The 45,084-nt window shown below is 70.0% G+C and carries 70 protein-coding genes; 59 read left to right on the top strand and 11 right to left on the bottom strand.

What is annotated here, in order from left to right:
- Positions 1–142 precede the first annotated feature (142 nt).
- The 3 genes from ACBJ59_RS61095 to ACBJ59_RS61105 form a co-directional block, all read right to left on the bottom strand.
- Positions 143–1,555 carry a tyrosine-type recombinase/integrase gene (locus tag ACBJ59_RS61095; RefSeq protein WP_375119093.1) on the bottom strand — a complete coding sequence of 471 codons (1,413 nt, stop codon included), beginning with the start codon at positions 1,553–1,555 and terminating at the stop codon, positions 143–145.
- 14 nt (positions 1,556–1,569) lie between these two features.
- On the bottom strand, positions 1,570–1,938 hold the full coding sequence (locus tag ACBJ59_RS61100) for a hypothetical protein (RefSeq protein WP_375119094.1): 369 nt from the start codon (positions 1,936–1,938) through the stop codon (positions 1,570–1,572).
- 157 nt (positions 1,939–2,095) lie between these two features.
- Positions 2,096–2,464: a hypothetical protein gene (locus tag ACBJ59_RS61105; protein ID WP_375119095.1), complete on the bottom strand. Its 369-nt coding sequence runs from the start codon at positions 2,462–2,464 to the stop codon at positions 2,096–2,098.
- Positions 2,465–2,733: 269 nt separating this feature from the next.
- On the opposite strand from ACBJ59_RS61105, the gene ACBJ59_RS61110 reads away from it, so the two are divergent.
- The 23 genes from ACBJ59_RS61110 to ACBJ59_RS61220 all read left to right on the top strand — a co-directional run bounded on the left by ACBJ59_RS61110 (position 2,734) and on the right by ACBJ59_RS61220 (position 13,592).
- On the top strand, positions 2,734–3,186 hold the full coding sequence (locus ACBJ59_RS61110) for a hypothetical protein (RefSeq protein WP_375119096.1): 453 nt from the start codon (positions 2,734–2,736) through the stop codon (positions 3,184–3,186).
- Positions 3,187–3,214: 28 nt separating this feature from the next.
- Positions 3,215–3,571: a hypothetical protein gene (locus tag ACBJ59_RS61115; protein ID WP_375119097.1), complete on the top strand. Its 357-nt coding sequence runs from the start codon at positions 3,215–3,217 to the stop codon at positions 3,569–3,571.
- Positions 3,572–3,667: 96 nt separating this feature from the next.
- Positions 3,668–3,865, top strand: coding sequence for a hypothetical protein (locus tag ACBJ59_RS61120; RefSeq protein ID WP_375119098.1), 198 nt, complete (start codon positions 3,668–3,670; stop codon positions 3,863–3,865).
- Positions 3,862–4,698, top strand: coding sequence for a hypothetical protein (locus ACBJ59_RS61125; RefSeq protein ID WP_375119099.1), 837 nt, complete (start codon positions 3,862–3,864; stop codon positions 4,696–4,698). The genes ACBJ59_RS61120 and ACBJ59_RS61125 overlap by 4 nt, the downstream gene beginning before the upstream one ends.
- Complete coding sequence (locus ACBJ59_RS61130; RefSeq protein WP_375119100.1) at positions 4,695–5,249, top strand: hypothetical protein; 555 nt, start codon at positions 4,695–4,697, stop codon at positions 5,247–5,249. The genes ACBJ59_RS61125 and ACBJ59_RS61130 overlap by 4 nt, the downstream gene beginning before the upstream one ends.
- A complete protein-coding gene (locus ACBJ59_RS61135) occupies positions 5,246–5,629 on the top strand; it encodes a hypothetical protein (protein ID WP_375119101.1) in 384 nt (127 codons plus the stop codon). Before ACBJ59_RS61130 ends, ACBJ59_RS61135 begins: the two co-directional genes overlap by 4 nt.
- The gene (locus ACBJ59_RS61140; RefSeq protein WP_375119102.1) at positions 5,626–6,384 is read left to right on the top strand and encodes a hypothetical protein; all 759 of its coding nucleotides are present in this window, start codon (positions 5,626–5,628) and stop codon (positions 6,382–6,384) included. Before ACBJ59_RS61135 ends, ACBJ59_RS61140 begins: the two co-directional genes overlap by 4 nt.
- The gene (locus tag ACBJ59_RS61145) at positions 6,381–6,743 is read left to right on the top strand and encodes a hypothetical protein (RefSeq protein WP_375119103.1); all 363 of its coding nucleotides are present in this window, start codon (positions 6,381–6,383) and stop codon (positions 6,741–6,743) included. Before ACBJ59_RS61140 ends, ACBJ59_RS61145 begins: the two co-directional genes overlap by 4 nt.
- Positions 6,740–7,333 carry a hypothetical protein gene (locus ACBJ59_RS61150; protein ID WP_375119104.1) on the top strand — a complete coding sequence of 198 codons (594 nt, stop codon included), beginning with the start codon at positions 6,740–6,742 and terminating at the stop codon, positions 7,331–7,333. The genes ACBJ59_RS61145 and ACBJ59_RS61150 overlap by 4 nt, the downstream gene beginning before the upstream one ends.
- A gap of 159 nt (positions 7,334–7,492) precedes the next feature.
- A complete protein-coding gene (locus ACBJ59_RS61155; RefSeq protein WP_375119105.1) occupies positions 7,493–7,966 on the top strand; it encodes a hypothetical protein in 474 nt (157 codons plus the stop codon).
- A gap of 11 nt (positions 7,967–7,977) precedes the next feature.
- Positions 7,978–8,139 carry a hypothetical protein gene (locus ACBJ59_RS61160; protein WP_375119106.1) on the top strand — a complete coding sequence of 54 codons (162 nt, stop codon included), beginning with the start codon at positions 7,978–7,980 and terminating at the stop codon, positions 8,137–8,139.
- Positions 8,136–8,354 (top strand): hypothetical protein, encoded by a 219-nt coding sequence (locus ACBJ59_RS61165; protein ID WP_375119107.1) that lies wholly within the window; start codon positions 8,136–8,138, stop codon positions 8,352–8,354. Before ACBJ59_RS61160 ends, ACBJ59_RS61165 begins: the two co-directional genes overlap by 4 nt.
- A 37-nt stretch (positions 8,355–8,391) precedes the next feature.
- The gene (locus ACBJ59_RS61170; protein ID WP_375119108.1) at positions 8,392–9,255 is read left to right on the top strand and encodes a hypothetical protein; all 864 of its coding nucleotides are present in this window, start codon (positions 8,392–8,394) and stop codon (positions 9,253–9,255) included.
- 62 nt (positions 9,256–9,317) lie between these two features.
- Positions 9,318–9,668: a hypothetical protein gene (locus tag ACBJ59_RS61175; RefSeq protein WP_375119109.1), complete on the top strand. Its 351-nt coding sequence runs from the start codon at positions 9,318–9,320 to the stop codon at positions 9,666–9,668.
- Between the two features lie 30 nt (positions 9,669–9,698).
- Entirely contained in the window at positions 9,699–10,040 is a 342-nt protein-coding gene (locus ACBJ59_RS61180) for a hypothetical protein (protein ID WP_375119110.1), read from the top strand.
- Positions 10,037–10,744, top strand: a complete 708-nt coding sequence (locus ACBJ59_RS61185) for a hypothetical protein (protein WP_375119111.1) — start codon at positions 10,037–10,039, stop codon at positions 10,742–10,744. Before ACBJ59_RS61180 ends, ACBJ59_RS61185 begins: the two co-directional genes overlap by 4 nt.
- Positions 10,737–10,964 (top strand): hypothetical protein, encoded by a 228-nt coding sequence (locus ACBJ59_RS61190; protein ID WP_375119112.1) that lies wholly within the window; start codon positions 10,737–10,739, stop codon positions 10,962–10,964. Before ACBJ59_RS61185 ends, ACBJ59_RS61190 begins: the two co-directional genes overlap by 8 nt.
- Positions 10,964–11,545, top strand: coding sequence for a hypothetical protein (locus ACBJ59_RS61195; RefSeq protein ID WP_375119113.1), 582 nt, complete (start codon positions 10,964–10,966; stop codon positions 11,543–11,545). The genes ACBJ59_RS61190 and ACBJ59_RS61195 overlap by 1 nt, the downstream gene beginning before the upstream one ends.
- A complete protein-coding gene (locus ACBJ59_RS61200; RefSeq protein WP_375119114.1) occupies positions 11,542–12,258 on the top strand; it encodes a hypothetical protein in 717 nt (238 codons plus the stop codon). The genes ACBJ59_RS61195 and ACBJ59_RS61200 overlap by 4 nt, the downstream gene beginning before the upstream one ends.
- Positions 12,255–12,509 carry a hypothetical protein gene (locus ACBJ59_RS61205; protein WP_375119115.1) on the top strand — a complete coding sequence of 85 codons (255 nt, stop codon included), beginning with the start codon at positions 12,255–12,257 and terminating at the stop codon, positions 12,507–12,509. The genes ACBJ59_RS61200 and ACBJ59_RS61205 overlap by 4 nt, the downstream gene beginning before the upstream one ends.
- Positions 12,506–12,730, top strand: coding sequence for a hypothetical protein (locus ACBJ59_RS61210; protein WP_375119116.1), 225 nt, complete (start codon positions 12,506–12,508; stop codon positions 12,728–12,730). The genes ACBJ59_RS61205 and ACBJ59_RS61210 overlap by 4 nt, the downstream gene beginning before the upstream one ends.
- Positions 12,727–13,356, top strand: coding sequence for a hypothetical protein (locus tag ACBJ59_RS61215; RefSeq protein WP_375119117.1), 630 nt, complete (start codon positions 12,727–12,729; stop codon positions 13,354–13,356). Before ACBJ59_RS61210 ends, ACBJ59_RS61215 begins: the two co-directional genes overlap by 4 nt.
- Positions 13,353–13,592: a hypothetical protein gene (locus tag ACBJ59_RS61220; RefSeq protein ID WP_375119118.1), complete on the top strand. Its 240-nt coding sequence runs from the start codon at positions 13,353–13,355 to the stop codon at positions 13,590–13,592. The genes ACBJ59_RS61215 and ACBJ59_RS61220 overlap by 4 nt, the downstream gene beginning before the upstream one ends.
- On the opposite strand, the gene ACBJ59_RS61225 is transcribed toward ACBJ59_RS61220, so the two are convergent.
- Positions 13,593–13,838, bottom strand: a complete 246-nt coding sequence (locus ACBJ59_RS61225) for a hypothetical protein (protein WP_375119119.1) — start codon at positions 13,836–13,838, stop codon at positions 13,593–13,595. It lies immediately after the preceding gene.
- Between the two features lie 444 nt (positions 13,839–14,282).
- Here ACBJ59_RS61225 and ACBJ59_RS61230 point away from each other — a divergent pair, with 444 nt between their 5' ends.
- Genes ACBJ59_RS61230 through ACBJ59_RS61250 form a run of 5 tightly spaced genes read left to right on the top strand, consistent with a single transcriptional unit; the run spans position 14,283 to position 16,219 of the window.
- Positions 14,283–14,675 (top strand): hypothetical protein, encoded by a 393-nt coding sequence (locus ACBJ59_RS61230; protein WP_375119120.1) that lies wholly within the window; start codon positions 14,283–14,285, stop codon positions 14,673–14,675.
- A complete protein-coding gene (locus ACBJ59_RS61235; RefSeq protein WP_375119121.1) occupies positions 14,672–15,049 on the top strand; it encodes a hypothetical protein in 378 nt (125 codons plus the stop codon). The genes ACBJ59_RS61230 and ACBJ59_RS61235 overlap by 4 nt, the downstream gene beginning before the upstream one ends.
- On the top strand, positions 15,046–15,264 hold the full coding sequence (locus ACBJ59_RS61240) for a hypothetical protein (protein ID WP_375119122.1): 219 nt from the start codon (positions 15,046–15,048) through the stop codon (positions 15,262–15,264). Before ACBJ59_RS61235 ends, ACBJ59_RS61240 begins: the two co-directional genes overlap by 4 nt.
- Positions 15,261–15,611: a RyR domain-containing protein gene (locus ACBJ59_RS61245; RefSeq protein ID WP_375119123.1), complete on the top strand. Its 351-nt coding sequence runs from the start codon at positions 15,261–15,263 to the stop codon at positions 15,609–15,611. Before ACBJ59_RS61240 ends, ACBJ59_RS61245 begins: the two co-directional genes overlap by 4 nt.
- Positions 15,608–16,219 carry a 3'-5' exoribonuclease domain-containing protein gene (locus ACBJ59_RS61250; protein ID WP_375119124.1) on the top strand — a complete coding sequence of 204 codons (612 nt, stop codon included), beginning with the start codon at positions 15,608–15,610 and terminating at the stop codon, positions 16,217–16,219. Before ACBJ59_RS61245 ends, ACBJ59_RS61250 begins: the two co-directional genes overlap by 4 nt.
- Before the next feature lie 104 nt (positions 16,220–16,323).
- Here the strand turns inward: ACBJ59_RS61250 and ACBJ59_RS61255 are convergent, their stop codons facing one another.
- Entirely contained in the window at positions 16,324–16,692 is a 369-nt protein-coding gene (locus ACBJ59_RS61255; RefSeq protein ID WP_375119125.1) for a DUF6221 family protein, read from the bottom strand.
- A gap of 32 nt (positions 16,693–16,724) precedes the next feature.
- Here ACBJ59_RS61255 and ACBJ59_RS61260 point away from each other — a divergent pair, with 32 nt between their 5' ends.
- From ACBJ59_RS61260 to ACBJ59_RS61340, 17 genes are all read left to right on the top strand, one after another.
- On the top strand, positions 16,725–17,222 hold the full coding sequence (locus ACBJ59_RS61260; RefSeq protein WP_375119126.1) for a phage terminase small subunit P27 family: 498 nt from the start codon (positions 16,725–16,727) through the stop codon (positions 17,220–17,222).
- Complete coding sequence (locus ACBJ59_RS61265) at positions 17,197–18,942, top strand: terminase large subunit (RefSeq protein ID WP_375119127.1); 1,746 nt, start codon at positions 17,197–17,199, stop codon at positions 18,940–18,942. The genes ACBJ59_RS61260 and ACBJ59_RS61265 overlap by 26 nt, the downstream gene beginning before the upstream one ends.
- A 79-nt stretch (positions 18,943–19,021) precedes the next feature.
- On the top strand, positions 19,022–20,497 hold the full coding sequence (locus ACBJ59_RS61270) for a phage portal protein (protein WP_375119128.1): 1,476 nt from the start codon (positions 19,022–19,024) through the stop codon (positions 20,495–20,497).
- Positions 20,475–22,205 carry a hypothetical protein gene (locus tag ACBJ59_RS61275; protein ID WP_375119129.1) on the top strand — a complete coding sequence of 577 codons (1,731 nt, stop codon included), beginning with the start codon at positions 20,475–20,477 and terminating at the stop codon, positions 22,203–22,205. Before ACBJ59_RS61270 ends, ACBJ59_RS61275 begins: the two co-directional genes overlap by 23 nt.
- Positions 22,202–22,405 (top strand): hypothetical protein, encoded by a 204-nt coding sequence (locus tag ACBJ59_RS61280; protein ID WP_375119130.1) that lies wholly within the window; start codon positions 22,202–22,204, stop codon positions 22,403–22,405. Before ACBJ59_RS61275 ends, ACBJ59_RS61280 begins: the two co-directional genes overlap by 4 nt.
- A 136-nt stretch (positions 22,406–22,541) precedes the next feature.
- Entirely contained in the window at positions 22,542–23,264 is a 723-nt protein-coding gene (locus ACBJ59_RS61285) for a hypothetical protein (RefSeq protein ID WP_375119131.1), read from the top strand.
- A 23-nt stretch (positions 23,265–23,287) separates the two neighbouring features.
- Positions 23,288–24,502, top strand: coding sequence for a DUF5309 family protein (locus ACBJ59_RS61290; RefSeq protein WP_375119132.1), 1,215 nt, complete (start codon positions 23,288–23,290; stop codon positions 24,500–24,502).
- An 18-nt stretch (positions 24,503–24,520) separates the two neighbouring features.
- Positions 24,521–24,853 carry a hypothetical protein gene (locus ACBJ59_RS61295; RefSeq protein WP_375119133.1) on the top strand — a complete coding sequence of 111 codons (333 nt, stop codon included), beginning with the start codon at positions 24,521–24,523 and terminating at the stop codon, positions 24,851–24,853.
- A gap of 3 nt (positions 24,854–24,856) precedes the next feature.
- Positions 24,857–25,246, top strand: a complete 390-nt coding sequence (locus ACBJ59_RS61300) for a hypothetical protein (protein WP_375119134.1) — start codon at positions 24,857–24,859, stop codon at positions 25,244–25,246.
- Between the two features lie 2 nt (positions 25,247–25,248).
- Entirely contained in the window at positions 25,249–25,641 is a 393-nt protein-coding gene (locus tag ACBJ59_RS61305) for a DUF6093 family protein (RefSeq protein ID WP_375119135.1), read from the top strand.
- 10 nt (positions 25,642–25,651) lie between these two features.
- Complete coding sequence (locus tag ACBJ59_RS61310) at positions 25,652–26,038, top strand: hypothetical protein (protein ID WP_375119136.1); 387 nt, start codon at positions 25,652–25,654, stop codon at positions 26,036–26,038.
- Entirely contained in the window at positions 26,035–26,466 is a 432-nt protein-coding gene (locus ACBJ59_RS61315; RefSeq protein ID WP_375119137.1) for a hypothetical protein, read from the top strand. The genes ACBJ59_RS61310 and ACBJ59_RS61315 overlap by 4 nt, the downstream gene beginning before the upstream one ends.
- A 64-nt stretch (positions 26,467–26,530) precedes the next feature.
- Positions 26,531–26,860 carry a hypothetical protein gene (locus ACBJ59_RS61320; protein WP_375119138.1) on the top strand — a complete coding sequence of 110 codons (330 nt, stop codon included), beginning with the start codon at positions 26,531–26,533 and terminating at the stop codon, positions 26,858–26,860.
- Complete coding sequence (locus tag ACBJ59_RS61325; protein WP_375119139.1) at positions 26,860–27,078, top strand: hypothetical protein; 219 nt, start codon at positions 26,860–26,862, stop codon at positions 27,076–27,078. Before ACBJ59_RS61320 ends, ACBJ59_RS61325 begins: the two co-directional genes overlap by 1 nt.
- A gap of 3 nt (positions 27,079–27,081) precedes the next feature.
- Complete coding sequence (locus ACBJ59_RS61330; RefSeq protein WP_375119140.1) at positions 27,082–27,567, top strand: hypothetical protein; 486 nt, start codon at positions 27,082–27,084, stop codon at positions 27,565–27,567.
- Positions 27,567–28,115, top strand: a complete 549-nt coding sequence (locus ACBJ59_RS61335) for a hypothetical protein (RefSeq protein ID WP_375119141.1) — start codon at positions 27,567–27,569, stop codon at positions 28,113–28,115. Before ACBJ59_RS61330 ends, ACBJ59_RS61335 begins: the two co-directional genes overlap by 1 nt.
- Positions 28,112–28,468 (top strand): hypothetical protein, encoded by a 357-nt coding sequence (locus tag ACBJ59_RS61340; protein WP_375119142.1) that lies wholly within the window; start codon positions 28,112–28,114, stop codon positions 28,466–28,468. Before ACBJ59_RS61335 ends, ACBJ59_RS61340 begins: the two co-directional genes overlap by 4 nt.
- On the opposite strand, the gene ACBJ59_RS61345 is transcribed toward ACBJ59_RS61340, so the two are convergent.
- Positions 28,465–28,587 (bottom strand): hypothetical protein, encoded by a 123-nt coding sequence (locus ACBJ59_RS61345; RefSeq protein WP_375119143.1) that lies wholly within the window; start codon positions 28,585–28,587, stop codon positions 28,465–28,467. The two genes, ACBJ59_RS61340 and ACBJ59_RS61345, sit on opposite strands and share 4 nt — an antisense overlap.
- Before the next feature lie 107 nt (positions 28,588–28,694).
- On the opposite strand from ACBJ59_RS61345, the gene ACBJ59_RS61350 reads away from it, so the two are divergent.
- The 12 genes from ACBJ59_RS61350 to ACBJ59_RS61405 all read left to right on the top strand — a co-directional run bounded on the left by ACBJ59_RS61350 (position 28,695) and on the right by ACBJ59_RS61405 (position 39,928).
- Positions 28,695–32,078 (top strand): hypothetical protein, encoded by a 3,384-nt coding sequence (locus tag ACBJ59_RS61350; protein WP_375119144.1) that lies wholly within the window; start codon positions 28,695–28,697, stop codon positions 32,076–32,078.
- Between the two features lie 32 nt (positions 32,079–32,110).
- Complete coding sequence (locus ACBJ59_RS61355; protein ID WP_375119145.1) at positions 32,111–32,353, top strand: hypothetical protein; 243 nt, start codon at positions 32,111–32,113, stop codon at positions 32,351–32,353.
- Positions 32,350–32,772 carry a hypothetical protein gene (locus tag ACBJ59_RS61360; RefSeq protein ID WP_375119146.1) on the top strand — a complete coding sequence of 141 codons (423 nt, stop codon included), beginning with the start codon at positions 32,350–32,352 and terminating at the stop codon, positions 32,770–32,772. The genes ACBJ59_RS61355 and ACBJ59_RS61360 overlap by 4 nt, the downstream gene beginning before the upstream one ends.
- Positions 32,772–33,221, top strand: coding sequence for a hypothetical protein (locus tag ACBJ59_RS61365; protein WP_375119147.1), 450 nt, complete (start codon positions 32,772–32,774; stop codon positions 33,219–33,221). The genes ACBJ59_RS61360 and ACBJ59_RS61365 overlap by 1 nt, the downstream gene beginning before the upstream one ends.
- A gap of 10 nt (positions 33,222–33,231) precedes the next feature.
- Positions 33,232–33,759, top strand: coding sequence for a hypothetical protein (locus tag ACBJ59_RS61370; RefSeq protein WP_375119148.1), 528 nt, complete (start codon positions 33,232–33,234; stop codon positions 33,757–33,759).
- 13 nt (positions 33,760–33,772) lie between these two features.
- On the top strand, positions 33,773–35,581 hold the full coding sequence (locus ACBJ59_RS61375) for a hypothetical protein (protein ID WP_375119149.1): 1,809 nt from the start codon (positions 33,773–33,775) through the stop codon (positions 35,579–35,581).
- Between the two features lie 18 nt (positions 35,582–35,599).
- The gene (locus ACBJ59_RS61380; protein WP_375119150.1) at positions 35,600–37,453 is read left to right on the top strand and encodes a hypothetical protein; all 1,854 of its coding nucleotides are present in this window, start codon (positions 35,600–35,602) and stop codon (positions 37,451–37,453) included.
- Between the two features lie 2 nt (positions 37,454–37,455).
- Positions 37,456–37,842, top strand: coding sequence for a hypothetical protein (locus ACBJ59_RS61385; protein ID WP_375119151.1), 387 nt, complete (start codon positions 37,456–37,458; stop codon positions 37,840–37,842).
- A gap of 103 nt (positions 37,843–37,945) precedes the next feature.
- Positions 37,946–38,365 carry a hypothetical protein gene (locus ACBJ59_RS61390; protein ID WP_375119152.1) on the top strand — a complete coding sequence of 140 codons (420 nt, stop codon included), beginning with the start codon at positions 37,946–37,948 and terminating at the stop codon, positions 38,363–38,365.
- A complete protein-coding gene (locus tag ACBJ59_RS61395; RefSeq protein ID WP_375119153.1) occupies positions 38,362–38,685 on the top strand; it encodes a hypothetical protein in 324 nt (107 codons plus the stop codon). The genes ACBJ59_RS61390 and ACBJ59_RS61395 overlap by 4 nt, the downstream gene beginning before the upstream one ends.
- A 65-nt stretch (positions 38,686–38,750) precedes the next feature.
- Positions 38,751–39,530, top strand: a complete 780-nt coding sequence (locus ACBJ59_RS61400) for an N-acetylmuramoyl-L-alanine amidase (protein WP_375119154.1) — start codon at positions 38,751–38,753, stop codon at positions 39,528–39,530.
- Positions 39,531–39,643: 113 nt separating this feature from the next.
- Positions 39,644–39,928 (top strand): hypothetical protein, encoded by a 285-nt coding sequence (locus ACBJ59_RS61405; RefSeq protein ID WP_375119155.1) that lies wholly within the window; start codon positions 39,644–39,646, stop codon positions 39,926–39,928.
- 321 nt (positions 39,929–40,249) lie between these two features.
- On the opposite strand, the gene ACBJ59_RS61410 is transcribed toward ACBJ59_RS61405, so the two are convergent.
- From ACBJ59_RS61410 to ACBJ59_RS61430, 5 genes are all read right to left on the bottom strand, one after another.
- Entirely contained in the window at positions 40,250–40,642 is a 393-nt protein-coding gene (locus ACBJ59_RS61410; protein ID WP_375119156.1) for a hypothetical protein, read from the bottom strand.
- 63 nt (positions 40,643–40,705) lie between these two features.
- Entirely contained in the window at positions 40,706–41,587 is an 882-nt protein-coding gene (locus tag ACBJ59_RS61415) for a hypothetical protein (RefSeq protein WP_375119157.1), read from the bottom strand.
- Positions 41,584–42,306, bottom strand: coding sequence for a ParA family protein (locus tag ACBJ59_RS61420; protein WP_375119158.1), 723 nt, complete (start codon positions 42,304–42,306; stop codon positions 41,584–41,586). The genes ACBJ59_RS61415 and ACBJ59_RS61420 overlap by 4 nt, the downstream gene beginning before the upstream one ends.
- Positions 42,307–42,569: 263 nt before the next feature.
- Positions 42,570–42,860 carry a hypothetical protein gene (locus ACBJ59_RS61425; protein WP_375119159.1) on the bottom strand — a complete coding sequence of 97 codons (291 nt, stop codon included), beginning with the start codon at positions 42,858–42,860 and terminating at the stop codon, positions 42,570–42,572.
- 372 nt (positions 42,861–43,232) lie between these two features.
- Positions 43,233–43,496, bottom strand: a complete 264-nt coding sequence (locus tag ACBJ59_RS61430; RefSeq protein ID WP_375119160.1) for a hypothetical protein — start codon at positions 43,494–43,496, stop codon at positions 43,233–43,235.
- Positions 43,497–43,699: 203 nt separating this feature from the next.
- Between ACBJ59_RS61430 and ACBJ59_RS61435 the strand changes: the two genes are divergently transcribed.
- Together ACBJ59_RS61435 and ACBJ59_RS61440 are read left to right on the top strand one after the other, a co-directional pair.
- Positions 43,700–43,960 carry a GntR family transcriptional regulator gene (locus ACBJ59_RS61435; RefSeq protein WP_375119161.1) on the top strand — a complete coding sequence of 87 codons (261 nt, stop codon included), beginning with the start codon at positions 43,700–43,702 and terminating at the stop codon, positions 43,958–43,960.
- A 355-nt stretch (positions 43,961–44,315) separates the two neighbouring features.
- Positions 44,316–45,084: helix-turn-helix domain-containing protein (locus tag ACBJ59_RS61440; RefSeq protein ID WP_375119162.1), on the top strand; the 769-nt coding region annotated here is incomplete at its 3' end.

A 45,084-nucleotide genomic window follows, 5' to 3' on the forward strand; every position in this document is an offset into this window, starting at 1 on the left:
ACTGCTAATGCGGTTTGGGTTTACCGCCCATCCGGGGTTCAAATCCCCGATCCTCCGCAGGTAGGAGCCCTGCCCCGTGATCACGGGGCAGGGCTCTCTGATCTTGGTTTACCCGCTGCCGGACCATTGCCGGACCATTGCGCTAATGATCATGCTTCGGGATCAAGCGCGGAATCGCCGCGATGGTGGCATCCGCGGCGGCCTGAGCGATCTCCGGCACGACGGAGGTGTAGACGTCCGCGGTGAAGCCGTACCGGCTGTGGCCGAGCGTCACGGAGATGTCCTTCATGTCGACGCCGGCCGCCAGCATGATCGTGGCAGCGCAGTGGCGAAGATCATGAAGCCGGATCGGCGGTAGGCCCTCTGCCGCCACGATCGCTACGAACCGCTCGCTGACGTACTCCTCCCGCAACGCCGTGCCGTCCGGGTTGGTGAAGATCAGCCCGGTGTCCACCCACCCCTCCCCGGCCGCCAGGCGCTCGCGCTTCTGCCGGATCCGCCAGGCAGACAGCAGGGTGGCGTTCTCACCGCCGACCGCGACCGTGCGCCACGATGACTCGCTCTTGAGGCCGTCGTCGTCTTCGTCGTCCGTCTCCAGCACCATGATGGTTCGGGAGACGGTCAGGTCGCTGTCCTCCCAACGGATTCCGCACGCCTCACCTCTGCGCAGGCCCCGAGTCGTCACGAGGTGATACAGCGGATAGAGCCTCTCCTCACGCCGCACGCACGCGTCGAGGAAGCGGCCCGCGATCGCCGGCGGCCACACCATCACCGGGCCCGGCACCCGCCCGGTCTCCCTCCAGCGTGCGATCCGCTCGTCCGTCCACACCAAGGGGCGGACTTTGCGGACCCTCGGCAGCTCGACGTGCTCGGCCGGATTGTGCTTGATCCTCTTCGTCTTGAAGGCCGTGCCCAGAGCTGACGACAGCACCCGGTGCACGCGCTGGATGCGCGCGGCCGACAGGGGCTTGCGCCGGTTCAGGCCCGGCTTGGCGACGTCCTGGTCTGTGCGCAGCTGCTTGAGCTTCCTGCCGTGCTCGTCGCGGGCGTACTTCCATGGCGCCGCCGCCCGGGCCGCCAGCAGCCGGCGCAGCATCTCGGACGGCTTGGCCCCCTCGGGCAGGTTGTTGATCTGCCCCATCGCCTCGTACAGCGCGTTCAGGTGGCCCTCGTTCACCTTGTCCAGCGGCACGTGTCCCAGGCCCGGCTTGCCGTACAGGCGGATGGCCTCCTCGTAGGAGTCGCGAGTGGACGGCTTGAGCCGCTTCTTGCCAGCGATCCACAGGTCGAGCCAATTGCCGAACGTGAGATTGCGGTCAGGGATCGGAAGTCCCGCATCGGCCTCGGCCTGCAGTCGGTGGAGGTCCTTGTTGGCCTCGGTCTCGGTCTTGTACGGTCCGGCCCACGGCCTACGCCGCTTGCCGCCCGGCCCGGGCGGTGCCTCGTAGCGGACCCAGTAGGCGCCGTGATTCCGCTTGGTCAGCTGGGGGCAGTTCTGGCCCAGTTTCTTGCCATTGATGTCGCGACAGTTGCAGCGCTTGGTGGGCTTTGCCATCGCAGACCTCCTGCCTACAGGGGGAAGTGGCGGAGCAGATTCGTTGAGTGGCCGGCGACTTCATCGGCCATGTCTTGCGGCATCAAGCCGTATTCGAGGTAGACGTCGGTCAGGACGGGGCCGACGTCCAGATGGAGGCGGCCGCCAGGAATGTTGCGTTCCATGAAATAGCGGACAATTGGAGTTGGGCGGCCGGGTTCGATCAAGGGGACGACTTCAGCTAGGGCGCGGTCTCTGGCCTCTAACAGCACGGGGAGAGCCTCGGGATCGACTTGCGTCTGATCCAGCAGCAGTTCGAGGGTCCTCCCGCGCCGCCGCGTGTTGACCCGGCCGAGCGCAAGCTCCGCCGGGTCAACGAGACGTACGAGAACTTGCAGGGACATCCGGGCCTCTCTGGGCGTTCTTGTGCCTTAAGTGCCCACTGTGTCCATGCGCGTCTCTAAAGCGTTGTTCGATTTCGCGAACGGAAATCACTTTGTTATCTACCGTAGGTGATCCACTACAGTCCGTTGCTTAGTTAGATTCAGTAAGGACTTTTTGTCAGTCGTCCCGCATGTGACGAGCGATGTCCTCGGCCATCCGTACGAATCGCTCCCGCTGCGCCGGTGTCAGGCCCTTCGGGATCGTCACCGCAATCCAGTCCTCCTCTCCGGCCTTGATCTCGGCGACTTGGATGCCAAGCCACTGGGCCGCTGCCAGTTCGGCAAGCATGGTCACCGGCACACTCATCGCCGCCGCCAGGGCTCGCAGGCGCCACAGCTCGGGCGCCCGAGAGACACGCCCCTTCGTGAGCTGGTTAATCCAGCCGTGCTGCAGCGTGAACCCTGTTTCCGGATCGACGGCGCGAACTGCCAGAGCTCTCTCGCTCTCCTCGTGTTCGTGCAGGTAGTCGCGGACGAAGGAGCTCAATCGATCCGCGTTGCCGGGAGCCCCACCACTCGTCGGCATTCTGTCCTCTCTCCTCTGTGGGCCGGAGACGGTGGCCGAAAAATCGAACACCGGGCTACTCACTTGTACTGCTCGGCAATCGAGTCAACAACTGAAGGGAGTAAACCAGAGCTGCGCGGTAAGCGTCGGCGACCTGCGAAACAATCTCGGCGGCAAGGCTAGACAACGCTCGGCAATCCCCCTTAGTGTTCGATTATTCGGACAACACAGCATGCGAGGCACGGATCCACATGACACGCACGACGCTCATGGCCCGAAGGACACTCCTGTCCGCCATGGCGGCAGCCGGCACGACTGGCGCCGGCATCGCTGACGAAGTGGGTGTATCCAAGCAGTTCATGTCACTGCTCACGCGAGGCAGACGGCGCTGCAACCCCACCATCGCCTCAGCTATCGCCGCAGAACTCCAGGCGCCCGTCCAGGTGCTCTTCACCAGCGAAAACGTGTCCGATTCTTCGGACAACAGAACGGAGGTAAGTGTGCTCGAAGTCATCGATGAGGATCCGGTCCTCGAATTCGACGATGTGGCGGCCCGGTTCAACATCAAGCCCAAGACGCTGCGCCACCTGCGCGCAGTCGGTGAAGGACCACCCTTCTTCAAGGTGGGTCACCGGCTCAAGATCCGCAGGTCCACCGCGGACGCCTGGCACAAGGAGAAGTTCGAGCACAGCTCCGTTGAGTGAGGCCATCGGACCGACCCAGGAGAGCGCAATGCCCCTGCCGCAGCAGGACAACCCGTGGCCGCGCCTCATCGATGAGCGGCCGCGCACGTACCGCCTCAAGACCCCGCGTCACAGCGCTGTGGCCGTCGAGCTCGGGGGCGCCGGCGACCTGGTCAAGATCAAGATCAGGGTGTCGCGCTCGATCGACATGGTGCTCGGCATGAACACCGCCCGGGTGCTCGATCTCAGCACCGAGGAGGCCTGGGCGATCTGGGCTGCGCTTTCCGATGGCCTCGGCGCCGCCGGCGAACCGCCGGACTGGGCCAACGGCCCGCTGCCCGCGCTCGGCCTGGACGGCCAGCCGCTCCCGCCCCTGCCCGGCGCGCTGCCGGTCGAGCCGTTCTGACGGCCCGGCAGCGTACCGAAATCCACTGACAAAACGCCGACGGTCTCCCAGGTGGGACCCGGGAGACCTTGGCACGGCAATTGAAACGAGCTCTCAATGATCCAGACTACTGACCCGCCGGTCAGCTCCGCCAGCCCCGAACAGGGCAGCACGCTGGCCACCGCCGCCCAGTCCTTCAACTGGACCCGCCAGACCACACCCCGCGTGCGCGCCGCCCTGACGACGTGGCTGGAGATCGGCGACCGCGCGTTCCGCTGCATGACCATCGTTCCGCCGACGGGCGGTGCGCGGTGATCGTAAAGCAGTGGACCGCCCAGGACCTGGAGGCGTTGCGCCGCCGGATCGTCGCCGAGCACGAGCAGTGCCTGCCGACCGTCGCCGAGGGCGATGAGGTCCTGGCGGTGTTCGCCGAGCTCGACCGGGCCCGGGTGGAGTCCGAGCAACTGCGTGATGCGCTGCGCGCCGTCTACGAGGCGCTGGACGTCCCCTACGCGGCCAGCGAGGGTGACGCCGAGGTGCGCGCCGACCTGGTGGACGTGCGGGCCGGGCTCGCCAAGCGGATGCTGGCCCGCCTCACCTACCCGGAAGCGCACGCCAACGTTGCCGAGGAGGTCGAGGAGCTGCGGGCGGAGCTGGCCGAGCACCCGCCCGTCGGCTACGTCACCGACGAGCAGGCCCGGGCCGCCCGCGCCGCCGGCAAGTCGTACAAGGAGTCCGTCACCCCACCGGCGGAGCCGTCGCCAGTGGAGGAGCTGGCGGCCACCGACGAGCCCGCGCCGGACGCGCTGCCCGCCGGTGATCCGTCCCCGGCCGCGGTCGCCGGGGTGCTGCGCTTGGTGGCCGGGCTTCTGCCGCACATCGGGCTTCACCAATACGGCCTACTGGGTTCGCTCGACGAGGCGAGCATCAGATCGGCCCGGGCGATTGAGCAGACCGACGGACTCGAGGCCAGCCGGGAGTACGCGCGCCTGCTGGCCGCCGCAGCCCGCGGGGCGCTGCTCGGCCACATCGGCGCGGCCGCCCCCGACCCGGCCCTGCTGGCGCGCTGGGCGCAGGGCCACACCGTCGAGCACATCCGCGCGGTGATGCGCGCGGCCGCCGACCGGCTGGACGGGAGCGCATCGTGACCGAGGCGTTCCGGATCGACGAGATCTACGACCGGGATCAGGCCAGTGACGGCGTGTCCCGATACGGCTCCTACGTTCGGAGGCGCCGGGCGGAGTTCGCCGAGGCGATCGACGACCACGACCGGGTGTCGTTCGCGGCGCTGGCTTGGCGGGTGGCGACCGGCCCGATCATGGCACCGGGCTACGTTCGCCAGCACGCGCGCGTGCGCTCTGCCCACCTGGCGCGCAACTACGAAGACGGCGGCCTGTACGCCACCGTCGAGCTGGTGGGCATCACGCCGCGCCGGATGGAGTACGGCTCCCCGCCGTGGCGGTCCTGGCTGAGGCAGCACGGCCACTACTACGTGCCTGAAGGCTCCGATCTGATCTCGGCCCGGTACCTGCTGACCACCACGACGGCCCTGTTCCCGCTGGCCACGATCGGGCTGCCCATCTGCAGCCGCATCGACTCGGCCGAGACCGCCGCCAAGCGCGCCGTGCACCAGCTGGCCGAGGCGATGAACGACGTCGTCACCCCGCTCATCCAGCACCTGGACAGGGAGGACTCGTGAGCAGCCCGACCCGGTGGAACTTCGGCGACCCGGCCGACGCGCTGCTGCTCCTGGCGGCCGGTGTCGAGGAGCTGGAGGAGGCCGGCGGCCGCCAGCTGCTGCACTCGAAGGTGATCCCGACCAAGGTGCACGGCGGCACGGACGAGGACCTGGCCGCGCTCGGGTTCGAGCTCGGCGACGTCGTCGACGGCGACCCGCTGTTCCGGCACGCGACCCTGCCGCCGGGCTGGACCCGCCGCCTCGAGGAGAGCGACCCGCGCGGCTCGTACCTGGTCGACGAGCACGGCCAGGACCGCGCGGCCATCTTCTACAAGGCCGCCCCCTACGACCGCAAGGCCAGCATGGTGCTGCTGCCGGCCCGGGACGGTGGGGGCCGGTGACCGGGGACCAGCTGGCCGCGCTGTCCCCGACGGACTGCCTGTCCGAGCAGATCAGGCAGCGACGCCATGGCCGCCGGTGGACTCTCCACCGGCTGGCCGAGGAGATGGCCGCCGTGGGCATGCCGTGGGACAAGAAGGTGGCCCACCGGGTCGAGTCCGGGGTCCGGCAGCACGTCAGCGTGGCCGAGCTCGTCTCGCTGGCGCACGTGTTCGGCGTGGGCCCGGGCGATCTGCTCGCCCCGACCGCGGGCCGCGCCGTGCGGGTCGCCCCGGCCGGGCCGGTGCTGGACTTCGCCACGGCGCGCGCCTGGCTGCGCTACGGCCAGGCGCCGCCGCCGCCCGGCGAGGACCCGGCCGCCCTGCAGGCGCCGCCGCCGCACTGGCCGTCGGAGATCCAGCTCGGCTGGCTGATGCAGTTCTGGGGGCTCGGCCAGCGGGTCATCCGCCGCTGGGCGGAGACAGGCATGCTGCCCGCCCGCCGCTACACCGACGGCGGCCCGTGGTGGTTCACCCGGTCCGACGTCGAGGCGTTCGCGCGGGGCTCCCGCCACGTCCGCGCGCTCAAGCCCGGCATGGTCATCCGGCACGCGACCTGGCAGGACGGCCAGCCCGTCCGCCTGGTGGACGTGCGGATCGTCAACGGCGTGCGCTGGCAGCTCGGCGGCCGCCCGGCGGCCGGCGGCGACCTGTCCTACACCGACCCGTCCCGCGGCGATCACGTCGTGCGGCTCATCCCGCCCGGGGACGAGCCATGACCCCGCCGCGCATCTGCTCGCGAGCCCGAGCCCAGCCGGCGAACGACGTGCACTGGCGGCTCCGCGTCAACGACGCCCTCGACGCCATCCTGGCCACCCGCGAGGACCTGACCCCGATCATCTGGGTGGCCGGCCGCCGGGGCGACACCCTGGTCGGCCTGATCGAGCCGGACCCCTGCCTGATCGAGCCGGACCCCTACCTGATCGAACGCGTGTTCGCCGAGTGGCAGACCAGCCTCGGCCTGACGCTGCTCGACCGTGAGCCCGGCGTGCTGCACGCGGCCCGGACCCGCCGCGACGGCGTCCGCATCCTCCTGATCGCCATCCTCCCCGATGCTCCGCGAAAGGACGTCCGATGAAGTTGTACGAGGCCACCCAGTCCACGTTGCTCGATCCCGTGGCCGGGCGAGTCATCGAGCGCGGGGACGCGGTCGTCGGCCTGATCGAGTGCCGCGGCGGCACGCTGGAGCTGGATCGCAAGGATCTGGTGGCTATCGGCACCGCCGTGCGAGACCTGGTGCAGCGTATCGACGCCGCCTACGACCGCCGCGCTCGCGGGCAACGGCCCATCCCTGCGCACGGGCAGCCCGCCCGCCCCTACATCCCGCCGATGGCTGGCCCGGCGACCGCGGTGATGCCCACCGCGCCGGCCGCTGCGCCGGTGCCCGGCCGCGCCGCCATCCCCCGGCACGCCGCCCCCCAGACCCCCCAGACCCCACCCGCCCCTACCCGCCCCGCTGATGCGGGCCGCGGTGGCCGGGGAGCAGGGCCAGGTGGTGCCGGACCCTCCCCGGGCGGCGGCGCCCTGATGGCCGTCCGCCGCCAGCCTCGCACCGCCCGGCCCGGCCGGCTCCGGGTACCCCTCCGTGTCTGGTGGCACCAGCTGCGCCGCCGCTGGACCGCCGCACATCGGGAGCCTCACCTCTCCTACCCCAACACCTGGACGTGACCCATCGGCCCCGCCGGCACTTCCCCGGCCGGCGGGGCCCGTACCCGGCCGCGGCAGCCGTCGACTCTGCCGCGCCCGCCCCTGGCGTGCGCCATCCCTACGAGAACAACCAACGCGGCGGCAGCCGACACGGCAGCCGCCCAGACCGAAATAGTGATCATGGAACACACATATGCCATCGCCCCGGCGGCCTATGCCCCGCCGGCGCCGGTCCAGGCCCGCCTGGCCCCGCACCCGACCACCTACCGGCCGCTGCAGGAGACCGTGGTCTTCGAGGCGGGCGAGGAGGTGTACGGGTACGTCTTCCTGCCCGCGGCCGCCGCGCACGACCTCGTCCACCGCCTGGAGGACACCCCGGCCACCCTGAGCATGCTCACGGCCGAGGTCGCCGGCCACGTCCGCTACGTCCTCGACCGCGAGCACACCGACTCCTCCGATGAGCCGGACCAGTGGGTCTTCGACCTGATCACGCTGATCCACAATGGCACCGACGAGCAGCGCCGCCGGATCGGCCGTGGCTACGCCGCCTACGTGTGGGCGGTGGCGATCGCGACCGGCCCCGACGGCCTCACCCAGCTGCGGCACCTACACGAGACGGTCAAGACGTCTGGCAGCCGGCCGGTCGGCGACTGATGGGCGCTGCCATGCAGCCGCTCCTGCTGTTCGTCGCCGGCGGCGCGCTGTGCGCCGCCGGCGAGCGCGCCATGCTCGACGGCTACAACTTCCGCGCGATCATCGTCGGCGCGCCCGGCGTCGCCCTGGTGGCGATGGCCGTGCTGGTGCCGCTGCTGGGGCTGGCCCCGTGACCGCGCCGCCCACCCCGGTACCCGTCCTGCGAGCCCGCGTCGATGTGCGCCGCCGCGCGCTCGGCCTGACCTGGTGGCAGGTCGGCCTGCAGGCGAGCATCGGCGCCAGTGCCCTGGCTCGGCTGTCCATGGACGTGGCCAGCCTGCCCACCCGCCGCGCCCTTGAGGAGTGGCTGCGCCGACATCCCTCACCCGCACCCGCCCCCGACCACTGAAAGGCACGACCCCACACCGGGGAGGAGTGAACACCCCATGAGCGGCTACCTGCTCGGCGAGCTCGCCGAGTGGTTCCAAACACCCGCGGCCGCCGGCCTGACCGCCAACGAGCGCCTGGCGCTCAACGCGGTCGCCGAGCGGGCGAACAAGGACACCCGCCGGATGTGGCGGCACCGCGGCGACACCAAGAGCCTCTACCAGCGCATCGCCGACTACGTCGGTGTGACCGTCAAGGCGCTCGGCGCGATCCTCACCCGCCTGGCCCGCCGCGGCCTGGAGGTGCGCATCGCCATCGGCACGGACAAGCGCGGCCGGCCGACGTTCGCCCACAACAGCCACGCGATGGACTTCCAGCTGCCCGAGCTGCCCGCGTGCGTCACCCTGCCCGAGCCGGATAGCCCCCTTCACGAAGGGACCTTCGAGGCCTCGGCCACGCCCGCCAAGCCTGTGGATAACTCGCCCGCCGAGGTCCCTGTGCCCGCCCTCATGGTCCCTTCGCCGAGGGACCATCACGAGCGAAGCCCCCTCCGTGGCGGCAGCTACACGGCGGAAGCCCCCGCCACGGCGGCACCCCATCCCTCTAAAGACCTTCCCTCTAAGAACAATCCCTCTACTCCGGTTGTCCCCATCTCACGACCTGAGGAGGAAGTCCCGGACGCGGGCCGCCGTGAGCCTTCGGCCGAAAGTGATCATCCGCCGCCGAGAGTTCTGCCGTTCGCTGCGCTCCGCCAGATCGACCCGGCCGAGCAGTACGCCGCGGCGGCGGCCGCGCTGTTCACGCTCCCCGATCTCGGCCAGGTCTGGATCAACGCCGCCCGGCGCGAGCTCGGCGAGCACACCCCACGCACGCTGCTGGTGATCCGGGCGCATGCGCTCATGGCCGCCCGGCGGTCGGCATGACGCCGCCCTGCCCGCACGGCTGCGCTGACCCGCACATGTGCATGGACTGTCGCCGGCAGCGCATGGCGGACCGGCCCGTCCCCGGCGAGCTCGCGCACGAGCTCGCCGACGCGATGAAGCCCGGCCGCGTCGTCGAGCTCGGCGACGTCGATCACGCGCTGGAGCTGTCGGCCGACCTGCAGCGCGTGATGAGCCTCGTCCGCCGCGTGGCACTGACCTGGGACGACGCCAGTGCCCTGCTGCGCGCCGCGATGCGCAACGGGCGGCTGGCCGCCGGCGTGGCCGCCCGGGTGAGCGATGCCCTCAGCGAGGCCTTCGCCGCCGAGCCCGGACTCCGGCCGACCAGCACAAATGCCGTACCGCCCGCACCGCATACGAGCGATCATGGAGGTAATTCAACACATGTTGATTAACCCGAATCCGGGCTGACGCAGGAGGCCGTCGTGATCCCGACCCCGACCGAGCTGGAGCCCTGCCCGAACGGCTGCGGCGAGCTGGTGCTCATCACCATGACCGAGCACGGCCGCCGCATGCCCGTCGACGCGCAGCCGCACCCCGACGGCAACCAGGCCGTGTTCAAGGACGGCACCGGCCGCTGGCGCTCCCGCTCCCTGTCCGGCCGAGACGCGCGACCCCCTGAGCACCTCGAAAGCACGTTCATGCCCCACGTGGCCACGTGCACCCGCCGCGCCGTCCAGCAGACCCTCCCCGGCCTGCCGGGCGGCCGGCCCCGTACCCGCCGCCGGGCACCCGCCCAGCGCTACCCCCGATGGACACCGAGATGACCACCGAGATGACCACGATGACCGAGCGGCCCGCCGTCGACGCGGGCCCGACCGCCTACCGCATCACCGCCACCCAGCTCAACCCCCACGACGGCCCGTACCTGCTGCTGGAATGCCCCTACGGCGACCACGCCGTCATGCCGGGCCCGTGCGTCAGCAACCTGCTCAGCCGCCGCAGCCGCCACAACGTCAACCTCGGCGCGCTCGCCAGGATCGCCATCAACCACGACGCGCGCCACACGGTCCAGTCCCGGGCCAGCGCCGCGCGACTGCGCGCGCAGATCGCCGCTCTCGGTGACTACGTCGTCGTCGCCGATGACGACGTACACCCCTTCATGATCCTCAACTGCCCGTACCTTGCGGCCGACGCCGCCACCTGCCCGGACACCATCGAGGGCCAGTGCGTGGCGAACCTGCTGCGCGCCGACCAAGCCGCCGGCACCGTCACCCTCGGCACAATCCTGCGCCTGGCGGCCGAGCACGAAGCCGCCCGCCGGCCGACCAGACCGGAGGAGCTCACGGCCGTCCGCGCCGAGCTCGCCGACCGCCTCGCCGAGCTCCGCCGGACCTGGGTCAACCGGCGGCAGGAGGCGCTCTGCATCCGTGAGACCGCCGGCGGGCGGGACGCGGGGATCGCCTCGCTCCGGGCCGACCTGATCGGGCAGCTGCTCGCCGAGCTCGACCTGGCGGTCAACGGTGCCTAAGCCGACGCGCACGCTCCCCCCGCCGCCGCCCGGCGAGCCGACGACGTGCGCGCACGGCGGCGCCACCCCGGCCAGTGGCTGGCAGTGGTTCTCCGGCCTGGGCACGTGGGAACGCGTCTGCCGCTCCCACACCACCACGACCGCAATGCGCCGGGGCGACTACGTACCAGACGAGGCCGTCGTCGCCCGGCAAGCCCCTGAGCCGGAGAGGACCTCGTGATGGGCCGTAGCGGAGACCCCCGTAAGCGCAACCCGGCCGCACCGCCGCCACCCACCAGCGGCGGAGACGCGGTCATCACCATCGTGTCCGGCCGCGACCCTAGGGTACCGGCCAGCTGCCTGTTGTCCTGGCAGGGCCACGACTGGGCCGCCGGCGTCGACCGCGTCCGCGCCACGGCGGTGGACCTGGTCACCGCCGCCGCCTGGGCCGAGCTGATGATGCTCCTGGTCGTCAAGACCCGCCTGCCCGTGGCCACGGTCAGTGCCATGTCCGGCGACCTTCTCGGCCGCAGCGGCCGGACCGAGCTCGGCAACCAGGCCACCGTCATGCTGACGCCGCTCGGTTCCTCAGCGACCCGCACACCGCTGGTGCTGCTGCGCCGCGGACCCCTGCAGGGCCTGCTGCCCACCGGCGAGGCCCGGCAGATGGGCCTGGACTGGCTGGCCGCGGCCGAGGCGGCCGAGTCCGACCGTGCCGTCACCCAGGCGCTGCGCGTCGTCGGCGAGCTCCCCGAGCCTCGCATCGAGGCGCTGTTCGACTACCTGCGTGACCTGCGGTCCCGCCCCGGGGAGGACCTGTGAACCGCCCTGACCTGTTCGCGCTCGTCGGCCATCGCGTCACCATCACCAGGCCGGGCTACGCCGACCCCGTGACCGGCAGGCTGGCCGCGTACGCCGAATCCCCCCACCTGATCGTCGACCTCGACGACGGCCAGCGCTGGGTCCTCCCGCAGGACCGGTGCAAGGTTACCCCCGCCGACGACGCCGAGCCCGCATCTGGCCAGGACTTCAGGCACATCATCAACCGCGCCGTTGGCGTCGACGCAGGCGACCTGTTCAAGGACCTTGAGGACACCGCGCACAGGATCCGGCAGGAGAACCTGCTCAACCGGCTAGGAAACATGCTGGCTGACCTCGACGGGTTCGTGGAGCGGCGCGCTGCCGAGGTCGCCGCCCCGCACATCGCCGAGACCGGCGTCGCCGCCGGCCTCGAGGTCCAGGCCGCGCGGGACGCCCAGCAGCGAGCCGAGGACCTCACCGCCGAGCTGCGCCGCCAGCTCACGTCGCTTGAGCGCCAAATCGACCGCTACCGGCAGGAGAACGAGCAGGACAAGGCGACAATCCGGAGAGTTCGCGCCCTGACCCGTCTCCCGGAGTGCCCTGCCGCATACGACGACAACGTGACCGAGTGCCAGAGCGTCGTGGCTTGCAGCTGGGAAGAGGCGTACTGGCGCGAAGCGATGGCACACGTTGATGCGGCTCTCGCCGTTCCCGAATCGGCTCCTCCCGGATGAGCGTGCAGCTCGCGGTGTGGGATCCACCGGCGCCGCCACGGCTGCGGCGCCGGTGGGTGCCGCGCTGCGAGGACTGCCGGCGCCGCATCTGGTCCGCCAAGGCGCTACGCCGGCGGTTCGGCAAGCTGCTCGGCGGCGGCTGCTACGCCAAACGGCGCCGGGAAGCTCGCCGGCTGACCATCCCGGTACACGTCGTGGTCCGCGCCCCGGGCCACATCCCCGGCCAACTCGAAATTCGGGAGCCTGCTTGACCAACCCCCGGTCCCAGCTCGTCGGCTGCGGTTACGCCGTCATGGCCGCGGCCGCCGGCATCCTCGCGTTCTGGCAGATGACGTTCGGCGACTTCTGGCTCGGCGCGTGGATGCTGACCGCCGCCTGCCTGGCCGGCCGCTGCTCGACCGCGCTGCAGACGATCGCCCGCCAGCGCGTGCGCCTGGCCGACCCGCGCCGCACCGACAGGAGCGGCTGGTGAGCGCGGCGGCCGACGAGGTCGGCGTGCTCGTGCATGAGCTGGTGCCGCTGCTGGCCATGCTGTGGGCGCTCGTGCCCGTCACCGGCGGCTCGCCCATGACGGGCACCATGGGACACCACAGCGCCGCATCGTCGGCGCCGTGGAACCCGGAAGCGGGCCCGCTGCTGTACTCGATCAGCGAGGAGGCGCGCAAGCTGGAGGCGTCCCTGCGCCGGGACGTCGCCGGCAGGCTCGGCGACCGCCGTGGCGGCAGCGACGCCAACACCGTCGCCGCGCTGGAGTCCATCTGCCGCCTGGCCTACGGCGTACCCGACGACGATGCCCGCCGGGCGGCCCGCATCATCGGGCGATGGATCCGCACGGCCCGCCAGGTCATCGGCGAAGACCAGCGCCCCCAACTGCTGCCCGTCCGCCCGGGCAAGCGCCGCCCGCCGTGCCCGTATTGCGGGACTTTCAGCCTGCGTGTCGCGCCGCATGACGGCGCCATATGGTGCATCAATGGGGAGGAGTGCAAGGACCACGACGGCAACGTGCCGCGCGGCACCATGCAACGATCCGACATCAACGGGGATGGCATGATCACGTGGAACGACGGCCGCATCACGCGGCACCGGGACCTGGCATGAGCGCCGGCTGGACCGTGCGCGAGGCGGCCGAGCAGCTCGACCCGCCCATGGACGAGGCGCGCGTCCGGCACCTGGTCGAGGCCTTCGCCTTCGACCCCGTCGGGCAGCGAGCCGCCGGCCGCGGCCGCCCCGTCCCCGAGTACGCCCGGGCGGACCTGATGCGCGCCCATGCCGCCGTCACCGCCGTCCGGGCCGGCCTGCTGCTCGGCGTCATCTGTCCGCCGCTCGCCAGCTGATCACCCGGCCTGGCGCGGCCGGCCCGGGTGCATGCGCGCCCGCCGCTCGGCCAGTTCGGCGTCCGCCTCGGCGGCCAGGCGGCGGGCCTCGGCGTCGCCGTGCTCAGCGATGACCGCCTTGATGTGGGCGTTCAGGTCCTCAGCCCGGGTAACGCCGAGCCCGTCGCACACGCGCTTGTAGGCCTTCCAGTGGCCTTCGGCGACACGGAACTGCCGGGGCTTTGTGGTGTCGCTTGGCTCGCTCATCTGGGGTTTCTCCTCCGGTGTTGTGTAGCTACAGAAAAAGTGTGCCACAGGTATTGTGTAGCTACAACCCCTCTGTTAATCTGTAGCTACACAACAACGAGGGAGCCGAAAATGACCACCACCACCGACCTCACCCAGTGCCCCGACTGCGGCGACTTCATCACCGACCTCTGCGACCTCCACGACACCCCCAAGTGCCCCAACTGCGCCTGCCCCGACTGCGAAGCCTGAGAGCCAGGGCCCCGGGAAACCGGGGCCAGCTCCCTGCCACGCTGCGGCCGCCCACCCGGCGATCTTGACGCGAGCCGATTTATCTGACTTAATTCCGCGCTAGGAGACGTGTGCCCAAGCCCGGCCAGAGCGCCGGGTTTTCGCATGTCAGAGCCCCGTGGAGTGAGTGCCGCGGGTGTTGGGGGATCCAAGGGCGGCGGCGGCAATCGGCGGGTGCTGACCGTCGCCCTCTCCCCGCGGGAGGTGGCCATGCCCTACCGCCAGCGCACACCCTGCACCACACCAGGCTGCAGCGAGCTCACCACCAGCGGCCGCTGCACCGACTGCCGAGCCCAGGCCCAGGCAGAGCGCGGCACCGCCGCCGAACGCGGCTACGACCAGGCCCACCGCGACCGCTTCCGTCCTGGCGTCCTCCGCAAGCACCCCACCTGCGTGCTGTGCCGGACCCGGCCGTCCCGGCACGCCGACCACTACCCGCTCTCCCGCCGCCAGCTCGTCGAGGCCGGCCTCGACCCCAACGACCCCCGCCACGGCCGAGGCCTCTGCGAGTCGTGCCACAACACCGAGACAGCCCGCCGCCAACCCGGAGGATGGAACGCCCGATGACCCACCTCACCCCCACCGTGGGCAGCATCGTCCACTACACCAGCCACGGCACGCCCGGCGGCGAGTACACCTCCCAGTGCCGGGCCGCCATCGTCACGGCCGTCGACACCTACCAGGACGGAGACGACCACCACCTCGGCCACGTCAGCCTCGCCGTGCTCAACCCCGACGGCCAGTACTTCGCCCGCACCGTGCAGTACGACGACGGCGCCGAGACACCCGGCTCTCCCGACTGCCCCAGCACGTCGACGCACGGAAACCCCTTCCGGTACTGCGGATGCGGATGGGCCGAGGGGTCGTATCGAGGCGGCACCTGGCACTGGCCAGAGGGCAGCACCATCGTCACTCCCATCAAGACAGGAGCCAGCAAGTGAACCTCGTAGGCCGCCGCCCCGAGACGTACCGCATGGCCCAGTACTTCGCGTACGGGCACCTGCCCGCGAACCTGCAGGCCGTCAGCAAGCCGTGCCACGACCTGGCCGAGCAGATGATCCAGGCCATCCCCGACGGGCCAGAACTCACCACCGGGCTCCGTAAGCTCCTGGAGGCCAAGGACTGCTTCGTGCGCGCCGCCCTGGACAAATCGTGAAGCGCATCGTCATGCCCGCCGACTGGATCGCCCACATCTGTCACGAGGCCAACCGTGCCGTCCAGCTCGTCACCGAGGACGCCGCGCCCTCCCCGCACTGGGCCGAAGCGCCTCACTGGCAGCGCGTCTCCGCGATCGCTGGCGTCGAGGAAGCCCGCCGCGGCGCCACCCCCGAGCAACTGCACGAGGCGTGGTGCGAGCACAAGCGGGCCGAAGGCTGGACGTACGGGCCGGACAAGGACCCCGACGCCAAGACCCACCCGTGCCTGGTGCCCTACGACCAGCTGCCCATCACGCAGCGCGTCAAGGACACGGTCTTCCACGCCATCGTTGGAGCGCTCACTTGAAGATCTTCTACGACTGCGAGTTCCTCGAAGACGGCAAGACGATCGAACTCATCTCGATCGGCATCGTCACCGAGACCGGCCACGAGTACTACGCCGTCAACAGCGACGCCCCGTGGCAAAAGATCAAGCAGCACGAGTGGCTCGTCCGCAACGTCGTCCCATCGCTGCCGCTCACGTCCAGGACATCGCTGGACACCTACCTCGCCCATCCGTCGAACAGCTACCCCAAGCCGCTGTTCGACATCAACATCGACATGCGCGACACCCAGGTCAAGCCACACTGGGTGATCGCCAACGAGGTACGCGACTTCATCCTCGGCGTACCCGACCCTGAACTGTGGGCGTGGTACGGGGCATACGACCACGTCGTGCTGTGCCAACTGTGGGGTCGAATGATCGACCTGCCCAAGGGCGTACCCATGTGGACCGCCGATCTCAAGCAGGAGGCCATGCGTCTGGGCAACCCTGAGATGCCCAAGCAGGCCAAGGGCGAACATCATGCATTGGCCGACGCTAGGCACAACAAGGTCATGGCCGAGCGCCTGGACCAGCTGGCTAAGCCCAGAATGAGCATCGAGAACCACCCGGGGTGGGGAGGGACCCCTTGAGGGTCAAATCGGAGACCGCGGGGGAGGCTTTCGGCTGGCGCCGCAGCTAAACGACTTTGCGCGGGCCGGGCAGCGCACTGGCCAGCGCGAACAGCCCGCGCTCGCTACGCCGGCGGCCGCCACTCCTCGCGGTAGTCCGGATGGTTGGCGTAGGGGAGAGCGAGCAGGGTCAGGGTTGGGATGGGCCAGTACTCGTCCATGCCCAAGCCGTAGTAGCCGATGTGGGCCTGCAACATACGGCGCTTGGCTTCAACCTCGCGCAGCACGCGGGCCGGATCGTGCCGGACGATGTGTCGGACCGTCGCACGCAGCTGCTCGCCGTTCAGCGCGAAGCCTGTTGCGACCTCGATGTCGTCGACGGCCAGGACCTCGTGCTGCTCAGCGTTGGCCTTCCATGGACCAGGCGATGCCGCGAGAGCTTCCTGCTCGTCCTCGTTGAGTCGTGCCCTCAGGAACGCGATCAGGTCGTCCATGCGCTCATCATCTCGTGGGCGGGAGGTGGAAAATGGCCGATCCGCACCGCAAACGGCCCGCCCTGCAGGTCGTACGGGAGGGCAACCCCGGTAAGCGTCCCGTCAAGGCCGGCGTGGTCGTCCCGCCCGGGGACCTGGCCGAGCCGGACTGGCGCGAGGTCTTCCCCGCCAGCAAGAACAGATCGATCCGCGGCGAGAACATCCGGGCCCGAAACGTGGCCCGGCGGGAGTGGCGGCGGGTCGTGCCGGTGCTCACCAAGACGGCCGGCCTCGGCGACGTCGACGAGGCCCTGGTGCGGGACTACTGCGTGTGCGTGGCCCGGCTGGACCAGTGCGAGCGCGCCATCTCGCGTGACGGGCTGCTCATGGCGGGCGAGCGCGGCTGGCAGAAGCACGGCGCGACGACGATCGCCAGCGCGTACCGGGCGCAGCTGAAGGTGTACGTCAGGGAGCTCGGCCTGAGTCCCTCGGCCCGGGCGGGGATCAAGCCGCCGGGGGATGACGATGGAGACGACGACCCCTTCGACTGATCTCGATCTGCCCGTTCCGTACGAGGCGCTGATCGAGCTCGGCCTGACTCCGGAGCAGATCCAGGACGCGGCCGACAAGCGGCCGCTGGTCGTGGCGTTCCAGGCCGATCGGGAGCCGGGGGCGTACTACTCCGTCGATCACGCCCGTAAGGCGCTCAGAGCGCTGGGCGCCTTCAGTCACACGAAGGGCCGGTGGGCCGGCCGACGGTTCGTGATCGGTCAGGGCCTGGACCCGTGGCAGGTCGTGTGGATCATCGCGCCGATCTTCGGCTGGGTGATGTGGGATGAGGAGTGCGAGCGCGTCGTCCGGGTGATCCGGGCCGCGCTGGTCGAGGTCCCGCGTAAGAACGGCAAGTCCACGATCTCCTCCGGCATCGCCAACGTGCTGCTGCTGGCCGATGGCGAGGCCGGCGCCGAGGTGTACGCGGCCGCGGGCAGCCTGGACCAGGCGGGCCGGGTGTTCGAGGACGCCAAGCGGATGCTGCTGACGTCCAAGGCGGCGCGGCGGAAGGTCGAGGCGCTGGCCGAGGTCATCCGGGTGCCGCGTACCGGCGGTGTGCTGCGCGCCTTGAGCAAGGTGGCCGAGACCGCGCATGGCCTGAACGTGAGCGGCGGCGTGGTGGACGAGCTGCACGTCCACAAGAAGCGCGACCTGGTCGACGCGATCGAGACCGGCACGGGCGCCCGGGACCAGCCGCTGATCATCTTCATCACGACCGCCGACGAGGCGGACGAGGGCACGATCTACGACGAGAAGCACAGCTACGCCGAGAAGTGCGCGGCCGTCGTGGTGGAGGATCCGTCGTTCTACGCGGTCATCTGGGCCGCGGCTGAGGGCGACGACCCGTTCAGCGAGTCCACCTGGCGCAAGGCCAACCCCGGCCTGGGCACGTCTCCGACGTTGCGCTACCTGCGCAAGGAGGCCGGCAAGGCGCGGGTCACGCCGTCGTACTTCGCCACCTTCTGCCGGCTGCACCTCAACCGCAGGATGCGCGACCGGTCCCGGCTGATCGACCTGAACGTGTGGGACGCGACCGCGGGCATGACCGACTGGTCGGCCGCGCGCGGCCGGCGCGCGTGGGGCGGCCTGGACCTGTCGGCGGTGTCCGACCTGACCGCGTGGTGGGTCGGCGTGGAGTCCGAGCAGCCCGACGTCGAGCTGGACATGTACTGGCGGTTCTGGGTGCCGCAGGACAAGGTCGAGGACCTGGAGCGGCAGCTGCAGGTGCCCCTGTCCCGGTGGGTGCGCGAAGGGTTCGTCAAGGCGACCGAGGGCGACGTCATCGACTACGCCGCGGTGGAGGCCGACGTGGAGGCCGACTGCAAGCACGTCGACATGCAGCGCGTCGGGTATGACCGCATGTTCGCCGGCCAGCTGGTCCAGGAGCTCGACGCCGCGCTGCGCGGCGTCGACGTCGTGCCGATCGCGCAGACCTTCGTCGGACAGTCCCCGTCGATCAAGGAGCTGCAGCGGCTGCTCGGCCGATCGGGCAAGCAGATCGGGGCCGGCCGCATACGGCACGGCGGCCACCCGGTCGCCCGCTGGAACGCCCAGGTGGTCGAGGTCAAGGGCGACGGCAACGACAACTACAAGATCGTCAAGCCTGAGCGGCTGAAATCGCAGGCCCGCATCGACGGGATCGCCGCCGCGGTGTTCGGGCTGGACGGCTACCTGCGCCGCAAGAAGAAGAAGAGCGGCCGCATGACCGTCACCGGCTGACACCTGCAGACGCCGGGCGGCCGGCTGATCGGCCCCGGTCGGCCGTCCGGAACCACATGCGAGTGAAGGGGGTGACGCTGTGGCGTTCGAGGACCTGGAGCTCGACCCGCTGGAGTGGGTGGAACGGCTGGCGCGCCGGCACGATGCCGAGCTCGGCTCTCTGCGGCAGCTCGACGACTACTACGAGGGCTGCCAGCCGCTGTCCTACATGCATCCGGAGCTGCTGAAGGAGCTGGACGGCCGGATCCGTAAGGTCGTGATCAACTGGCCGCGGCTGATCGTCGACTCGGTCGAGGAGAGGCTGGATGTCGAGGGGTTCCGGCGCGATTCCGACGCCGAGGCCGACACGAAGCTGTGGCAGATCTGGCAGTACAACGACCTCGACGAGCAGTCCCAGATGGGCCACGTCGACGCGCTGACGATGCGCCGCGGGTTCGTGTGCGTCGGGGCGAACCCGGAGGAGGACGAGCCGCCGCTGATCACGGTGGAATCACCGCTGCAGATGTACGCCGACACCGACCCGCGTACCCGCCGGGTGCGGGCGGCGCTGCGCCGCTGGAACGACGACGAGCTGTCGGTGGGCGGCCAGGTGCGCCAGCAGTACGCCACCCTCTACCTGCCGAACGCCACGATCCACTTCCACTTTGACGAGGGCTGGACGGAGATCGACCGCGACGAGCACAAGCTTGGCAGACCGCCGGTCGAGCCGCTGGTGAACCGGCCGCGGCCGCTGCGGCCGCTGGGCGTGAGCGAGCTGGTCGACGTCGTCCCGCTGTCGGACGCCGCCTGCAAGATCGCCACAGACATGATGGTCGGGGCGGAGTATCACGCCATCCCGCGCAGGTGGGTGTGGGGCGTCGATAAGGGCGACTTCGTCGGTCCCGACGGCAAGCCCGCCGGGACGTGGTCCCAGCTGATGGGGCGGCTGTGGAGTAACGAGAAGGGCCCCGGCGAGATCGAGGCTGGCCAGTTCCCGGAATCGTCCCTGGCCAACTTCCACGAGACGATCAACTCGCTCGCGAGGTTGGTCGCGTCGATCAGCGGGCTGCCCCCGCACTACTTGGGATACAGCACAGAGAACCCGGCCTCGGCCGACGCGATCCGCAGCTCCGAGGCCCGGCTGGTCAAGCGCGCCGAGCGCAAACAACGCTCGTTCGGCGGCTCGTGGGAGCGAGTCATGCGGCTGGCCGAGCGCATCCAGGACGGCGCGTGGAACGAGAAATCCCGGTCGCTGGAAACCATCTGGCGCGACGCCAGCACCCCGACCGAGGCGGCGAAGGCCGACGCCACGGTCAAGAAGGTCACCGCGAAAATCATCGACAGCGAGCAGGCGCGCGAGGACCTCGGCTACACCTCCGTGCAGCGCGGCCGGATGCGCCGGCGCGAGCAGGCGGCCGCCCGCGCGATGGAGCGGGCGCTTGCCGGCGACCTGGCGGCCGGGATCGGCCCCAAGCCGGGCCCGGGCGAGCCGGTCGACGACGGCCAGGCCGTGCCGCCGCCCGTGCCGGGCAGTCAGCCTGCAGGGGTGAACGGTGGCGCTGCAGCAGGTCGCTGAGGACCACTACCGAGCCCAGCAGGAGCTCGCCGCCGAGGTCGCCGAGCAGGCGCAGCTGCTGTGGGCCCGCGTCGAGGCCGGCTCGGTGATCGACGGCTGGATGGAGCTGCTCGCGCAGATGGTGCAGCTGCTGAGCACGGGCCAGGTGGCGGCCGCGCGGTTGACCATGCCGTATCTGCGGCAGCTGGCCGCCGAGCACGGCGTGCCGCCGCCGGCGGCCGCGGTGAACCCGTTCGCGCTGGCCGGAATCGCCTCCGACGGCCGGTCGCTGGCCGGGCTGCTGATGCAGCCCGCGCTGCAGAGCGCGGCGTGGCTGGTGCGCGGCGCCGACGACGCCACGGCGTTGCGGTCCGGGCTGGCCAGCCTGACCCGGATCGTGGACACGCAGATCTCGGACGCTTCGCGCGTGGCGGACCAGGTCGGCATCACCGGCACCCGGACATGGGTCACCTACGTGAGGCACGTGTCGCTGCCGGCGTGCGGCCGCTGCATCGTCCTGGCGGGCAGAACCTACCCGTGGTCGACGGGATTTCAGCGCCACGAGCGGTGCGACTGCACGATGGTGCCGCACCGGGAAGGCGACGAGCCGCCGGCGTCTCCACGCCAGCTGTTCGACCAGATGACCGGCGAGCAGCAGCAGCGGGCATTCACCGCGGCGGGCGCCGAGGCGATCAAGCTCGGCGCGGACCTCGGCCAGATCGTCAACGCGCGCCGCGGCATGTCGACCGCGTCCGGCGGCCGCCGCGTCACCACCGAGGGCACCACGGTGCGCGGCATCGCCGGCCGGAAGCTCGGCGACTTCAAGCGGCAGCGCGGCGATCGCTACCGCCGGTCCCAGGTGCCGCGGCCGATGCCCGAGCAGCTCCTGGCCGACGCCGACGGCGACCGCGACGAGGCGATCCGGCTGCTGAGAAGGTTCGGCTACCTGCTCGACAGCCGCGCGCAGCCCGTGCAGCCTGTGCGGCCGATCGAGCTTCGCGCACCCGCCGAGAGTCAGCCGGACAGGCCGGCCATCGAGCCCGAGGCGGCCGCGCCGGCGATCGAGCGGCTCACCGACGAGCAGCTGCAGGCGCTCACCGACGAGGGCCTGGCCGAGTTCTTCAACCAGGCGCTGGAGCTCGGCGACGATCACGAGATCGAGCGCGCGGCCGCCGAGATGAGCCGCCGCGACCAGCTCGCCGAGCCGGAACCGCTCGCCGAGCCGGAACCGGCGCCCGCACCGACCGAGAGCTGGGGCAGCTGGGATGACCTGGAGATCACCGATGACGATCGCCGCGTCGACGAGCTCGTGGCCCAGGGCTGGGACTACATCGACGCCTACGCCGAGGTGTACCAGGCCGACCCCGAGCAGCTGCGCCGAGAGGAGCGGCGCGCGGCCCTCGAGGCAGACCGGCGTGAAGGCGAGTCCCTGGACCAGACCGTCGCGCGGCTGTATCGGGACTGGACCCACACACAGTGGTTGCAGGCCGAGAACGCCACCAACGGCTACCTGCTGAACAAGGCCGGGCAGGCAGCCGGCATCGACCCGATCAGCCTGTTCTCCGGGCCGACGAGCAGAGCAACCGCGTACGCTTCGGAGGAGCTGCGCCGTTGGTGGAACGACCACCCGCGGATGACGCTCACCGAGTTCCGCGCCCAGGTCCTCGGACGCGACAGCGACCGCAGGGCGGCACGCACGACACGCGAGATCGGAGGCGCGGGCATATGACGCTCACCGAAGCGCAGACCCGCGCCGCCGTCACGCACGCGCGATTCGCCGCACATCGGGAATGGCCGATGACCAGATGCCCGTACGCGGCCGGCCAGGACGACACCTCACGCGCGCTGACCCAGGTGTGGGTCCGCGCCTACCTCGCGATCCGGCCGCCGGCGCCGGACGCGGTCGACGACGCCGACGACGGCGCCTGATCCCGGCCGCCCCTGACGGGCCCTCCTGACCACCGCGGCGCTCGCCGCGGTCATCACCACGCCTGCGGTGCGATACCGCCGGCGCTCACCACCGTGGCGCGACGCCGCGGCGACCCACCAGAGAGGAACAGCCACGATGGCTGACATCACCATGCCCGGCGCCATCATCGGCTACCGGCGCAACGGCCGCCCGATCCGCCTGCAGGCCGGCGGATCCGAAGGCGCTCCCGAACCGCAGCCCGCCGGCGACGGCGGCAGCGATGCCGGGCAGGGCCAGGGCGACGGCGACGGCAAGCCGGCCAAGACGGAGCCCGCGAAGGGCGACGACGGAGGCGACGACAAGCCGCTCGGCACTGGCGGACAGAAGGCGCTGGAGGCTGAGCGGGCCAAGGCGCGCGAGGCGGAGAAGCGGGCCCGCGAGGCGGAGCGGAAGGTCAAGCAGTTCGAGGACGCCAACAAGAGCGACCTGGAGAAGGCGGCCAGCCGGGCCGATCAGGCCGAGCAGCGCGCCCAGGCGCTCGTCGACCGCACGGTCAAGGCGGAGATCCGCGCGGCCGCGGCCGACTCCTTCGCCGACCCGTCCGACGCCGCGGCGTTCCTCGACCTGGCCGCGTACGCCGGCGAGGACGACGAGGTCGACACGGACAAGATCAAGGCCGATCTGGCGGACCTGCTCAAGCGCAAGCCGCACCTCGGCAAGGCGGGCCGCAAGGGCCCGAAGCCGGACCCGTCCCAGGGCGCGAGGCCGGGCGGGACACCGGACCTGGCCGTGCAGATCGCCGAGGCCGAGAAGGCCGGCAACCACCGAGAGGCGATCCGCCTCAAGCGGCAGCAGGCCGCGCTCACCACCACGACGTAAAGATCATGACCTAGGAGAGGACCATGGCGGGATCTGTCACCGGCATCGGCACCACGTTCGGGTTGCCCAACTACCACGGCCAGCTCTGGGGGCTGACGCCCGAGGAGACCCCGCTGCTCAGCGCGATCGGCGGCCTGACCGGCGGCGGCCAGACCGACGCCGTCGAGTTCGAATGGGAACAGTACGACCTCAGGGATCCGGCGCAGCGCACCCGTACGGAAGGCGCGGACGCGCCGACCGCCGAGGAGCGGGTGCGCGACGCGGTGCGCAACGTCGTCGAGATCCACCAGGAGCAGGTGGCCGTCTCCTACACCAAGCAGGCGGCGACCGGGCAGGTGGCCACCCCGCAGTCCGCGCCGTACCGGGGGGTGGGCGGCGAGCAGCCGGTCACCAACGAGCTGGACTGGCAGGTCGAGCAGACCCTGAAGCAGATGGCGCTGGACGTCAACTTCTCCATGATCAACGGGAAGTACGCCAACCCGACCTCGAACGCCAGCCCGCGCAAGATGCGCGGCCTGCTGGAGGCGATCACCACCAACAAGGTGTCCAAGGCCACCAGCACCGTGACCGGCCTGAGCTCGGCCACGGACACGATCACTGAGACCGCCACCGCGCTGGCCGACAACGACAAGATCGTGTTCACCAGCACGGGCGACGCCACGAACATCATGGCCGGCCGGGTGTACTACGTGGTGTCGAAGGCGACCAACACGTTCAAGGTGGCCGCGACCCAGGGCGGGGCCGCGATCACCCTCGGCACCTCGACGTCGAACATCGACTACATCAAGCCGTGGACCACCGCGCTGACCACGACCCACATCGACGAGCTGATCCAGCAGGCGTGGGACAACGGCGGTCTGTCCGAGCAGCGCACCGCGACGATCATCGTCAACTCGACCCAGAAGCGGGCCGTCACCAAGGCCTACGCCGAGGCCGGCGCGAAGGTCATCTACATCGACACCTCCCGCACCATGGGCGGTGTCGCGGTGGACACGGTGGTGACCGACTTCGGCCGGTTCAACATCATGCTCGACCGGCACGTGCCCCGGGACGCTCTCATCGTGGCCAGCCTGAACATGCTGCGCCCGGTGCTGCTGTCCGTCCCGGGCAAGGGCGTGTTCTTCGAGGAGCCGCTGGCCAAGACGGGCTCGGCCGACAAGGTCCAGCTGTATGGGGAGATCGGCCTCGAATACGGCATGGAGAGGGCCCACGCCGCCTACCGCGGCCTGGCCGTCTAACCGGAAGGGAAGCCGATCATGGCGCTGTACGAGAGGTTCGTCGACGGCAAGAAGATCGCCCGCGCGTTCACCGTCGACGGGTCCGACGAGGACCGGCATCTGCGCTCCCTGGCCGTCGACGGCATCGACGGCTGGAAGCGCGCCACAGACCCGGAGGGGTCGGAGCCCCCCGTCTCCGACTCCTCCGCCCCGTTCGACCCGGCCAAGCACACCGTGGACGACGTGCTCGCCCACCTGGCGGACGCCGACCGGGACGAGGCCGAGCGGGTGCTGGCGGCCGAGGAGGCCGGCAAGGCCCGCAGGGGCGTGCTGGCCGCCCGGGACACGCTGGCCAGCCTGCGGGAGGAGTAGACGATGGCGTTCGCGACGCTGCAGGACTTCAAGGACCGGTTCGAGCGGGCCGTGAAATCGTCCGAGGAGACCCGGATCAGCGCGAGGCTGGCGGACGCGAGCGCCATCATGAGCGGCCGCGTGCCGCAGCTGCTCACCGCGGACCCGGTCCCGGACATCGCGGTATCGGTGTGCTTCGACATGGTCGCCCGCACCATCCGCAACCCCGAGGGGAAGTTCCGGGAGGGGTTCGGCGACGACTACGAATACCAACGTGATGCGGGCCAGGCCTCCGGCAAGCTGGAGCTGACCGACGAGGAGTACGACGACCTGGTGGCCGCGGTGTCCGGCGCGGCGGCCGCCGGCCGGTCGTTCTCCATCGCGCCGCTGTACCCGGCTGTCGAGGAGGTGTAGCGGTGGCGCTGCAAGACGCGCTGGCCGGGGCGCGCGAGCTCGTGCCCGACGTCGTCTTCGAGGACCAGGTGCTGATCCAGCGCAAGACCGGCACCACCACCGACCCGGACACGCTGCAGGTCGTCGACGTCTTCACCACGGTGTACGAGGGGCCCTGCAAGATCGCGCCGCTCGGCGCCGGCCGCGACGCCGCCTACGGAGAAGGCGAGGTCGTCCTGCACCGGTACAGACTCAAGATCCCGTGGTCGGCCGCCACGCCGGTGCTGCCGGAGGACCGGGCCACGATGACCGCGGCGCCGGACGCGTGGGTGGTCGGCCGGGCCATGGAGGTCGTCGACGTCGACTACAAGTCCACCGCGGTGACGCGCAAGCTGATCATCGAAGACCGGGCCTGAGGAGGCGATCGTGGCCGAGCTGGACGCCAGCGAGCTGCTGGCCATCTCCGAATGGATCGACGACGGCGAACGCCGGGCGGCCGAGGGCGCCTACCCGCTCGTCAAGGAGCACGCCCTGGCACTGCAGAAGCTGTGGCAGGAGAACGCCCGGCAGACCGCCGGCAAGCACGGCAAGCACTACCCCCGCAGCATCACCGCCGAGCAGATCAACACCGACCCCGGCGCCGTGGTGTGGGAGGTCGGCCCCGACCGCGCCCGCAAGCAGGGCAGCATGGGCGCCGGGTTCGAGTACGGCGGCCCGAACCAGCCGCCGCACCTCGACGGCGCCCGGGCCACCGTGGCGATCGAGCCGGAGTTCAACGCGGCCGTCGACGCTTTCGCCAGGGGCCTGCTGTGAGCGTCCCGTTCGACGTCGACGAGGCCGGCGCGTATGAGGTCATCACCGCCTACCGGGACATGCTCGACGCGCTGCTGCCGGAAGCGGCCAGCGTGTACCTCGGCGGCGCTCCGGACGGTGCACCGACCCCGTACGTGGTGCTCTACCCCGACATCGGCACCGAGAGCCCGGTCGACCGGGCGCTGGACGAGAGCGTGCCGATGGACGTGCGCTGGCAGGCCACGTCCGTAGGCGTGACGTTCGGCCAGGCGCTGCTGCTGGCCGGCAAGGTCGACACCCTGACGCGGCGCAACCCGCCGGCCGTGCCCGGCCGCAGGATCCGTCCGGTACGGCAGGAAGGCTCGCAGCCGGTCCGCAAGGACGAGGAGAGCACCGGGCTGTTCTTCGGCACCGCCCAGTACCTGGCGCGCTGCGACCGCACCGCCTGATCCACGTGTAGATCGCCCGTCACCTGCTGGTGTGCGGGCCCGCTGGCATGCCCTGGAGGAGCCCATGCCTACCCGAGCACCACAGGCCGCCACCGTCGCCGGCGCGGCGCTGTCCATGCACAACGCGGCCGCCGACGACAAGGTCAACGGTGTCACCCGCGAAATGACCATGCTCGTCAACAACGCTACGGCCGGGACCGTGACGCTCACGGTCACCCCGCCGGGCACCACCAACTACGGCGTGGCCAACCCGGCCAAGCCGTGGACCATCCCGGTGGGCATGTTTCGGCTCAAGCTGCTGCCGTCGTTCCGGAACCCGTCGGACTCCAACCTGGTCACCCTGGGCTGGTCTGCCACCCCGGGCAGCACCCTGACGTGGGCGGTGATCGACTGATGCCGCCCCGGATGATCCGCGTCCGGCACAAGGACACCGGCGAGGAGCGGCTGCTGGGCGAGAGCGCGTTCCCGTACTTCGCCGGCATCTATGAACGGGTCGACCTGCCCACCGAACCGAGCCAGGCGCCGGACGCGCCCGCCGCCGAGGAGCCGGCCGAGCCGGGCAAAAGCAGCGGCCGCCGGGCCGCGACCACCGACAAGAAGGAGAAGGGGTAGATCATGGCTGATGAGGATCTCCTCGGCGACGGTTTCTACAAGGTGACGATCTGCACCGCCTTGTCGTCGGTGTCGTCGCCACCCGCCGCCCAGCTGAACGCCGGCGTCGACATCCAGTCCTGCGTGATGCGCGACGGGCTGCAGATCGAGCCGAACCAGGAGGGCGCCGACAACTCCAGCCTGGCCAGCAAGGGCCCGACGCAGCGGGCCGGATCGCCCAGCTACTCGATCAACCTGCTGTGCAAGAAGAAGAAGCTGACGATCGAGGACATCGCGTACAACACGCTGGTGCCCGGCATGGACGTGTGGCTGGCGGTGCGGCGTAACCGGCCCAACGCCGAGCCGTGGGAGGCCGGCGACCCGGCCGAGATCTACCCGGTCCAGTGCGGTCTGCGCAAGCCGCAGCAGACCCAGTGGAACGAGGTGCAGAAGTTCCTGTCCACCATGTTCAACTACGCCGACGCTGACATCGATGCGGTGGTGGCGTAGTGACGGACCCCCGGTACGTCGAGGACATCGACGACTTCCTGGACGGGCTGAAGCTGCCCGAGGACCAGGTGCCGATCTGCATGCGCGGCGACCTGCAGTCCCGGTTCGAGGAGCTCAGCCGGCAGCTGGAGGCGGCCCGCCGCGGCCCGGAGCCCGACAGCCTTGACGGGGTGCCGGACACGGTGCGGCTCGCCCGGGAGATCGAGGCGTTGCGCGGGGAGATGCAGGAGCACGTGCGCGTGTTCCTGCTGCGGGCGCTGCCGCGCAAGGAATGGTCGGATCTGGCCAAGGAGCACAAGCCGCGCAAGACGGACGCCGCGGATTTGCAGGCCGGGTTCAACCGTGAGACGTTCCCGATCGCGGCGCTGGCCGCCTGCTCGGTCAAGCCCAAGATGGACGAGAAGCAGGCAGGCCGGCTCGTCGATCGCGTCACGCAGGGCCAGTGGCAGGCGCTGTGGAACGCGATCGCGGAGCTGAACGGCGGTAGCGGCGAGGTCCCTTTCTCGTACGCTGCCTCCGCGATTCTGTCGGCCACCAGCGGGAAATGAAGCTCGCCCGCGCCTACCAGATTCCCCGTTCGAAGCTGCTCGGCCGTGAACCGCGCGAGGTCACGGTGTTCGAGTACGACGACGCGGACAGGCTGGTGCGGGCGATCACCGTGCGGGAGCCGGAATGGCTGGAGGAAGATCGGGATTGGGCGCTGGCCGACCTGGACGATCAGGCCAGCCGCTGTCCCAACGGGTGCGGCATGCCGCTGGAGGACACCACGCACCCCGACAACGAGGGCGCCTACGTCGCGGACGAGCCGCCCAGATGCCACGCGTGCGCGGCCGTCACAGCCAAGAAGAAGGCAGTGGGGGACCCGACCGACCTGATCTTTACGGTTCGTAAGGTCCGTTAGCGGCGCCGGCTGCTGCGCACGCCCATCACGATCGCGACGATCAGGGCGCCCACCAAGAGCAGCCCTACCACGAACACCGCCAGGATCATGAGCAGCTCGGGGACTCCGAGGTTGGGCATGGGGACTCCTTCGGCCAGCCGTGAATCCCCCGATCCGCTCAGATGGTCGCACGCCGCGGCGGTGTGCGACGGCGGAACGGTTCAAACCGTGACGTTGGGAGGTGAACATGGCCGATCGCACCGTTACCACCCGGCTGAAGCTCGGCATCACCGAGTGGACGTCCGGCTCCAACACGGTCAAGCGTGACCTGCGTGACCTGAACACGCGCTTCAAGGAGTCGGCCGGGGCAGCGTCCGGGTTCCGTAAGAAGCTGGAGGAGGCAACCGCCCGCCTGCCGAAGATCGAGATCGACGCGAACAGTTCGGCGGCCGAGCGGAAGTTCGCCCAGCTGCGCCAGGAGCTGGAGCAGCTATCGCGTCAGCAGATAGGCGTGGATATCGACGCCGTCGACGCGATGGCCGAGCTGGACCTACTCAAGGCCGAGCTCGGCGCCCTGGAGGACGGCGCCAGCTTCGAAGTGCGTGCCGGCATCCAACAGGCCATCGCTGACCTGGAGATGGTGGCGGCCGAGGCGCGCCGCCTCGACGGCACCGACGTCAAGATCTCGATCGACGCCGACTCCAACGAGGCGCTCGGCGACATCGGCAAGATCAGCGCCGGTCTGATCGGTCTCGGCGCCGCCGTGCCCATCATCGCCAGCGTGGCCGCCGGCGCCGGAATCCTGCAGGGCGCGCTGTTCTCGGCCGGCGCGGGCGCGCAGCTGTTCGGCACCGTGGCGACAGCAACGCTCGAGCGCGTGCAGACAGCCGTCGACTCCCAGGATTACAGCAAGCTCAGCCCGGAGGAGTTCCAGCTGGCACAGGGCTGGCAGGAGTTCTCCGACGTCTACCTGAAGTGGCAGCAGTCGCTCAATCCGGACGTGGTCCCGGCCATCACGGGCGGGCTCGGCCTGATGGAGAAGACTCTGCCGAAGATCAGCCCGCTGGTCGCCGGCACCGCCAACAGTTTCGTCGGCCTGGAGCAGCGCGCCGCCGCGGCGTTGGATGGGCCGTTCTGGACGAAGTTCCTGCACAACGTGGGCGTGGCCGGGCCACAAGCGATGACCGGGCTCGGCAACAGCGCGCTGAACGTGGTGACCGGCGTGGCCGGCATCATGAACGCTTTCATGCCGTGGCAGGGCACGGTGGTGGGCGGGATCGAGGACGCCACCGCCAAGTTCTCCGCGTGGGGACAGGCGCTGGAGAGCAACCAGCAGTTCCAGCAGTTCATGGCATACGTGCAGGAGCACGCGCCTGAGGCGTGGGAGCTGGTCAAGAATCTCGCCGGGGCGCTGCTCAACGTGGGTGAGGCCGTGGTGCCGCTCGGTGTCGGCTCCATGGCGGGGATCAACCTCCTCGCCCAGATCGTGGCCGGCATGGACCCGCAGCACATCCAGTTGATCGCGCTGGCCATCCTCGCCATCAAGACGGCGCAGGCCGGGCTCGCGGTGGCCGGCTTCTTCACCGAGATGCCGGGCCGTCTGGGCACGCTGCGGGACGGCCTCGACAAGGCCAAGACCTCGGCCGGGAAGTTCGGCGACGTGGTCTCCGGGCTCGGGGACAAGGTCGGCGGCCTGGCGGGCGCTCTGGCCGGCGGGGCGGCGGTGACCGGCGGGCTGATCCTCCTGGAGCAGTGGTTCTCCAAGAACGCCGAGGCAGCGGGCCGGTTCACTGAGAAGGTGGCGGCCCTCGGCGGCAGCGGCATCGACGGGCAGATCGCCTCCCTCACCGCCGAAATCGAGAAGCTGAAGGCGACGCTGGGGCCGAGCCTGTTCGACACCGTCTACCTGACGAACGAGCAGGCCCGCACCGCCGACCAGATCGAGGCGATGGAGCAGAAGGTGGCCGACCTGCGCCACCAGAAGGAGCTCGACGCCATCGCCTCCCGCACCAGCGGCGACGCGGTCGCCACCATGGGCGGCCAGGTGGCCACTGCCGCTGGGAACGTCGACACGCTGCGCGGCGCGATCTCTCAGCTGGTCGGGTTGCAGGGCAACGCCATGCAGGCGGAGATCTCCTACAAGCGGGCGCTGGATGAGACGGCGGCCGCGATCCGGGAGAACGGCAAAGCCACCTCGACCAACAGCGAGGCGGGCCGGGCGAACCGTGAGGTGCTGATCGGCCTGGCGGAGAAGGCGAACGCCTACAGGCAGGCGCTCATCGACCAGGGCACGCCGCTGGATCAGGTGACGGAAAAGCTCGGCCGGCAGCGCGAGGCGTTCATCACCACCGCGGAGAAGATGGGCTTCTCCCGTACCGAGGCCAAGAAGCTGGCCGACCAGCTCGGCCTCATCCCGGGGAACGTCTCCACCACCACCAAGACGCCGGGCGGCAAAGAAGCGCTCGCCCTAATGCGCGAGTACCAGAAGAAGCTGAACGAACTCGACGGCAAGACCGTCACCACGACGATCATCCAGCAGACGTTCGACCGCAAACAGTCCGTGGGCAAGCAGGACAAGCTGAAAGCGGCGCAAGGCGCACTCGTCCAGTACGCCGCCGCCGGCGGAATCACCGGTTACGCGTCGGGCGGCATGCGGCCGCACATCGTCAGCAAGCCGACCGCCATCGTCTACGGCGAAGGATCGTCCGGCCGGGGCGCCCGGGAGGCGTTCATCCCGCTGGATGAGTACCGGCCGCAGGCGATCGACCTGCTCGCTGACATCGCCGACCGGTTCGGTTTCAGCTTGTACGGCAAACAGGCCGGCCAGCAGGTTCACCAAGTCGCCGTGACCGTGTCGGACGCGGCCACTCAGCTGGGCGCACAGCTCGGGGACGTGGACATCTCGCTCACGTCCGCGTTCGGCGATACGGGCACGCTCACCGGCGCCCTGGACGGAGTGAGCGCGGCCGGGGCGGCCATGGCCGCCGGCTGGGAGGCCGGCGCGGACCTGATCGGCGACAACGTCGGCACCATGGGCACCGTCGTCTCCTCCGCGGTGACCCTGATGACGACCGAGACCACCAAAAGCGTCGACGGTCTCACCGGCAGCATCCAGGATCTCGCCGTCGCGGTCGCTGCGGCCAAGATGGCAGCTGCGAAGAAGGACGGGACCGGTCACCTGCTGGAGAAGGAGACGGCCCCGCGCGGCATCTCGGCCGCTCAGAAAGCCAAGATGGCCAAGGGGGCGGCCAAGAACATCCTCGAAGCGATGGGTATCACGGGCGGCACGGTCGCCGGTTCCAACCCGGAAGACATGATCGCCGGCCACGACGCAGGGAGCCTGTTCTACGACAGAGCATCGGCGTTCACCCAGACGTCCCCCGTCAACAGCGCGAGGGTGTCAGCGCCACAGCAGGCGACGTGGACCCCAGCGGCTGTGGCCGCCGCTGTGGCCGCAGCCGCGGCCGGCGCAACGAGCCAGGCGGCGAGCTCCCGTAATGGTGCCGCCTACGGCGGTGGCCAGCCGGCCGTCCAGGTGGACATGTCCAATTCGGTGATCCGTGAAGAGGCCGATATCGACCGTCTGGGAGCGCGGTTCGGGTCGGAGTACAGCCTGCGCGGCCCCGTCTGATTGAGCACTTTTGGTGGAGAGGTGGTATTGGCATGCCTGGAATCCAGGCCTACACGCCCGCGGACCTGGCCCGGCTCAGGACAGTCCAGACCAGCCCGGGCCGAGCAGTCCCTCACGTGCGGGAGGAGCGGCGTGGACTGCGCGTCGTGCGCGTCGTGCGCCGCCTCACCGATTCCGGCGCTGTGGTGGCCGTACGCGACCGCACCGACCGGCGCGGTGAAGAACATCGGGACGTGCACGTCCACGCCCCTCTCGTGATCGGGAGGCTCGCGTGAGGCGAGGTAGAGCACGGGCCCGTCTGGAGCTCGAAGTCGCGCTCGAAGCCGAGGCGGATCGGCTGCGGGAGGCGAAGGACGCGCACGCGGCGGACCCCACTGAGGAGACGCGGGCCGCCCGGAAGGCCGAAATGGAGTCCCTCGCCGAGACCCGGACGTGGCTGCGGGCAGTCGACAGGATCCGCAAGGCCGAGGCGGAGATTGCCCGCCTGGCCGCCCGCGGTGGGACCGCAGAGGAGATCCGCCAGTACGAGCTGAAGATCGCCCACATACGGGCCGAGTACGGGCCGCTGATCGACGCCATGCAGCAGCTGGCCACCAGCACGGCCGGGACGGGCGACACGTTGCCGCCCGGCTCGGCGGAGGCGGCACCGTCCGTAGTACGCGGCCGGGCCCGCTTCGGAAAGGACGGTGTCTGATGGCGTGGACCGCCTCTGGCCTGATGGTGCAGTCCCACATCGACAAGTGGGACGACTCCCAGCTGGCCACCGACCTCACGAGCGAGACGGACCTGAAGGCCGCCTTCTACGGCAGCTCAGTCACCCCGGCCTACGGCACCGACACCGCGTACAACGCCGGCACGTGGGCGACCGCGAACGAGTCGGCGGGGGCCGGCTACTCCCCGGCCGGGCTGCTCGTGGTGAACACCACCCTCACCCACGTCACCGGGTCGATGAAGTTCGACGCCGACAACTTCAGCATCCCCAACTCCACGATCATCGCCGAGGGCTACCTCCTGTACGACGACGCGCACGCCGACCGCGCCCTCGGCGCCGTCTGGTTCGGCGAGCCGTTCGAGACTCAGGACGGCACGTTCCTGGTCACCCACGACCCGGCGGGCGTCTACCTGCTCGACCTCACCCCGTAGGGAGACCGTCGTGAGCACAGGCACGATTCTGTTGCCGATCGGCGCCGCGGACCTGCCGGACGGTTCCGCCTCCAACCTGGCGGCCGACATCAAGAAGGTCAAAAGCTCGGCGGCGGCGCCAACTCCGTACTTCAAGCACGCGTTGTTCGACGCCTCCAACCGCGAACAGCTGATGTGGTCGTTCCGGATGCCGGCCGACTACGCCAGCGCGCCGGTCATGCGAGTCCAGTTCAAGATGGCCAGCGCGATCACCGGGAACGTGGTCATCGAGGCCAGGATCGCAGCCACCAGCCCGGGCGACTCCACTGATCTGGACGCGAAAGCGTTCGCCGCCGCCAACACCAGCGCAGCGACCGCCGTCCCAACTACGACGGCCGGGAAACTGGGTGAGATCAGCCTCGCCCTCGCGAACGCCGACTCCCTGGCGGCCGGGGATTTCGTCACCGTGTACTTCGCGCGTGACGCGGCCCACGCCTCCGACACGGCCACCGGCGACATGGAAGTCGTCGCGGTCGCGCTCACCTACACCACCACATAGCAGGGGGTGACCAGTGGCGCGGCTTTTCGACGGCGTCGACGACAAGATCACACTCGCGGCCGGCGGGCTGTCCACGTCCACCCTCGCCGGCACGCGAGTCCTCCTCTTCCGCCGAACCACCGCCACCGAAGACGGGCTCCTCGGCGTCGCCAACGCGTCCAACGCCAACAGCGGCGTGCTCCTGTGCTTCACCGACAACACCCTCGCCTTCTTCGGGACCGGCACCGGATCGTCGGCATCGTCGCTCACCATCACCAGCTCCGACGGGTGGATCCTGCTCGCGGTCAGCAAGGCGTCCGGCAGCCAGAGCGTCACCTTCCGCAAATACGTGTACGCCACGGACACATGGACGTCAGATACACCGGCCGCTCTGGTGTCGGATGGGACCGCGCTCGGCGCCGGATCAGTGAAGCTCGGCTCCTACTACGACGGCACGGGCCCGTTCTTCAACGGAGAGATGGCCGCCGTCGCCATCTACAACCGCGTCCTCACCCAGGCCGAACTCGACACTCTCGCCCACTCCCTGACCGCGTGGCAGGACGCCGGCCCGGCCGCCCTGTGGGTCCTCGACCAGGCCGACGCCGCCCAGCCCGTCTACGACTGGTCAGGCGGCGGAGCCAACCAGACCGCGATCGTCGGCACCAGCACCGACACCAGCAGCTCGCCGATCGGGTACGGCGAACGCTACATCGAGACAACGCCGATCCGCGCCGTCCACGCCACGGTTGAGCCGCCCACCGTGCAAGGCGTCGCGGCGATCCCTGCCCCCGACGTATCGGTCGGCGTCAACGTCCAGCCCGAGCCGGTCACCGGTACGGCGATCATCCCGGCACCGGACATCTTCGTTGGCGACTCCCCGCCCACCCTGGTCCAGCCCTCCCCGATCACCACCGCCGCCACCATCCCGACCCCGGACATCGCGCTCGGCATCGGGCTGCACCCGGTCCCGCTGATCGGCCGGGCCCTGATCCCGACACCGACCGTTGACGTGCCGATCAACCCCGGCGACGACCTCACCGGTCCCGGGCAAATCTCCTCCAACGGGTTCAAGCTGGGCGCCGGCACGCCGTACCTATGGCAGCGGATCACCGGCTGGTATGCCGACATGCCGGGCGTCGACAACGGCAACGTGCCGCACCCCACAGCACACGGAGCGCTGAGCGGCCAGAAGCTGTCACAGCCACGGATCGTCACCTTCGACATGAAGGTCGAGGCCGCCCGGGAGGACCTGGACCAGATCGCGCTCAACCTCTTGGCCGGCCTCCCCCTGCCAGAAGCGGATGAAGAGGTGCCACTGGCCATCCGGGTAGGCGATCTCATCCTCGTCGGGACTGGAGCGTGCACGCATCGCCAGATGCCGATAGAAACGCGGGCCGTTCAAGACGGCTACCTGCCCGGCACCGTCATATGGGAGCTGTCCAATCCCCGCCTCTACTCGCGCGAACTGCTAACCGCGGTGGTGGCCGACGGCGCCACCGTCGAGGTGTTCCACGCCGGGAACAACACCACCCACCCCACCATCCGCTGCCCAGGCCCCAGCCTGAACCCCGAGCTGGTGATCGAACGCACTCTCGACGACGGCACCGAGTCCGTGGTGACGGTCGGATTCGATCTGACCGTCGAAGCAGGCGAAACCTTGATCGTCGACTCGTTCAACGGCACCGCCAGCATCGGCGACGAAGACGTCGGCGGCACCCTCTCCAACGCCAGCTTGGGTATCGCCGACCTGGTGTTCGGCCGGCAGTTCTCCGCCATCACCTTCAGCAGCGCCCTCGGCACCGCGCCCGCGGCGACCGTGCTGTGGCGGCACGCCTACATCTGAACGCGAGGGGGTGACTCCGTGTCTGTCACGTTCCTCACCCCGTCCACCGCCGTCAACCCCACCGGCGGGCTGTACGTGGTCAACCGGCCGGAACGCGTCATCCCCGGCCAGCCGATGCTCGCCTTCCTCACCTGCGACTCTGGCGGCCTATCCTCCATCGGAGGCGGCGGCGACTGGCAGCTGCTCGGCCGGATCGCCGGACCCACCACCACCCTGTCCGCGGTGGACGTGTGGTGGCGGTCGGCCGCCACCGACAACGAGCCCGCCTCCTACACGGTCTCGATCGGGGCGACCGCGGACGGGGTCGCGATCGTCGTGCCCCTGGCCGGGGCGAAGAACACCACCCCGCAGGTGATCCCCGGGCCCCTGTACGCCGGAACGAACAGCGTGTTCTCGCCGCCAGCCACCCCCACATCGCCGGACTGCCTGGAGTTCAGGTGGGCGGCCGGGATCCCGAACGAGGCCAACATCTCGTGGATCGCCCCGACCGGATACACCGAGCTGGTGGACCTCCAGTCGGAGGATGAGGTGGGCGGCACGCTGGTGTGGCGGCGCATCTACTCCACCACGCCCCTCGCCGGCCAGGTGCATACCGCCTCCGCTCAGCTCCAGTACGGCGCCGCATTCACCATCCTCATCGAGTCCGCGCCCACCGTCGTCCCCCCGGACCCGCTCCCGTTCCCCAGCTTCACCCCGGTCCGCGGCCTACTGCCGATGCAGTACCGCGTCCACGACGCGCTCACCGGCGCCTACCGGGGCGAGCTGCGGACCGCCATCGATGTGACCATGGACCGGCGCGACGGCGACGCGGGCGGGTACTCCTGCTGGTGCCCCATGCCGAACCGGCGCGAGGCCGACAAGCTCGCCCGCATGATCCCCCGCGACCCGAACGACCTCGACAGCGGTCCCGGCCGGCTCGTCGTGCACCCGTGGCGCAACGGCGTGCTCTGGGGCGTCTACTGGCTGCACACCGCCGAAATCGAGCAATCCTCCCGCCTCGGCCTGGGGCTCCGCCTGCAGGGCTCCACACTCGACGGCTACATGGCGTCGGTGTCGCTGGAGGAGGACGTGTTCTACTTCGGCGACCAGATCGAAAACGCCCGCCAGCTGATCACCCGCCTGGGCATGGACCCCCGCTCCAACATGGGGTTCGCCCTGCAGGGCGGCACCTCAGGGACCGTCCGCGAGCTGGCCGCCCGCCGATCCGACAACACCACCTACGGACGCGTCCTCCGCGATTACGCCCGCGCCGACGGCGGCTTCGGCTACGTCATCAACCCGACCGTCACCGAGGCCGGCATCGAACGCCGCTGGGTATGGGGTTCACCGCGGCTGGACTTCCCCACCCTGAAGGTCACCTTCACCCAGGCCCGCAACGGCGGCGAGGTGACCGGATTCAAGGAAGTCCGGTCGGCGCTGCGTGGCGGGACGCGTTTCGGGGCGGTCGGCGGCATCCCGGCCGGCGACGCCTCCCAGGACCGTACCGCGGTCCGCACCGACCTGATCGAGACGGAGCATCTCGACCACGGATGGCCGATCTTCGACCAGCGGGTCATCCACCCGGCCGCCTCGACGGACCTGACCGAGCTCGAACGGTACGCCGCCTTCTACGCGGCCACCGCCGCCGGCGCCCCCCGCGTGTTCTCGGCCGACGTGATCCTCGGCCGGTCGTCCGGGTTCCACCCGAACATGATCGGCGGATACGCCCGATTCGTCATGAACAACGACTGGCACACCCCGACGGCTGAGGGCGGCGCCTCTTTCAACGACTTCCAGCGGTTGATCGGCTGGCAGCTCAGCCCCGCCACCCGCGCGTTCGGCAAGGACAAATTGCAGGTCATCACCGCCGCACAGCCCGCGATTGGAGCCTGACCGTGAGCATGCCCATCGACCAGTTTCCCGCTGGCAACCCGGAAATCCTGCGCGACCTGGCCCGCCGCATTGCCGCCCTCGAAGCCAAGCTGGGCGTACAGCAGGCAGTGGAGGTCAGCAAGGCGTCCGGCCCGTTCTTCCTGCCGAACGGCACACCAACGCTACAGTCCGGCGGGCTCGTCATCGGCGCCAGCGGAACCCAGTTCCAGGTCGTCGACCAGGTAGGCAACCGCGTCGACATCCCGTGCGCGTCCGTGGCGCCCATCACCCTGTCCAACGCCGGCGCCGCCTATGACGGCACCGCTCAGGCGCTGATCAACGGGCTGAAGACGGGTCACAACGACCTGCTGTCCACGCTGAAGCTGTACCGGCTGATGAAGTCCTCCTGATCGCGGAGGCGACCGTGCAGCTTGACATCAAGACGACCCTCGACACCTGACCGCGGCCGCGATCGGCCCTCATCCCGCCGCTGCTACCGAGATCGGCGACCACATGACCAACAGCCGGCGCGAAAGCCTCAAGCTCAATCCCTTCGGAACCGTCGCCGCGGGCGCGGCCATCGTCCTCGGCTCCCTGGGCGCGGCCCTGGGCGACGATGTCTCCCAGGGCATGACCAATAGCCTGCACGCCACGGCGGGCCCGGTGGCGCACCTGTGGGGCGTCATGTTCGCCGCCGGCGGCATACTCAAGATCTACGGCCTGTACTGGCACCGGACCACGATGGAGATTCCGGGGCTGTGGATGATGTGCGGGGGCTACGCCTTCTACTCCATCACGGTCGTGGTCGGCCTGGGCATGCACGGCCTGGCGGCCGGCGTCATCGCCGCCGCCCTGGCCATCGGCTGCCTGATCAAAGTGAGCATCATCATGCGCGCAGCCCGCCACCTGCAGACCCTGGAGCGCGAGGAGTGACCTGGGGGGAAGTCCTGGTCTCCGTGGCGCAGGTCGCCGCCGGCGGCACGATCGTGCAGGCGATCGTCGCGCTGACCAAGCGACGCTCGGAGCTCAAGCAGCTGGACCGCGGGTCGGACAGCGTGGCGGTGGAGACCGCCGATCACGTGGTGGCGCTGCTGCGCACCGAGCTCACCGACGCCAAGGCGGAGAACAAGGAACTCAAGGCTGAACTCGGCGATCAGCAGCGCCAGATTCAGGCGCTCGCCGAGCAGGTGTCAGCGCTGCGCGCCGAGCTCGCCATCGCGCGGGCGGAGATCGCGCGGCTGCAGAACGGCTGAGCCACCACCCGCGTCCACTACGCCGAGCGTGTCCGCCGGCGCCGCGACCGAGACCGGAGGACATCGTGAAACTCGTCCAGGCCCGCTGGTACCACCGCGGCCGCATCTCCCCGATTCGGCTGATCGTCGTGCACTCCATGGAGTGGGTGGAGCGGGCGACCACCGCCGAGGAGTGCGCGAAGATGTTCGCCACCATGAACAGGCAGGCCTCCGCGCACGCCTGCGTCGATGCCAACAGCGTGGTGCGGTGCGTCCGCGACCAGGACACCGCGTGGGCCGCGCCCGGCGGCAACGCCGACGGGCTGCAGCTGGAGCTGGCGGGCTTCGCCCGGCAGACGCGGGCCGAGTGGCTGGACGCGTACGGCAAGGCCATGCTCGACCAGGCCGCCGCCGTCATCGCCGGCTGGTCGCGCGCCTACAAGATCCCCGTCAAGAAGCTGACCCAGACCGAGCTGCGCGCCGGCAAACGTGGGATCACCTCGCACGCCGACATCAGCGCCGTCTACCGGCGATCCGACCACACCGACCCCGGGACCAAGTTCCCGTGGGACGAGCTGATCGACCGGGTCAAGGCCGAACTCGACGGCGCCGACGGCGGCCGCGACGACGTCGACGTGCCCGACTGGAAGCGGACGCTGTCCTGGCCGCCGACCACGAAGGGCGACGACGTCAAGACCTGGCAGCGGCAGATGCGCAAGCGCGGCTGGAAGCTCGACGTCGACGGCTGGTACGCCGGCGCCGACGCAGAGGTCTGCTGGGCGTTCCAGGAGGAGAAGGGGCTGAAGGTCACCGGCCAGGTCGACGAGGCGACCTGGCGGGCCGCCTGGACCGCCCCGATCACGTGATCGACCCCCTGGCGCAGCTGTACATGCTGCGCCGGCACCATCCCACCTGCGCCGACGCGCCGCAGGTTCCTGATTTCGGCCCTCATATGAGGGAGAAAATCCCGGAGGACCCCATGAAAATCGGCTCCTACGCCAAGGCCATCGTGTCCGCAGTCGCCGCCGGCGGCGGCGCGCTCGTCACCGCCATGGGCGACAACGTCATCGTTCCCGGCGAGTGGGTCACCGTCGCCCTGTTCGTGCTCGGCGCCCTCGGCATCACCGCGGTGGTCCCGAACGCGGAACGGTCGGACCCGCGGCCCGGCGCCGGGACGCGGGTCGAGATGCAGCCGCCCCACATCCATCTGGGCCCCGACGACGACGGGCCCGACACCTCCGGCTGGCCGCGAGTCCAGCGGTAGACCCGACACTCTGTCATCGCCGGCAGCATCCTCGAGGACCACTGTGTAAGATCGCTCGCAGCTTCGAAAACTCCCACACAGGGGGGACGCTCAGGGATGGGTAGACCAGCCCCGGCCCGTGGCCGCAGTGCTGGCCGGTTCCCGCAATCGTAAGCGGGTCCCTGTTCCCCCGCCCACTGAGGTAACACCCCTGGCGCCGTACCACGGCTGGGCGCCAGGCCCTCGATCCACCGCGAGAGCGGTTAGCCCTGGCCAGGCATAAGAAGAGCCCCCGCCCGGGTCCTCACGGACCGGGCGGGGGCTCTTTCGTCGTGTCCGGGGCTAGAACGGCGGCTCGGCCGACAGCTGCTCCCAGGGGCCGGCGTAGACGTCGCGCTCCCAGACCGCCTTTGCCGAGTTGTTGCGCAGCACCAGATCGGCCTGCTCGCCGGTCACCAGCTCGGCGCTAGGCTCGGGCGGCGCCCCATCGGTCACGGTGTACTCGCGCCCGCTGCGCTGGATTCGTTCCTGTGCCCACCGCAGCTGCTCGATCAGCTGCGGGACCGCGGCCGCCACGATGCGGGCGGCCGGGCTCAGCTCCCAGATCTGGCCGCCAACCTCATCGTAGGCCGTCTGGATTTCCTCCAGGCTCAGCGGCGGATCCTGGGGCGGCTCCTCCGGCGGATCCTGGGCGTGCCGGTCGTAGTCGTCCTCGTGGTCGTGCTCGCTACTCACGGAAACCTCCAGGTTCCTCGAGTACGGGATCGGCCAGACCGCCCGCGCGGGCGGCCGGGCTGGTCATCCGCGTTGATCGGTTTCAGCTGCTGCTGTCTCGATGTCATCCAGCAGCGCGCGGAGCTCGGCGGCCACGGCGCGAGCCTGCTCAGGGTGGGTCCGAGCGTAGGAAAGGAAGGCCCGCCGCTTGATCGTGCGACTGATCGTCGCCCGGAGTCGTTCTGCCTCGGCGGTGAACGCCTGGACAGGATCGGCAGGTTCGGCCTCCAGGGTTCCGGCCAGATAGGCGCGGATCTGCGCCGCGGCTGCGACCGGATCGAACCGGTCGGCGCCGGCGACGACGGCTGCAGCGCCCTTGAGCACCGCGGCGGTGACCCGGACGCCGTCGGTCTCGGCCACCGTCTGGTACACCACGGCCGCGGCGTCCTGGCCGTGCTGGTCGGCCAGCGGCAGCAACTCCCGGATCTGCCCTTCGTTCAGGGTGCTGAGACCAATTGGTCTCAGTCGCTCGGCAAGCGGCCAGGCCGCGATCAGCCGGTCGGCCTGGCGGCGGGTCATGTCCCACCGGCTCGCGCAGTACGCCTCGAAGGAAGGGTGATCGGCCCGGTAGAGCCGGGCGTCACGGATGGTCTGCAGCGCCTTGCCTGCCGCCCACCAGGCAAGCCGAAGCCCTTCCAGAGCGGCTTCGCAGGTGAGCAGATCCGCACGCTCGTGCTCGGTGAGCTCGCCGTCAGCGTGCGGCCCCTGGTACGGGTCCGGCACCGCGTCGGGATCCGGCGGGGTCAGAAGGGCGCCCGCCGGCGGCATCTGCGGGTCGACGACAGGAGGCTCGGGGTCGACCCACGGGGGAGAGACGTCGGCCAGTTCATCGCGGCGGGCGATGAGGTCGTCGAAGCCCCGGCGCCTGCTCTGCTTGCCCTTGGGCTCGCCCTTGGCCGCCGTCATATGCGGGCCCCGTGGCGGGCGCGGTGGACGCGGCCGATGTTGAGCAGGAGCTCGGTGTGCACGGCCGCGACGTCCTCGCGGATCTTGGGCGCGTACCGCTCGTTCCACCGGGTGATGGGCACGCCGGCCTTGAGACTGTTGGGCCAGGCCCGGTAGAGGCGCACGAACGACCGGAAGTGCGGAATGCCCTCCCGGTCTAGGGTGGCCCACGCGTCGATGACGTGATCGGCGCCGACCTGAGGGTTGGCCTTGGTGACGACGACGGCATACGGGACGCCGAGCTCGGCGACCCGCCTCGCCGTCCGCAGCGTGGGCAGGACGGACTCGGGTTCGTGGTCGTAGGGGATCAGTACATAGGTGGCCTGCCGGACGATCCGGGAGAGGATATCGCCGCCTTCTAAGGACCCCGGGCAGTCACCGAAGATCGTATCGATCGCGCGCATGCGGCGGATGCCGTCGGCTCGGTCAGGGTCGAGCTCATGGACCACCTCGTAGCCGGGTGAGTCCATGACGCTGGTCAGGTCGTAGGCGGAGGCCTGGGGATCGGCGTCCCAGACGAGCGCCCTGCCGTTGGCCGCGACGGTGTGCGCGGCGAGCGACAAGGTGAGCATCGTCTTGCCGACGCCGCCCTTGCCGTTGACGATCGGCACCAGGTAGCTGTCGGTGCGGCGGGTGATGGTCGCTGTGAGTGCGCCGCTCGAAGCGGTGGCAGTCATCATGGCGGTCTCCCAGGAGAAGGAATCAGGGGCGGGTCCCCGGCGCACGCCGGGAGCCCTCTTACAGGGTCGAAGGGCTTGAAATCGGGCACGCTACCGCGCGGCCCGGGGCGGGTGTGGGAGGCGCGGCCGAATAGCGCGCGGCGCGGGGGGTGCGCGGCTGGGCATCCGCACCGCCCTGGAATGGTGGTCCTGCCCCGCGTCGACTGCAGGGGCAGGACCACCCGCCGGCCCGGAGCCGTTTGCAGGCGCCGGGCCGGGAGCTCTTAGGCGATTCGGACGATCTGTGGCAGCCGGTCGCGGATCAGGTGCTCCTGCTGGTCGAGCGCGGTCGCGAGCCGGGCGTCTGACATGCGGCAGCAGTATTGGCGGATGCCGAGGCGCCGCATGGCTGTGGTTGGCTGGCCGTGCATGCTGGCGATCCACCAGACCCGGCCGCCCCGGACGATGGTGTAGATCTGCCAGCGCCGCCAGGTCCAGCGCATGACGTCCAGTCGGCGCTGCCGCTCCTCGTCCTCGACGATCTTGGCCAGCTCAGGGTCATCGGGTGTGGTCACCGGGGTCTCCGAAATGCTGATGAGGGACGGCTGGGGGGAAGTCAGCAGGGTCGTCCGTCGCGACAGCACGGTTCCGCCCGCGCCGACGCTCCTGCTCGGCGAGCAGCCGGTCCAGCTCCTCGACGCTGTCGGCGGCCAGGGTGGCCTCACACCCAATCGGTACCGGCGTCTCGCGCGAGCACGCCCACAGGCAGCGGAGCTCGCTGCCGACGATCGTCCAGCGCGGGTATCGCGTGGCCAGCTCATCCGCCCGCGCGGCCCACTCGCTCTCCGCCGCCGGCCGCGTATCGGGCGCGTCCGGAGACAGCGGATGCCATCGGAGGCCGAAGACACGAAGCACGGCTAGGGTCCTCTCTCGGAGGCGAGACCGGGTCATGCCGTGTCTCGCGGCGACTGCAAGTGCTCGACGTCACCCAGGCCGGGCCGGCGTCCCCGCAGCCGCTCCTGCTCGGCGAGCATGTCGTCGAGCTCGTCGGCAGCGTCAGCGTCCAGGAAGGCGCGCATCTCGCTGGCGGCGCAGAAGGCGCGATCGCGCGTCATTGCCCAGAAGCGGCCGCTGCCAGACACGTTGATGGTCCAATGGGGATAGCGGCGGCGTAGCGCGTCGAGGGCCGCCGCGTCGGGGTCCATCGTCATGCTGCGTCCCTCGCATTCTTAGTCGAGTGGCGGCCCCCCGCTCCCGCCCGGAAAAACGGGAACGAGGGGCCTGTACCGGCAGGAACGGTGGGGCCCCTGCCGGAGCTAGTAGGCGTTGATGGTGCCCGGTCATGCCCGGTCACACCCGGTCATGCCCGGTGCGACTCAGGCACCCCAGTGCATGGCAGGCTACGGTCCTCTTCATGATCAAATGGGAGAGGGGTGAGCCCGTCTGGGAGAGCGACAGGGCAGTGTGGAAGCAGATCGCCGACGAACTGCGTGGCCGGATCGAGGCGGGCACCTACCCGCCCCGAAAGGCGATCCCGAGCCTGACCGCGCTCGTTCAGGAGTTCGGCGTGGCCCGCAACACGATCCGGAAAGTGATCTCGCGCCTGTCCGAGGAGGGGTTGCTTCGCACCGAGATGGGGGTCGGTACGTTCGTTGTACCTCGTGATGACAGGTAAAACGCCGCGTTGCACCTGAGAGATCAGGTGCTCTTCGTCTCGCAGGCGAGCCAGAAGCGCCTCTTTATCACCGGCGTGCACCAGGAGCCGACAGCCAGCTTTGATCTGCGCAGTCGCGGGCCGATCCACCCTGATTGCCCAGTGCCGGCCACCTTCGAGGTGGATGTTCCACCGGGGAAACTCCCTGCGCAGATCACGTATGGATAGCGTCATGGCGGGTTCACTCCAGGTGATGGAAGACTGGCACCATACTCTTGCCACCTTGAGTAAATTGCAAGAGGCAACTTGCCTTAGGTAAGGAATTCCGTTTTACGTGCTTTACTCCCTGGAGTCCGTAATGACGTCAAGTCCCACGGTGAAGCGCCGGCGTCTTTCCGCGGCGCTCAAGCAGCTGCGTCTCGAAGCCAACCTGGAACCGAAAGAGGTTGCGCAGCGGCTGGGGTGGGACGTCACGAAGATCCACAGGATGGAGCGCAATCAGTGGACTCGTCCGAACGCGCGAGATATCCGTGACTTGCTGGAGCTGTTCGGCGTGACCGATGAGCGCCAGCGTGAGGCGCTCCTGGCGCTTGCGAGGGAGTCAAGCCAGCGAGGATGGTGGGCGGACTATGCCGACGTCTTCCGATCGTCCCTGCCCGACTTCGAGTCAGGCGCGGCCATCATTCGGACGTACGAGGCTCTCCTCGTTCCCGGCCTGCTCCAGACCGCCGACTACATGCGGGCGGTCTTCCATGCCGGAGCTAGCTTCGATGAGGCCACCATCGAGCGCCAGGTCGAGGCGCGGCTGACGCGGCAAGAGGTACTCCGCCGGTCGTCGCCACCTCACCTGTGGGCCGTGATAGACGAGGCGGCTCTGCGCAAGCAGGTGGGTGGTGGACCCGTGATGCGCGCTCAGATCGAGCACATCATCGCTGCATCGGAGCTGGCGAACGTCGCTGTGCAGGTGCTGCGGGACTCCGCCGGCGCGCACACCGCGATGACGGGCGGTTTCGTCATACTCGACTTCGCCGAGATGGATCCCAGCATCGTCTGCATCGAGACGGCTACGGACAGCCTCTATCTGGAGAAGCCCGAAGAACTTCACCGTTATACGGTGATTTACAGCCATGTGCAGGCGCTGGCGC

Source organism: Nonomuraea sp. MTCD27 (assembly GCF_041950495.1).
Lineage (GTDB): Bacteria > Actinomycetota > Actinomycetes > Streptosporangiales > Streptosporangiaceae > Nonomuraea.

What these genes read in the sequence shown, in the direction of transcription:
- ACBJ59_RS61095 (WP_375119093.1), bottom strand. Translation starts at nt 1,555, where the DNA reads ATGGCAAAGCCCACCAAGCGCTGCAACTGTCGCGACATCAATGGCAAG.
- ACBJ59_RS61100 (WP_375119094.1), bottom strand. Translation starts at nt 1,938, where the DNA reads ATGTCCCTGCAAGTTCTCGTACGTCTCGTTGACCCGGCGGAGCTTGCG.
- ACBJ59_RS61110 (WP_375119096.1), top strand. Translation starts at nt 2,734, where the DNA reads ATGACACGCACGACGCTCATGGCCCGAAGGACACTCCTGTCCGCCATG.
- ACBJ59_RS61115 (WP_375119097.1), top strand. Translation starts at nt 3,215, where the DNA reads ATGCCCCTGCCGCAGCAGGACAACCCGTGGCCGCGCCTCATCGATGAG.
- ACBJ59_RS61120 (WP_375119098.1), top strand. Translation starts at nt 3,668, where the DNA reads ATGATCCAGACTACTGACCCGCCGGTCAGCTCCGCCAGCCCCGAACAG.
- ACBJ59_RS61145 (WP_375119103.1), top strand. Translation starts at nt 6,381, where the DNA reads ATGACCCCGCCGCGCATCTGCTCGCGAGCCCGAGCCCAGCCGGCGAAC.
- ACBJ59_RS61150 (WP_375119104.1), top strand. Translation starts at nt 6,740, where the DNA reads ATGAAGTTGTACGAGGCCACCCAGTCCACGTTGCTCGATCCCGTGGCC.
- ACBJ59_RS61155 (WP_375119105.1), top strand. Translation starts at nt 7,493, where the DNA reads ATGGAACACACATATGCCATCGCCCCGGCGGCCTATGCCCCGCCGGCG.
- ACBJ59_RS61160 (WP_375119106.1), top strand. Translation starts at nt 7,978, where the DNA reads ATGCAGCCGCTCCTGCTGTTCGTCGCCGGCGGCGCGCTGTGCGCCGCC.
- ACBJ59_RS61170 (WP_375119108.1), top strand. Translation starts at nt 8,392, where the DNA reads ATGAGCGGCTACCTGCTCGGCGAGCTCGCCGAGTGGTTCCAAACACCC.
- ACBJ59_RS61175 (WP_375119109.1), top strand. Translation starts at nt 9,318, where the DNA reads ATGGCGGACCGGCCCGTCCCCGGCGAGCTCGCGCACGAGCTCGCCGAC.
- ACBJ59_RS61185 (WP_375119111.1), top strand. Translation starts at nt 10,037, where the DNA reads ATGACCACCGAGATGACCACGATGACCGAGCGGCCCGCCGTCGACGCG.
- ACBJ59_RS61195 (WP_375119113.1), top strand. Translation starts at nt 10,964, where the DNA reads ATGGGCCGTAGCGGAGACCCCCGTAAGCGCAACCCGGCCGCACCGCCG.
- ACBJ59_RS61205 (WP_375119115.1), top strand. Translation starts at nt 12,255, where the DNA reads ATGAGCGTGCAGCTCGCGGTGTGGGATCCACCGGCGCCGCCACGGCTG.
- ACBJ59_RS61220 (WP_375119118.1), top strand. Translation starts at nt 13,353, where the DNA reads ATGAGCGCCGGCTGGACCGTGCGCGAGGCGGCCGAGCAGCTCGACCCG.
- ACBJ59_RS61225 (WP_375119119.1), bottom strand. Translation starts at nt 13,838, where the DNA reads ATGAGCGAGCCAAGCGACACCACAAAGCCCCGGCAGTTCCGTGTCGCC.
- ACBJ59_RS61235 (WP_375119121.1), top strand. Translation starts at nt 14,672, where the DNA reads ATGACCCACCTCACCCCCACCGTGGGCAGCATCGTCCACTACACCAGC.
- ACBJ59_RS61255 (WP_375119125.1), bottom strand. Translation starts at nt 16,692, where the DNA reads ATGGACGACCTGATCGCGTTCCTGAGGGCACGACTCAACGAGGACGAG.
- ACBJ59_RS61260 (WP_375119126.1), top strand. Translation starts at nt 16,725, where the DNA reads ATGGCCGATCCGCACCGCAAACGGCCCGCCCTGCAGGTCGTACGGGAG.
- ACBJ59_RS61265 (WP_375119127.1), top strand. Translation starts at nt 17,197, where the DNA reads ATGGAGACGACGACCCCTTCGACTGATCTCGATCTGCCCGTTCCGTAC.
- ACBJ59_RS61280 (WP_375119130.1), top strand. Translation starts at nt 22,202, where the DNA reads ATGACGCTCACCGAAGCGCAGACCCGCGCCGCCGTCACGCACGCGCGA.
- ACBJ59_RS61285 (WP_375119131.1), top strand. Translation starts at nt 22,542, where the DNA reads ATGGCTGACATCACCATGCCCGGCGCCATCATCGGCTACCGGCGCAAC.
- ACBJ59_RS61290 (WP_375119132.1), top strand. Translation starts at nt 23,288, where the DNA reads ATGGCGGGATCTGTCACCGGCATCGGCACCACGTTCGGGTTGCCCAAC.
- ACBJ59_RS61295 (WP_375119133.1), top strand. Translation starts at nt 24,521, where the DNA reads ATGGCGCTGTACGAGAGGTTCGTCGACGGCAAGAAGATCGCCCGCGCG.
- ACBJ59_RS61300 (WP_375119134.1), top strand. Translation starts at nt 24,857, where the DNA reads ATGGCGTTCGCGACGCTGCAGGACTTCAAGGACCGGTTCGAGCGGGCC.
- ACBJ59_RS61320 (WP_375119138.1), top strand. Translation starts at nt 26,531, where the DNA reads ATGCCTACCCGAGCACCACAGGCCGCCACCGTCGCCGGCGCGGCGCTG.
- ACBJ59_RS61325 (WP_375119139.1), top strand. Translation starts at nt 26,860, where the DNA reads ATGCCGCCCCGGATGATCCGCGTCCGGCACAAGGACACCGGCGAGGAG.
- ACBJ59_RS61330 (WP_375119140.1), top strand. Translation starts at nt 27,082, where the DNA reads ATGGCTGATGAGGATCTCCTCGGCGACGGTTTCTACAAGGTGACGATC.
- ACBJ59_RS61340 (WP_375119142.1), top strand. Translation starts at nt 28,112, where the DNA reads ATGAAGCTCGCCCGCGCCTACCAGATTCCCCGTTCGAAGCTGCTCGGC.
- ACBJ59_RS61345 (WP_375119143.1), bottom strand. Translation starts at nt 28,587, where the DNA reads ATGCCCAACCTCGGAGTCCCCGAGCTGCTCATGATCCTGGCGGTGTTC.
- ACBJ59_RS61350 (WP_375119144.1), top strand. Translation starts at nt 28,695, where the DNA reads ATGGCCGATCGCACCGTTACCACCCGGCTGAAGCTCGGCATCACCGAG.
- ACBJ59_RS61355 (WP_375119145.1), top strand. Translation starts at nt 32,111, where the DNA reads ATGCCTGGAATCCAGGCCTACACGCCCGCGGACCTGGCCCGGCTCAGG.
- ACBJ59_RS61365 (WP_375119147.1), top strand. Translation starts at nt 32,772, where the DNA reads ATGGCGTGGACCGCCTCTGGCCTGATGGTGCAGTCCCACATCGACAAG.
- ACBJ59_RS61390 (WP_375119152.1), top strand. Translation starts at nt 37,946, where the DNA reads ATGACCAACAGCCGGCGCGAAAGCCTCAAGCTCAATCCCTTCGGAACC.
- ACBJ59_RS61405 (WP_375119155.1), top strand. Translation starts at nt 39,644, where the DNA reads ATGAAAATCGGCTCCTACGCCAAGGCCATCGTGTCCGCAGTCGCCGCC.
- ACBJ59_RS61415 (WP_375119157.1), bottom strand. Translation starts at nt 41,587, where the DNA reads ATGACGGCGGCCAAGGGCGAGCCCAAGGGCAAGCAGAGCAGGCGCCGG.
- ACBJ59_RS61420 (WP_375119158.1), bottom strand. Translation starts at nt 42,306, where the DNA reads ATGATGACTGCCACCGCTTCGAGCGGCGCACTCACAGCGACCATCACC.
- ACBJ59_RS61430 (WP_375119160.1), bottom strand. Translation starts at nt 43,496, where the DNA reads ATGACGATGGACCCCGACGCGGCGGCCCTCGACGCGCTACGCCGCCGC.
- ACBJ59_RS61435 (WP_375119161.1), top strand. Translation starts at nt 43,700, where the DNA reads ATGATCAAATGGGAGAGGGGTGAGCCCGTCTGGGAGAGCGACAGGGCA.